This is a genomic window from Streptacidiphilus alkalitolerans, from assembly GCF_042511045.1.
GTDB lineage: Bacteria > Actinomycetota > Actinomycetes > Streptomycetales > Streptomycetaceae > Streptacidiphilus > Streptacidiphilus alkalitolerans.
Genome location: NZ_JBHEZX010000026.1, coordinates 1 through 56,170 on the forward strand (window position 1 = coordinate 1; position 56,170 = coordinate 56,170).

General features: G+C 72.4%; 50 protein-coding genes and 1 pseudogene (1 of these 51 cut by a window edge). 30 read left to right on the forward strand and 21 right to left on the reverse strand.

Going from position 1 to position 56,170, the window contains the following annotated elements; genetic code table 11:
• Positions 1-403 precede the first annotated feature (403 nt).
• The gene (locus ACEZDG_RS35645; protein ID WP_380518430.1) at positions 404-1,045 is read right to left on the reverse strand and encodes a hypothetical protein; all 642 of its coding nucleotides are present in this window, start codon (positions 1,043-1,045) and stop codon (positions 404-406) included.
• Between the two features lie 105 nt (positions 1,046-1,150).
• Positions 1,151-2,599 (reverse strand): adenosylhomocysteinase, encoded by a 1,449-nt coding sequence (ahcY, locus tag ACEZDG_RS35650; RefSeq protein WP_380518434.1) that lies wholly within the window; start codon positions 2,597-2,599, stop codon positions 1,151-1,153.
• A gap of 508 nt (positions 2,600-3,107) precedes the next feature.
• Between ahcY and ACEZDG_RS35655 the strand changes: the two genes are divergently transcribed.
• From ACEZDG_RS35655 to ACEZDG_RS35665, 3 genes are all read left to right on the forward strand, one after another.
• Entirely contained in the window at positions 3,108-4,076 is a 969-nt protein-coding gene (locus ACEZDG_RS35655) for a heavy metal-binding domain-containing protein (protein WP_380518437.1), read from the forward strand.
• 18 nt (positions 4,077-4,094) lie between these two features.
• Positions 4,095-4,925 carry a heavy metal-binding domain-containing protein gene (locus ACEZDG_RS35660; protein ID WP_380518439.1) on the forward strand — a complete coding sequence of 277 codons (831 nt, stop codon included), beginning with the start codon at positions 4,095-4,097 and terminating at the stop codon, positions 4,923-4,925.
• 77 nt (positions 4,926-5,002) lie between these two features.
• Positions 5,003-5,470, forward strand: coding sequence for a hypothetical protein (locus tag ACEZDG_RS35665; protein WP_380518442.1), 468 nt, complete (start codon positions 5,003-5,005; stop codon positions 5,468-5,470).
• A gap of 123 nt (positions 5,471-5,593) precedes the next feature.
• Here ACEZDG_RS35665 and manA read toward each other — a convergent pair whose 3' ends face one another.
• The 5 genes from manA to ACEZDG_RS35690 form a co-directional block, all read right to left on the reverse strand.
• Positions 5,594-6,847: a mannose-6-phosphate isomerase, class I gene (gene manA, locus ACEZDG_RS35670; protein ID WP_380518445.1), complete on the reverse strand. Its 1,254-nt coding sequence runs from the start codon at positions 6,845-6,847 to the stop codon at positions 5,594-5,596.
• Positions 6,848-6,986: 139 nt separating this feature from the next.
• The gene (locus tag ACEZDG_RS35675) at positions 6,987-8,288 is read right to left on the reverse strand and encodes an SIS domain-containing protein (protein WP_380518448.1); all 1,302 of its coding nucleotides are present in this window, start codon (positions 8,286-8,288) and stop codon (positions 6,987-6,989) included.
• A gap of 48 nt (positions 8,289-8,336) precedes the next feature.
• On the reverse strand, positions 8,337-8,507 hold the full coding sequence (locus ACEZDG_RS35680; RefSeq protein ID WP_380518451.1) for a Trm112 family protein: 171 nt from the start codon (positions 8,505-8,507) through the stop codon (positions 8,337-8,339).
• 145 nt (positions 8,508-8,652) lie between these two features.
• Positions 8,653-10,038 carry a phosphomannomutase/phosphoglucomutase gene (locus ACEZDG_RS35685; RefSeq protein ID WP_380518452.1) on the reverse strand — a complete coding sequence of 462 codons (1,386 nt, stop codon included), beginning with the start codon at positions 10,036-10,038 and terminating at the stop codon, positions 8,653-8,655.
• A gap of 99 nt (positions 10,039-10,137) precedes the next feature.
• Positions 10,138-10,506: a DUF3499 domain-containing protein gene (locus ACEZDG_RS35690; protein ID WP_380518455.1), complete on the reverse strand. Its 369-nt coding sequence runs from the start codon at positions 10,504-10,506 to the stop codon at positions 10,138-10,140.
• 104 nt (positions 10,507-10,610) lie between these two features.
• Here ACEZDG_RS35690 and ACEZDG_RS35695 point away from each other — a divergent pair, with 104 nt between their 5' ends.
• A complete protein-coding gene (locus tag ACEZDG_RS35695) occupies positions 10,611-11,066 on the forward strand; it encodes a metallopeptidase family protein (RefSeq protein ID WP_380518458.1) in 456 nt (151 codons plus the stop codon).
• 81 nt (positions 11,067-11,147) lie between these two features.
• On the opposite strand, the gene ACEZDG_RS35700 is transcribed toward ACEZDG_RS35695, so the two are convergent.
• The 3 genes from ACEZDG_RS35700 to ACEZDG_RS35710 form a co-directional block, all read right to left on the reverse strand.
• Positions 11,148-12,650, reverse strand: coding sequence for a DUF5719 family protein (locus ACEZDG_RS35700; protein ID WP_380518460.1), 1,503 nt, complete (start codon positions 12,648-12,650; stop codon positions 11,148-11,150).
• A 3-nt stretch (positions 12,651-12,653) separates the two neighbouring features.
• Complete coding sequence (locus ACEZDG_RS35705) at positions 12,654-16,688, reverse strand: glycosyltransferase family 2 protein (protein ID WP_380518462.1); 4,035 nt, start codon at positions 16,686-16,688, stop codon at positions 12,654-12,656.
• 235 nt (positions 16,689-16,923) lie between these two features.
• Positions 16,924-17,193 carry a WhiB family transcriptional regulator gene (locus ACEZDG_RS35710; protein WP_380518465.1) on the reverse strand — a complete coding sequence of 90 codons (270 nt, stop codon included), beginning with the start codon at positions 17,191-17,193 and terminating at the stop codon, positions 16,924-16,926.
• A 553-nt stretch (positions 17,194-17,746) separates the two neighbouring features.
• On the opposite strand from ACEZDG_RS35710, the gene ACEZDG_RS35715 reads away from it, so the two are divergent.
• Positions 17,747-18,331, forward strand: coding sequence for a cysteine dioxygenase (locus tag ACEZDG_RS35715; RefSeq protein ID WP_380518468.1), 585 nt, complete (start codon positions 17,747-17,749; stop codon positions 18,329-18,331).
• Here the strand turns inward: ACEZDG_RS35715 and ACEZDG_RS35720 are convergent.
• From ACEZDG_RS35720 to ACEZDG_RS35735, 4 genes and pseudogenes are all read right to left on the reverse strand, one after another.
• Complete coding sequence (locus ACEZDG_RS35720; protein WP_380518471.1) at positions 18,243-19,841, reverse strand: hypothetical protein; 1,599 nt, start codon at positions 19,839-19,841, stop codon at positions 18,243-18,245. The genes ACEZDG_RS35715 and ACEZDG_RS35720 overlap by 89 nt on opposite strands.
• On the reverse strand, positions 19,838-20,515 hold the full coding sequence (locus ACEZDG_RS35725; protein ID WP_380518474.1) for an SAM-dependent methyltransferase: 678 nt from the start codon (positions 20,513-20,515) through the stop codon (positions 19,838-19,840). Before ACEZDG_RS35725 ends, ACEZDG_RS35720 begins: the two co-directional genes overlap by 4 nt.
• The gene (locus tag ACEZDG_RS35730) at positions 20,512-21,171 is read right to left on the reverse strand and encodes a TIGR04282 family arsenosugar biosynthesis glycosyltransferase (protein WP_380518656.1); all 660 of its coding nucleotides are present in this window, start codon (positions 21,169-21,171) and stop codon (positions 20,512-20,514) included. Before ACEZDG_RS35730 ends, ACEZDG_RS35725 begins: the two co-directional genes overlap by 4 nt.
• Positions 21,145-21,858, reverse strand: a pseudogene (locus ACEZDG_RS35735) (glycosyltransferase family 2 protein); the annotation flags it as partial. The gene ACEZDG_RS35730 and the pseudogene ACEZDG_RS35735, both read right to left, overlap by 27 nt.
• 113 nt (positions 21,859-21,971) lie before the next feature.
• Between ACEZDG_RS35735 and ACEZDG_RS35740 the strand changes: the two are divergent.
• Positions 21,972-22,700: a response regulator transcription factor gene (locus tag ACEZDG_RS35740; RefSeq protein ID WP_380518477.1), complete on the forward strand. Its 729-nt coding sequence runs from the start codon at positions 21,972-21,974 to the stop codon at positions 22,698-22,700.
• Positions 22,697-23,869 (forward strand): sensor histidine kinase, encoded by a 1,173-nt coding sequence (locus ACEZDG_RS35745; RefSeq protein WP_380518479.1) that lies wholly within the window; start codon positions 22,697-22,699, stop codon positions 23,867-23,869. The genes ACEZDG_RS35740 and ACEZDG_RS35745 overlap by 4 nt, the downstream gene beginning before the upstream one ends.
• A gap of 24 nt (positions 23,870-23,893) precedes the next feature.
• Here ACEZDG_RS35745 and ACEZDG_RS35750 read toward each other — a convergent pair whose 3' ends face one another.
• Entirely contained in the window at positions 23,894-24,949 is a 1,056-nt protein-coding gene (locus tag ACEZDG_RS35750; RefSeq protein WP_380518482.1) for an NAD-dependent epimerase/dehydratase family protein, read from the reverse strand.
• A gap of 104 nt (positions 24,950-25,053) precedes the next feature.
• On the opposite strand from ACEZDG_RS35750, the gene cofD reads away from it, so the two are divergent.
• On the forward strand, positions 25,054-26,016 hold the full coding sequence (gene cofD, locus ACEZDG_RS35755) for a 2-phospho-L-lactate transferase (RefSeq protein ID WP_380518485.1): 963 nt from the start codon (positions 25,054-25,056) through the stop codon (positions 26,014-26,016).
• The gene (locus ACEZDG_RS35760; protein WP_380518488.1) at positions 26,013-27,347 is read left to right on the forward strand and encodes a coenzyme F420-0:L-glutamate ligase; all 1,335 of its coding nucleotides are present in this window, start codon (positions 26,013-26,015) and stop codon (positions 27,345-27,347) included. The genes cofD and ACEZDG_RS35760 overlap by 4 nt, the downstream gene beginning before the upstream one ends.
• 35 nt (positions 27,348-27,382) lie before the next feature.
• On the opposite strand, the gene ACEZDG_RS35765 is transcribed toward ACEZDG_RS35760, so the two are convergent.
• A complete protein-coding gene (locus ACEZDG_RS35765; RefSeq protein ID WP_380518491.1) occupies positions 27,383-28,339 on the reverse strand; it encodes a DNA-3-methyladenine glycosylase family protein in 957 nt (318 codons plus the stop codon).
• Positions 28,340-28,493: 154 nt separating this feature from the next.
• On the opposite strand from ACEZDG_RS35765, the gene ACEZDG_RS35770 reads away from it, so the two are divergent.
• From ACEZDG_RS35770 to ACEZDG_RS35790, 5 genes are all read left to right on the forward strand, one after another.
• Entirely contained in the window at positions 28,494-29,258 is a 765-nt protein-coding gene (locus ACEZDG_RS35770) for a TIGR03089 family protein (RefSeq protein ID WP_380518495.1), read from the forward strand.
• Between the two features lie 118 nt (positions 29,259-29,376).
• Positions 29,377-30,570, forward strand: coding sequence for an LCP family protein (locus tag ACEZDG_RS35775; protein ID WP_380518499.1), 1,194 nt, complete (start codon positions 29,377-29,379; stop codon positions 30,568-30,570).
• A gap of 100 nt (positions 30,571-30,670) precedes the next feature.
• A complete protein-coding gene (locus ACEZDG_RS35780; protein ID WP_380518501.1) occupies positions 30,671-31,480 on the forward strand; it encodes a LytR C-terminal domain-containing protein in 810 nt (269 codons plus the stop codon).
• A 53-nt stretch (positions 31,481-31,533) separates the two neighbouring features.
• A complete protein-coding gene (locus ACEZDG_RS35785) occupies positions 31,534-33,066 on the forward strand; it encodes an LCP family protein (RefSeq protein ID WP_380518504.1) in 1,533 nt (510 codons plus the stop codon).
• Between the two features lie 342 nt (positions 33,067-33,408).
• Positions 33,409-34,944: an LCP family protein gene (locus ACEZDG_RS35790; protein ID WP_380518507.1), complete on the forward strand. Its 1,536-nt coding sequence runs from the start codon at positions 33,409-33,411 to the stop codon at positions 34,942-34,944.
• A gap of 16 nt (positions 34,945-34,960) precedes the next feature.
• Here ACEZDG_RS35790 and ACEZDG_RS35795 read toward each other — a convergent pair whose 3' ends face one another.
• Positions 34,961-36,022 (reverse strand): glycosyltransferase family 2 protein, encoded by a 1,062-nt coding sequence (locus tag ACEZDG_RS35795; protein WP_380518510.1) that lies wholly within the window; start codon positions 36,020-36,022, stop codon positions 34,961-34,963.
• 168 nt (positions 36,023-36,190) lie between these two features.
• Here ACEZDG_RS35795 and ACEZDG_RS35800 point away from each other — a divergent pair, with 168 nt between their 5' ends.
• The 3 genes from ACEZDG_RS35800 to ACEZDG_RS35810 all read left to right on the forward strand — a co-directional run bounded on the left by ACEZDG_RS35800 (position 36,191) and on the right by ACEZDG_RS35810 (position 40,290).
• The gene (locus ACEZDG_RS35800) at positions 36,191-37,666 is read left to right on the forward strand and encodes an LCP family protein (protein WP_380518512.1); all 1,476 of its coding nucleotides are present in this window, start codon (positions 36,191-36,193) and stop codon (positions 37,664-37,666) included.
• Between the two features lie 98 nt (positions 37,667-37,764).
• On the forward strand, positions 37,765-39,192 hold the full coding sequence (locus tag ACEZDG_RS35805) for an LCP family protein (RefSeq protein WP_380518515.1): 1,428 nt from the start codon (positions 37,765-37,767) through the stop codon (positions 39,190-39,192).
• Positions 39,193-39,219: 27 nt separating this feature from the next.
• On the forward strand, positions 39,220-40,290 hold the full coding sequence (locus tag ACEZDG_RS35810) for an LCP family protein (protein WP_380518517.1): 1,071 nt from the start codon (positions 39,220-39,222) through the stop codon (positions 40,288-40,290).
• A gap of 18 nt (positions 40,291-40,308) precedes the next feature.
• Here ACEZDG_RS35810 and ACEZDG_RS35815 read toward each other — a convergent pair whose 3' ends face one another.
• Positions 40,309-41,046: a GntR family transcriptional regulator gene (locus ACEZDG_RS35815; protein WP_380518521.1), complete on the reverse strand. Its 738-nt coding sequence runs from the start codon at positions 41,044-41,046 to the stop codon at positions 40,309-40,311.
• Between the two features lie 267 nt (positions 41,047-41,313).
• Between ACEZDG_RS35815 and ACEZDG_RS35820 the strand changes: the two genes are divergently transcribed.
• The 9 genes from ACEZDG_RS35820 to ACEZDG_RS35860 all read left to right on the forward strand — a co-directional run bounded on the left by ACEZDG_RS35820 (position 41,314) and on the right by ACEZDG_RS35860 (position 49,894).
• Positions 41,314-42,477, forward strand: coding sequence for an ABC transporter substrate-binding protein (locus ACEZDG_RS35820; RefSeq protein WP_380518524.1), 1,164 nt, complete (start codon positions 41,314-41,316; stop codon positions 42,475-42,477).
• 11 nt (positions 42,478-42,488) lie between these two features.
• Complete coding sequence (locus tag ACEZDG_RS35825) at positions 42,489-43,388, forward strand: ABC transporter permease (protein WP_380518659.1); 900 nt, start codon at positions 42,489-42,491, stop codon at positions 43,386-43,388.
• Positions 43,376-44,230 (forward strand): ABC transporter permease, encoded by an 855-nt coding sequence (locus ACEZDG_RS35830; RefSeq protein ID WP_380518527.1) that lies wholly within the window; start codon positions 43,376-43,378, stop codon positions 44,228-44,230. The genes ACEZDG_RS35825 and ACEZDG_RS35830 overlap by 13 nt, the downstream gene beginning before the upstream one ends.
• An 18-nt stretch (positions 44,231-44,248) precedes the next feature.
• The gene (locus ACEZDG_RS35835) at positions 44,249-45,376 is read left to right on the forward strand and encodes an ABC transporter ATP-binding protein (protein ID WP_380518529.1); all 1,128 of its coding nucleotides are present in this window, start codon (positions 44,249-44,251) and stop codon (positions 45,374-45,376) included.
• Positions 45,373-46,155 carry an HAD family hydrolase gene (locus tag ACEZDG_RS35840; RefSeq protein ID WP_380518531.1) on the forward strand — a complete coding sequence of 261 codons (783 nt, stop codon included), beginning with the start codon at positions 45,373-45,375 and terminating at the stop codon, positions 46,153-46,155. Before ACEZDG_RS35835 ends, ACEZDG_RS35840 begins: the two co-directional genes overlap by 4 nt.
• Before the next feature lie 43 nt (positions 46,156-46,198).
• Positions 46,199-46,522, forward strand: coding sequence for a DMT family transporter (locus ACEZDG_RS35845; protein WP_380518534.1), 324 nt, complete (start codon positions 46,199-46,201; stop codon positions 46,520-46,522).
• 55 nt (positions 46,523-46,577) lie between these two features.
• Positions 46,578-47,762: a low temperature requirement protein A gene (locus ACEZDG_RS35850; RefSeq protein ID WP_380518537.1), complete on the forward strand. Its 1,185-nt coding sequence runs from the start codon at positions 46,578-46,580 to the stop codon at positions 47,760-47,762.
• Positions 47,763-47,906: 144 nt separating this feature from the next.
• The gene (locus ACEZDG_RS35855) at positions 47,907-49,427 is read left to right on the forward strand and encodes an aromatic amino acid ammonia-lyase (RefSeq protein ID WP_380518540.1); all 1,521 of its coding nucleotides are present in this window, start codon (positions 47,907-47,909) and stop codon (positions 49,425-49,427) included.
• Between the two features lie 287 nt (positions 49,428-49,714).
• Positions 49,715-49,894 carry a hypothetical protein gene (locus tag ACEZDG_RS35860; protein ID WP_380518542.1) on the forward strand — a complete coding sequence of 60 codons (180 nt, stop codon included), beginning with the start codon at positions 49,715-49,717 and terminating at the stop codon, positions 49,892-49,894.
• 660 nt (positions 49,895-50,554) lie between these two features.
• Here the strand turns inward: ACEZDG_RS35860 and ACEZDG_RS35865 are convergent.
• From ACEZDG_RS35865 to ACEZDG_RS35875, 3 genes are all read right to left on the reverse strand, one after another.
• Positions 50,555-51,409 carry a helix-turn-helix domain-containing protein gene (locus ACEZDG_RS35865; RefSeq protein ID WP_380518545.1) on the reverse strand — a complete coding sequence of 285 codons (855 nt, stop codon included), beginning with the start codon at positions 51,407-51,409 and terminating at the stop codon, positions 50,555-50,557.
• Positions 51,396-51,914: a DUF6879 family protein gene (locus ACEZDG_RS35870; protein WP_380518548.1), complete on the reverse strand. Its 519-nt coding sequence runs from the start codon at positions 51,912-51,914 to the stop codon at positions 51,396-51,398. Before ACEZDG_RS35870 ends, ACEZDG_RS35865 begins: the two co-directional genes overlap by 14 nt.
• A gap of 407 nt (positions 51,915-52,321) precedes the next feature.
• Positions 52,322-53,485, reverse strand: coding sequence for an acyl-CoA dehydrogenase family protein (locus ACEZDG_RS35875; protein ID WP_380518551.1), 1,164 nt, complete (start codon positions 53,483-53,485; stop codon positions 52,322-52,324).
• A gap of 162 nt (positions 53,486-53,647) precedes the next feature.
• Here ACEZDG_RS35875 and ACEZDG_RS35880 point away from each other — a divergent pair, with 162 nt between their 5' ends.
• The 4 genes in view from ACEZDG_RS35880 to ACEZDG_RS35895 are tightly spaced (at most 53 nt apart) and all read left to right on the forward strand, a layout consistent with a single transcriptional unit that may run on beyond the window.
• Positions 53,648-54,979, forward strand: coding sequence for a UDP-glucose dehydrogenase family protein (locus ACEZDG_RS35880; protein ID WP_380518554.1), 1,332 nt, complete (start codon positions 53,648-53,650; stop codon positions 54,977-54,979).
• Between the two features lie 53 nt (positions 54,980-55,032).
• Positions 55,033-55,437 (forward strand): CoA-binding protein, encoded by a 405-nt coding sequence (locus tag ACEZDG_RS35885; RefSeq protein WP_380518557.1) that lies wholly within the window; start codon positions 55,033-55,035, stop codon positions 55,435-55,437.
• Positions 55,438-55,458: 21 nt separating this feature from the next.
• Positions 55,459-56,169 (forward strand): ABC transporter ATP-binding protein, encoded by a 711-nt coding sequence (locus ACEZDG_RS35890; protein WP_380518560.1) that lies wholly within the window; start codon positions 55,459-55,461, stop codon positions 56,167-56,169.
• On the forward strand, positions 56,166-56,170 hold the start of the coding sequence (locus tag ACEZDG_RS35895; RefSeq protein ID WP_380518563.1) for an ABC transporter. 667 nt of this gene lie beyond the right edge of the window; only the first 5 of its 672 coding nucleotides appear in the window; it begins with the start codon at positions 56,166-56,168; the stop codon falls past the right edge of the window. Before ACEZDG_RS35890 ends, ACEZDG_RS35895 begins: the two co-directional genes overlap by 4 nt.

Consider the following 56,170-nt stretch of genomic DNA (forward strand, 5'->3'; position numbering starts at 1 on the left):
TATTTTTTCCCAAAGGAACCACGACCAACCACCACAAAAGCGGCTGGACGGGGTATCAACATTTGGCGTTGACTTTTGGCACGCTGTTGAGTTCTCAAGGAACGGACACTTCCTTCAGGCGGCCTTCACACCGACCCTCCGGGCGCTTCGTTCTGTTTCACAGCCTAGCAGATCCGTTTCGCCTGTTTGGACCAGTCGATTTTCGTTTCTGCCGAGCTGTTGTCAGTAACCTTATCAGGCTTTCCGACCCCGTTTTCACGGCTCGCTCGTCCTCGGAATCGGGACAGCATTGTCCTGGCATTTCTGCCCGGTTTCCTGCCGCATTTCGACGTACCTCGGAAGGCGAGAGTCAGAGACTACTCACCGCCTCACGACCTGTCCAGTCGGAGGCAACTGCTCTAACCTACTCGGCGTACTCGCCCGGGTCAACGGTTCTACTGGGTGGAGTTTCGAGCTGTTCGAGTTCGATGCCGGGGGCGGCCAAGATCACATCGCCGGCCAGGTGGACCAGGCCCTCCTCCCCCGTGGCCAGGTCGGCGACCCGGTAGCGCTCGACGACGAGGGGGCCGTTGTCCGTGGGGTGCGACTCCGTCCCGTCGAGGGTCCAGCCCTGGTCGTGGGTGCGTGGGGCCAGCACCGGGTCGGTGAAGGTGACGACGCGGAGCCGGGACGAGCTGCCGGGGCTCAGCCGCAGCAGGCGGGCTGTCGCTACGAGGAAGGCGGGCGAGCGTCCCGCGAACGCGTGGGCGCGGTCGTTGCCCTCGCGGGCGTGCTGGCCCTCGGCGTCGTCCTGGTGGCTGCGTACCCAGCTGAGCCCGTCCAGCAGGCCGGCGCGGATCTGCCAAAGCCCCGACCTGAGTTCCAGGCGGAGCGGGCGGCTCAGCGCGTCCAGGGTGAGGTCGACCGAGCCGTCGGGCTCGCCGTCCGTGCTGAAGGTCTGCGCGGTGTAGCGCCAGCCGGAGGGGCCGGGGGCGCAGCTGAACCGCTCCTCGCCGAGGGGGGTGCTGTCGTGGGTGTCGTAGAAGGAGTAGCGACCGCTGGGCATGCTCAGCACTCTACGGCCGGACGGCCGGTGCCCCGGGTGCCGATGATCTCCCGGGGCACCGGCCGTCCGGTGGTTCCAGCAACGCTCGCTGAAGCTGAACCAGCGTCAGTAGCGGTACGTGTCCGGCTTGTACGGGCCCTCGACCGGGACGCCGATGTAGGCGGCCTGCTCGTCGCTGAGGACGGTGAGCTTGACCCCCAGCGCGTCCAGGTGCAGCCGGGCGACCTTCTCGTCCAGGTGCTTCGGCAGCACATAGACGTCGACCGGGTACTCCTCGGTCTTGGTGAACAGCTCGATCTGCGCGATCGTCTGGTTCGCGAAGGAGTTGGACATCACGAAGGACGGGTGGCCGGTCGCGTTGCCGAGGTTCAGCAGGCGGCCCTCGGACAGCATGATGATGGTGTGGCCGTCCGCGAAGCGCCACTCGTGGACCTGCGGCTTGACCTCGGTCTTGACGATGCCGGGGAGCTTCGACAGCCCCGCGATGTCGATCTCGTTGTCGAAGTGGCCGATGTTGCCGACGATGGCCTGGTGCTTCATCTTCTCCATCTGGCCGGCCAGGATGATGTCCTTGTTGCCGGTGGTGGTGATGAAGATGTCGGCGATGCCGACGACCTCGTCCAGGGTGGTGACCTGGTAGCCGTCCATCGCCGCCTGCAGGGCGCAGATCGGGTCGATCTCGGTGATGATGACGCGGGCGCCCTGGCCGCGCAGGGACTCGGCGCAGCCCTTGCCGACGTCGCCGTAGCCGCAGACCACGGCGACCTTGCCGCCGATGAGGACGTCAGTGGCGCGGTTGATGCCGTCGATCAGCGAGTGGCGGCAGCCGTACTTGTTGTCGAACTTCGACTTGGTGACCGCGTCGTTGACGTTGATGGCCGGGAAGAGCAGGGTGCCCTCGCGGTGCATCTCGTACAGGCGGTGGACGCCGGTGGTGGTCTCCTCGGTGACGCCCCTGATCCCGGCGGCGGCCTCGGTCCACTTGCGCGGGCTCTCGGCGAGGGTGCGGTTGAGCACCTCGAGGACGATCCGGAACTCGTCGTTGTCGGCGGTCGAGGGGTCCGGAGCGACGCCGGCCTTCTCGAACTCGACGCCCTTGTGGATCAGCATGGTGGCGTCGCCGCCGTCGTCCAGGATCATGTTGGGCCCGGCGTGGCCGGGCCAGGTGAGCGCCTGCTCGGTGCACCACCAGTAGTCCTCCAGCGTCTCGCCCTTCCAGGCGAAGACCGGCACGCCCTGCGGGTTCTCCGGGGTGCCCTCGGGGCCGACCGCGATCGCGGCGGCGGCGTGGTCCTGGGTGGAGAAGATGTTGCAGGAGCACCAGCGGACGTCGGCGCCGAGCGCGGTCAGCGTCTCGATCAGCACAGCGGTCTGGATGGTCATGTGCAGCGACCCGGTGATCCGGGCGCCGGCCAGCGGCTGGGAGGCCGCGAACTCCTTGCGGATCGACATCAGGCCCGGCATCTCGTGCTCGGCCAGCTGGATCTCCTTGCGGCCGAAGCCCGCCAGGGAGAGGTCGGCGACCTTGAAGTCACCGGTGGCAGTTACGGACATGGGTGTGTCTCCATCACTATCGCTTGTGAGGCGCCGGGGACTGTACCGGCGGGGGCTCGGAAGTGGCTGGACCGCAGACACGGGCAGATACGCAGGGCATGCCGACGGCACGCGGCGAAAAACGCGCGCGCCCGCGTAGTCGTACCTCGTGCGGCCCAGTTGCGTCGGAGGACCTCTCTCCCTCGGCACACCCGGTCGGAAACCGTTCCCCGAGAAGGGGTCGTGGCACCGCCCGAGCCCACCGACCGCCATCAGCAGCGACGTCTGGCTCAGTACCGAATCTACACCGAACCGCAGCCTTCCCAAGCCCGATGAGCATCTTCCGGCCTACAAAGGGCGCTGCGGCAACTCGATACCGCGCCAGAGAGGCGTAGATTCCGATGCGCTCGATCGAATCTTCGTCCTAGGGTGCAGAGGGTGAGTCTCCGCTGCCGGACCGGACGGGAATAGAGGACAGATGTCGGTGCCATGGAGCGGCAGCGGGCTGCCACCCGCTGCCGCTGAGCGAATGGCAGAAGTCCGGGAGAGCGGGACCTGGACGTCCGCGCTGTCGACCGGCGAGTTCGCGGCGATCCGCTCCGTCGGGTTCGAACCGGTGGGCCAGGTGATGGGTTCCGCCGTCTACCACGTCGGACGGAGCGGCCGGTACTGGGGCTACCACGACTGCCTGTTCCCCGGCGCGGGGTACGGCTACAGCTTCGGCAACGTCGGGACCGCGCCGGTGGCCCTGTCCGGAAAGGGCTCCCCGGCCGCCGCGCTGGTCGGCGTCTTCGAGTCGGCGCGGCGCACCGCGCTGGACCGGATGACGGCGGAGTGCCTGGCACTGGGCGGCGACGGGGTGGTCTCGGCGGCACTGACCATGGCGCCGTTCGCGAGCCAGCCCAACTGCCTGGAGTTCAAGGTGATCGGCACCGCGGTCCGGGCGCAGGGCACGGTCCGCCCCCGGCATCCGTTCACCTCGCACCTGGACGGACAGGGCTTCGCCAAGCTGGTCGCCTCCGGCTGGGTGCCGGTGGAACTGCTGGTGGGCATGTCCATCGGGGTCCGCCACGACGACTACCGGACCCAGTCGCAGAGCTACTCCTGGCGGAACATCGAGGTCACCGGCTGGAGCGAGCTGATCCACGAGGTCCGCGCCGACGCCCGGCGGCAACTGCAGCTGCAGGGCGCCAAGCGGGGCGGCGACGGGGTGGTCATGGCCGCGAGCGAGCTGCGGGTGTGGCGCGAGGGCTGCCTGCGGGCGCGGAACCGCAACAACTCCGAGCAGGAGGACCATGTCGCCGAGTCGACCATGGTGGGAACGACCATCGCACGCTTCAAGACCCGGCAGGAACCGCCGCGCACGCTGTCGGTGATGCCGCTGGGCGACCGCGGGGAACTGCTGCGCCGCCGACTGGCCGCGGTCGCGTCCAGCCCGTACGGGGACCGCTCGGAGTACCGGCGGTTGGTTCAGGAACTGAGTGAGCTGGGCGACTGAGAGATGAAGGATAGCGATATGACGAACACGGGGCCGAGCGCTCAGGGTGTACCGGCGGACGCGATGCGGCGGCTGTCCGAGCTGGAGCCGGGCAAGCCCGGCTCGATCTTCACCAGCGACCTGTCGGTGAACGAGTTCCTGCTGGTGCGCGAGGCCGGCTTCAAACCGATCGGCCTGGTCCTCGGGAGTTCGATCTACCACGTCGGCATCCAGATCGGCCGCTGGGGCAAGAACCAGGAACTGGAGACCCTCAGCCAGGCGATGTACCACGCCCGAGAGTTGGCGATGACCAGGATGGAGGCCGAGGCGGCGGCGCTGGGCGCCGACGGCATCGTCGGGGTCCGGCTGACGGTCGAGGCCAGGGAGTTCGGCAACGACGTGGCCGAGTTCATCGCCATCGGCACCGCGGTCAAGGCGGACCACCCGGCCCCGGGCAACACCACCTGGCGCAACAACAAGGGCCAGCCGTTCACCTCGGACCTGTCCGGCCAGGATTTCTGGACCCTGATCCGGGCCGGCTACGCCCCGCTGGGCATGGTCATGGGCACCTGCGTCTACCACATCGCGCACCAGAAGATGGGCGCGGTGTTCTCCAACATGGGCAAGAACGTGGAGATCGAGCAGTTCACCCAGGCCCTCTACGACGCGCGCGAGCTGGCCATGGCGCGGATGCAGGCCGAGGCGGAGGCGCTGCACGCGGAGGGCGTGGTCGGCGTGCAGCTCAACGCCCACAACCACCGCTGGGGCGGGCACACCACGGAGTTCTTCTCCATCGGCACGGCGGTGCGCCCGCTGCGGTCCGACCATGAGATCGAGCGGCCCACGATGGTGCTGAGCCTGGACGGGTGAGAAGCTCCTATGGCGGCTGACCGCGTTTCTGTCGGACCTATCCGGTGTGCCGGGCTTCTTGAGTGCGGGGATGAACGATGAGCGAGCAGGATCCGTTGCCGGCGCTGCCGGAGGACACCGGCGACGCGCTGGACGGTGTGGTGGACGATCCGGGCGCGTCGATCGACATGCTCGCCGCCGCGCTCCGGCGCGACTCGGCCGACCTGGAGATCTACGTCAAGGTGCTGACCGACTCGCTGGCGGACGCGCTTCCGCAGGGCGCGGTGGCCTTCGAGCGCAAGCGCTCGGTCGGTGACCGGCTGGCCGGGCGCGAGGGCCGGGTGGAGAAGCTCGAGGTGTCGCTGGACGACCGGCGGCTGATCCTCACCCTGGCGCACGGACGGCCGCAGGCCGAGGTGGCCACGGTGGTGCGCGGGGTGGTGCTGTCGCGGAAGCCGGTCGGCCTGGACGTGTGGGCCACCGAGCTGGCCACCGCGGTCGCGCTGCGGGCCCAGTCCGACGCCAGGGCGCGGGCCGCGCTGGAGAAGCTGGTGCTCGGCGGATAGTCGGACAGTCGGTACGGGCGGCTTGTTGGGACGGGTCACACGCACGGGTGATATCGGCCCCGGATTTGCGCCTCTGCGGCGGAAATCCGGGGCCGCTGTCCTTCGCCGGGTGTAGTTATTGACTCAGAGCGAAACCGTGGCACGGAAGACCGTGCCCGGTGCGCCGTCCGCTGCCGTGACCCGGAGGTCATCGGTGTCGGCGGAGACATAGGCGGATTCCCCGCGGCGAAGTGTGACTGGTGAAGCGTCCGCAGCGGTGAGGACCGCGGTCCCCTCGGTGCAGAGCAGGATCTGCGGTGCGGTGCCCGGGATGCGGCGGCCGACCGCCGCCGTCCCGTCCAGGGTGTAGCGGGAGAGCCGGAACTCGTCGATCGGCGTGGGGTACAGCTCCTCGCCGTCCGAGCCGGGGACCGGGACAGGGTGCAGGACGCCGGGTTCGGCGCTGCGGAAGTCGACGATGCGGAGCAGCTCGGGCACATCCACGTGCTTGGGGGTGAGCCCGCAGCGGACCACATTGTCGGAGTTGGCCAGGATCTCCACGCCCAGGCCGCTGAGGTAGGCGTGCGGGACCCCGGCGCCGAGGTAGAGGGCCTCACCCGGCTGCAGCCGGACGAAGTTGAGCAGCAGCGCGGCGATCACACCGGGATCGCCGGGGAAGATGCGGCCGACGGCCGCGTAGGAGCCGAGGGCGGTGGCGAGCTCGGCCGGCAGGCCGAGCCCTTCGGGGTCGGCGGCGGCGCGTTCGGCCGCGCGTTCCAGGGCCTCGGTGGTGGCCAGGACGGTGGCGGCGATGGTCTCCGGCGCCTCGGTGAGGATCGCGGTCAGGGCTTCGCGGAGGGCCTCGGGCTCGGGCTTGGAGCGCAGGATGTCGGCTAGCGGCGCCAGCGCGGGCACGCCCAGGCTGTCGAGCAGCAGCGCGGTGCCGGCGGGGGCGCGGAAGCCGCAGAGGCCGGTGAAGTCGTCCAGGGCGCAGATGAGTTCGGGCTTGTGGTTGGCGTCCTTGTAGGTGCGCTGCGGGGCGTCCAGGGGGATGCCCCTGGCCTCCTCGTCGGCGAAGCCGGCCCGGGCCTGGTCGAGGTTCGGGTGCACCTGGAGCGACAGCGGCTCGCCCGCGGCGAGCAGCTTGAGCAGGAAGGGGAGGGCGGGCCCGAAACGGGCCACGGCGGCGGCGCCGAGTTCGTGCTCGGGGTCGGCCGCGATCACCGCGTCGAGCGGGCGCGGGCCGTCGCCGCGGTCGAGGGTGGAGGGCGCTCCCGGGTGGGCGCCCATCCAGAGCTCCGCCTGCGGCTCGCCGCTGGGCGGGGTGCCGAGCAGGGTCGGGATGGCGGTCCGCGAGCCCCAGGAGTAGGGGCGGACGGTGTTGGTCAGGCGGTCCACGGCACAGGTCCTGATCTGTGTGGTTCGGACTGGTTCTCCGAGCATGGGGGTGCATACGGCAGTGGATGCAACAAGGGGCGGGTCGGCGGGTGCGGTCACCAGGGGAAGGCGGAAGCGGAGGCGGGGGCGGAGCCGGGGCTCAGCCGTCGAGGGGCGCGGTACCGGCCGGGACGTCGGCCGTGCCGGAGGAGGCAAGGCCGAGGTAGACGGCGGCGAAGTCGGTCAGTGCCACGAGTTCGGCCATCGCCTCCAGCGAGTCGGCGTGGCCGGAGGCCAGCTCGCTGAGGGTGATCCGGTGGTCGGTGGCGAGCGCGCGGGCCCGGGCCAGGGTGCGCCGGGACGTCAGCGGCCCGTTGCTCTCCGGCTCGGCGAAGGGGGGCTGCTCGGGGCGGGCTTCGCCCGAGGGCTCCTCCCCGGTGCGCTGGTCGACCAGCCGGTCCGGCTGTTCGGACCGGTGCAGCAGCAGGACCTTGAGGCGGAGGGTGTCTGGCTCCTCGGTGCGGTCGCGGAAGAAGTCGTCCGCGAGCTCCTCCTCGTCCGCGGCGAGGTGGCCGGCCAGCAGGCCCCGCTGGGTGGTCAGCGCCTCGGGCAGGGTGCCCTGGAGCGCGGGGCGCCCGGCCTGGTCGGTGAGCATCTGGACGAAGCGCCGGGCGGCCACCTCGGTGCACGGGCTGTCGCTCCACAGCAGCGGCAGCACGCCGTCGAGCTGGACCGCGAGGGTCTTCGCCGGGTTGCCGTAGGTCTCGGCGCCGGGGCGGCAGCGCACCGCCACCTCGTCGAGCCGGTCGGCCGCCGCCGTCAGCGACGAAGGCGTGCTGACCAGGCCGATCCGGTGGGCCAGGGCGACGGCCGGGGCCAGCAGGCCCCAGAAGGAGGAGGGGGTGTCCCGGGGCAGGTCGCGGTCCCGGCCGATCCGCTCGTCGCCGAGGACGGCGCACACATAGGGCAGCGGCAGGCCCCTGGTCTGCAGCGCGGCCTCGGACAGCGGGCTGTCGACCGGGGCGACCACGACCACGGTGCAGCCGCGGACGTACGCCTGCTCGATCAGCGAGACCAGGCCCGGTTCGCCCCCGGTGGTGGACAGCACGACCAGCAGATCCGACGGTCCGGCCCAGCCGGGGACGGACCAGAGCAGGCCGGAGGTGAAGTCAATGGCACGCGCGACCGAGTCGTCCGAGCCGCTGGGGCGCAGCACCGAGACCGGGCAGGCACCGCCCATCAGCACCGCGAAGGCCTCGCCGGCCAGGGCCGCGGTGCCGTGTCCGGCGACCAGGACGGCGCGGGGCCGCCCCTCCGGGCGGAGCCGGTCGAGGCCGGCCTCACCGGCGAGGCGTACCGCGTTGCGCACGGTGGCCCCCGCCGAGGCCAGGTCGAGCAGTGCCCCGGACGCGTCGGCACGCGCCAGGGTGTCCGGGTCGTCGAGCACCCACTCCTCGAACATGCGGTGGCCTCCCCTGTTCCCAGTTCCGTCAGGTGGTCCTTCGGGCGCTCAGGACGGGCGGCGGGCCTCGTCGATCAGCAGCACCGGGATGCCGTCCCGGACGGGGTACACCAGCGCGCACTCGGTCGAGGTGCAGACGAGCTCCTCGTCCTCCTCACGCAGCGGGGCGTGGCACTGCGGGCAGGCGAAGATCTCCAGCAGGGCGGGGTCGATGCTCATGGCCGTTCTGCTCCCGGGAAGCTACGGGCGGGTCCGGAACGCGGTCGCGCCCCGGATTGCTACCGTACCCCCGCCGCCTGCCCGGAGGCGGTACGCCCGGGGCGGCGGCAGCGGTATCGGCGGCGGTGTCGGCGGCAGCTGTGCGTCAGCCGCGGACGATGGCGAGGACCCGGTCGCGGATCTCCGCCATGACGGCCTGCTCGCGGGCCTCGACGTTGAGCCGCAGCAGCGGCTCGGTGTTGGAGGCGCGCAGGTTGAACCACCAGTCCCGGCTGGTGACGGTCATGCCGTCGAGCTCGTCGAAGGTCACGTCCGGGGAGCCGGCGAAGGCGGCGCGGACGGCAGCGGTGCGCGCGGCCTGGTCGTCCACGGTGCTGTTGATCTCGCCGGAGGCCGCGTAGCGGTCGTACTCGGCGGTCAGCGCGCTGAGGGTGCCCGGCTGGGCGCCCAGGGCGGCCAGCACGTGCATGGCCGCGAGCATGCCGGTGTCGGCGCGCCAGAAGTCGCGGAAGTAGTAGTGGGCGGAGTGCTCGCCGCCGAAGACGGCGCCGGTGCGGGCCATCTCCTGCTTGATGAAGGAGTGGCCGACCCGGGTGCGGACGACCTTGCCGCCGTGCTCGCGGACCACCTCGGGCACGGTCCAGGAGGTGATCAGGTTGTGGATGATCGTCGGCTCCGCCTCGCCGTCCGCCTTGGCCCTGGCCAGTTCGCGGACGGCGACCAGAGCGGTGATCGCGGAGGGCGAGACCGGTTCGCCGCGCTCGTCGATGACGAAGCAGCGGTCGGCGTCGCCGTCGAAGGCCAGGCCGATGTCGGCGCCGACCTCGCGGACCTTGGCCTGCAGGTCGACCAGGTTCTTCGGGTCGAGCGGGTTGGCCTCGTGGTTGGGGAAGGTGCCGTCGAGCTCGAAGTACATCGGCACGATGTCCAGCGGCAGGCCGCCGAGGACGGTGGGGACGGTGTGGCCGCCCATGCCGTTGCCCGCGTCCACGGCGACCTTGAGGCGGCGGATCCCGGAGAGGTCGACCAGGCCGTTGAGGTGGTCCGCGTAGGGCTGCAGCTCGTCCTGCTGGGTGATCGTGCCCTGCGGGGCGTCCGAGCCGGGGACGGTGACCGTGTCGTCCGCGGCGGTCCAGGACTCCACCAGTTCGCGGATCTCGACCAGGCCGGTGTCCTCACCGACCGGGGAGGCTCCGGCGCGGCACATCTTGATGCCGTTGTACTGGGCCGGGTTGTGGCTCGCGGTGAACATGGCGCCGGGCAGGTCGAGCTTGCCGCTGGCGAAGTAGAGCTGGTCGGTGGAGCAGAGGCCGATCTCGACCACGTCCGCGCCCTGGGCCGCGGCGCCCTCGGCGAAGGCCCGGGACAGCGAGGGCGAGGTGGGGCGCATGTCGTGGCCGGTGACGATGGCGGTCGCGTTGGTCACCCGTACGAAAGCCGCTCCGAAGGCGCGGGCGAGGGACTCGTCCCACTGGTCCGGCACGGTGCCGCGCACGTCGTACGCCTTCACGATCTGCTTCAGGTCAGGCACTCGGAGTCTCCGCCATTCTGGTCCACGCTCGTCCACGGTCACAGCCTGCTTCGCAGCTGGTGTGCCGAGATTACCTGGTGGCTGTGGAGCGCCTGCGCCCTACTGGGTGTCGGGCGAGCGGAGGACGCGCAGGTGGCCCCGCCTGCCCACCTCGGTGGGGTCGGCCGGGCTGCCGCCGTCCTGGCGGCGGGCCGGCGGCCGGGCCGCCTCGCGGACGGCGTTGGCCAGCGCCTCCAGATCGTCGCCGCTGGGGCGGATCGGCCCGGAGTCGACGGTCAGCCGGACGACCTCCCACCCGCGCGGGGCGGTCAGCCGCTCGGAGTGCTCCGCGCAGAGGTCGTAGCAGTGCGGTTCGGCATAGATGGCGAGCGGACCGAGCACAGCGGTCGAGTCCGCGTAGACGTACGTCAGCGTCGCGACGGCGGGACGACCGCACGCGGTGCGCGAACAGCGACGTACAAGGCTCACGACGATGGACGGTACCCCACCGGGCGACCTGTCCGCGACGACCCCGGGTCCGTGTCGTCCGGATGTTGGCGTGATGGCCGGTTCCCAGTCAGTACTCTGCCGGAATGGAGAGACCCGCTGCACCGGAGAGCCGACCGCGTCGACGCGACCGCCATGGACGGGGCCTGCGGGGACCGCTGGCCCCGCCGCAGGTGCCGATGTCGCTGAGCCGGTCCGAGATGTTCGACGACTATGTGCGCGAGTCGGTGGAGCGGCTGGAGCGGCGCTGGCCGCAGCTGGCCGAGGTCGAGTTCGCGGTCCAGGACGTCCCCGGGCCGCTGCCCGGGGAACCGGAGCCGGATCCGACCGACGCGCGGGCGGACGACGTGCCGCTCGGTCGGGTGATCGCGGCCAGCCAGGGCAGGCCGGACCGGATCGTGGTGTTCCGGCGTCCGGTGGAGACCCGCGCCAAGGGGCGGGACGAGCGTGCCGCGCTGGTGCACGAGGTCGTGGTGGAGCAGGTCGCCGAACTGCTCGGGGTCGATCCCGACGAGATCGACCCCGGGCCGGACGCGACCTGAACCGGCGTCAGGACCCTCAGGTGCAGGGCCCTGACGGGCCGGGCGTCAGGCCCTCAGGTGCGGGCCTCAGGTGCAGGGCCCTCAGGGCATCAGGATGGAGTCGTTCTGGACCGCCCTGGGGATCTGCACGGTGCTGTGGTCGTCCGGCAGCTGCTGGACGGTGAAGGTCGGCACCGAGCCGCTGTTGACGCTGATCATGCGTGCCGCGTACACCGGGCCGCCGGAGACCGGCTCCACCGTCACCGCGTAGCTCCCGTTGGGGCCCTTGAGCACCGACGGGACCGTGGCCCCGGCCGGCACGGTGACGTTCTGGGTGGTGGGGGTGCCGGAGCCGCCGATCTCGGAGACCTTCACCACGGCGGCGGCGCCGGTCGCGGTGAGCAGCAGCGTGCTGGTGCCGTTGGTGTTGCCGGCCGCGGTGGCCCGCTGGCCGATCGGCGTGCTGGCGGCCAGGTAGCCGACGTCCGTGCCGGTCTTGGTCTTGCCCCGGAACACCTGGATGCCGGCCACGAAGGGGTCCGCCTGCTTGGGGTCGGACGGGGTGAGCCGCATGGTGGCCGGCTGGCCGTGGGTGAGGGCTCCGAGCGTGAACGCCGTCACCATGCCGGCCTTGGCGTGCACGGTCTCGTGCCCGGCCGGGGTGATCCAGCCGTCCTGCGAGGCCAGTTGGACCTTGAGGTCGACGTCGTTCGGTCCCGGGACGGCCACCAGCAGGACCGCGTTGGTCAGGTCGCCGGGCAGGCCGGGGATGACCTGGCTGCTGGCGGGCGTGGTGGGCGGGACCCAGTCCGCGCCCTTGGTGTCGCCGCTGTCCGCGTGCAGGGCGGCGCCCACCCGGCCGCTGCGCACCAGCACGTGGACGGTCAGGGCGAGGTTGTCGTTGCCCGGGCTCAGCAGCGAGGAGAGCAGCAGTGAGGAGGTCCCGGCCGCCGGGACGTTGATGTTCGAGGCCTGGGCGTTCTCGACCTCGCCGTTGGGGCCGAAGATCCGGACGTCCACGTCGGCGGCGGTGCTCTCGGCGTTGGTCAGCTCGATGTAGTCGACGCTGCCCTTGACCGAGTCGCCGCCGGCGAACCAGAAGTCGGTGCCGGGGGTGCCGCAGGCGGTCCCGGAGAGGGCCTTCCCCGGCCCGGTGGTGGTCTGCTGCACGGTGAAGCCGGGGGCGGTGGAGCCGTCGGCCGTGCCCAGCAGCGCGGCTGCCTTGGCGCCGGAGGCCGCCTTCGCCGCGGTCGCCCCGCCGACCGAGGTCTGCGTGGCCAGCGGTTTGGCCGCGGCGGCGGGAGCCGAGGACCCGGCCGTGCCGCTCGCCGGGAGCGCGCCCAGCGCGGCCGTGCCCGCGGCCCCGGCCGCGCCGGTCTGCGCACCGCTGCTCTGCGCACCGGGCACGGCGAGGCTGTAGACGGTGCTGCCGGTGAGGCTCTGCAGCGGCGGCGGGCAGACCAGGTTGCTGTGCTGGACCGCGGTGCGGACGGTCGCGCCCGGGGCCGCCGCCTGTCCGGTCGGGGCGTGGACCTCGGCGATGCCGACGGCAAGCGCGAGCACCCCGACGGCGGCGAGCAGGGACTGCGTGGTGCGGCTGATCATCACTCAGCTCCCGGCTTCGTTGTGGTGCTGGGGGTTCTGCCGCGGGTTCCGCGGGTCGGGATCCTGCGCCTGCAGCCACGGGTCGTCGGGCGGCAGTGAGCCGTAGGCGCCCTGCTCCGGCAGCGGGGGGGCCGCCGGTGCGGCGGGCCAGTCGTACCCCTGCGGCGGCTGCGGCGGGTAGGGCTGCCCCTGGGGGTCGAACTCCTGCGGGGCGTACTGCGGGTCGCCGTAGGGCTGCTGGGAGTAGCCCTGCTGCTCGCCGCCGTAGTAGGGCTGGGTCTGCGGCTGGGCCGGGTACTGCGGGTCGCCGCCGTAGGCCTGCTGGGCCGCGTAGCCCTGGTCGGCGGCGTACGCCTGCTGCTGTTGCTGGTACGGGTCGGCGGCGGCGGGGTACTGGTCCCAGCCGTAGGGCTGCTGGGTCTGCGGCTGCTGCTCCGGCGACTGCTGCTGCTCCCAGCTCTGCTGCTGCGGAACAGCGGCGTAGACGCCGGGCTGCGGCTCGGGGTCCCCGACGGCGCCTCCCATCGCGGGATCGCCCGCACCGGCGCCTCCCGCGGCGAGGTCGCCCGCGCCTGCACCAGCGCCGCCCGCGCCGGCGTCCGCCGGGCCGGCTCCAGCCAGGGCCGGATCGTCCGCGCCCTCCGCCGCGGCGAGCCTGCGGGCGCGGCGGGAGCCGGGCAGCGGTGTCTCGGCGGCGGCCTGCTCCGGCGAGCCCTCCTCGGGCAGGTCGTCGTCGTTGTGGTCGCGGCGGCCCGGCAGGGCCAGCACCAGCACCACGAAGGCCAGGAACGCCTGTCCGGCGATCCAGACCGTGTGCAGCGGCCCCTCGCTGTAACTGACGGCCAGTTTGCCGCCGGTCGCCGGGAGGACGAAGCCCTGGGCCCAGCCGTCGACGACGGTCGGCTTCAGCGCCTGCCCGTCCAGGGTGGCGTGCCAGGCCGGGTCGGAGCTGTCGGCCAGCCGCAGGGTCCGGCCGTCGGGCCCGGCCGGGACGGTGGTGTGGAGGTCCACCGGGCCGGCCGCCACGGCGATGTCGGGGACCGCCTGGGCGCCCGTCGTAGCGGGGTTGCGGATGACCGCCCTGGAGACGTTGTCGGTGACCCGCCAGATGCTGTAACTGGCCTGCTGGTTGACCCGGGTGATGCCGGGGGTCGCGTTCAGGGTGTCGGTGAGCTGGGCGCTGACCGGCGCCTGGACCAGTACGTACTGGATCGCGTAGTCGGCGAGCCCGCCGGCCTGGTCACCGCCCGCGCCCGCGACCAGGTTGGCGACCAGGCTGCCGAGCGACTTGGAGGGACCGGCCTCGGCCGAGGTCTCCGCGCTGCCCACGGTCGGGCCCGCGCCGCGGACCAGCGAGTAGCTGACCACGCCGCCGTTGTTGCTGGTGGTGAGCACCAGGGTGCGGATCTGGTCGACCGTCGCGGCCTGCTCGGCGATGAACGCCGGGACCAGCTGGCCGTTGCCGCGCTGCAGCGGGCCGTCCGCGCCGCGGACCACCCACCAACCGGCCGCGGCCACCGGGGCCAGCGCGGCGATCAGGACGACCAGGGCCGCGACCGGCTGGCGCCAGCCGAAGTCGATCCCGGCCACCCGGCCGCGCGCACCGTCCGCGCCGATGGCGGCGGCGGAGAGCAGGGCGATCCCGGCCAGCAGGGTGGCCGGTCCGGCCCAGGCCGAGACGGCCTGCGCGCCGGGTCCCGGCGAGACCTTGGCGGTGCCGGTGAGCACCGCGCCGAGGATGCCGAGCGAGGCGGCGCCCCAGGCCGCGACCACGGCGCGGCGGCGGTCGGCGCGCAGCAGCGCGGCGAGCGCGGCCAGCACGATGCCGACGACAAGCAGGCCGGGGACGGTTCCGCTGCCGCCCGGGTCGAGCAGCAGCAGTCCGGTGGGGGTGGCGGTGGGGCCGACCGCGCCGGGGATGCCGGCCTCCAGCAGCAGTCGGCTCGGGTGCTTCAGCAGGCCGAGCGACCAGGGCGCGAGCACCAGCACCGGGGTGCCGACGATGGCGAGGCAGCGCGGGCCGAGGGTGCGCAGCACCTCCGGGCCGCTGCCGAAGGCCCCGCCGCGGAGGAAGGCGGCGAGCAGCGCGCCGAGGGCCAGCAGCAGACCGAGCAGCCAGGCCAGCGGGACGAAGGCGGTGGTGAAGCTGAGCAGCAGCGCGGCGACCCAGGCGCTGCGCCAGCCCGGGCGTCCGCCCTTGGCCGCGGTCTCCCGGCGGATGCCGAGGCCGACCGCGACCGCGGCGGCGCGGGCCAGCGGCGGCAGCAGCACGGCGAGGACGGCGGTGCCGATCCGGCCCTGGGCCAGCGCACCGGTCGCGGCCGGCAGCAGCGCGTAGCCTGCGCTGGCCCAGGCCCGGACCAGCCGGGACTCGATCAGCGGACGGGACACCAGGTACGCGGAGACCCCGGCCAGCGGCACGGTCAGGATCAGCAGTACGCCGACGGCCAGGCCGGGGTTGCCGAGGAAGATGCTGGAGAGCACCGCGAGCACGCCCAGGTACGGGGGCGAGCCGCCGGCCGAGCCGACGCCGTTGGCCTGCCAGGAGGCGGCGTACTGGTCCCACAGGTCGGCGGCGCCGCCGGGGGTCGGCAGCAGCGCGCCGCCGTACAGCGAGCCGGAGCCGAGCAGGCCGCGGCAGGCCACCAGGGTGAGCACCAGCAGCCCGGCGAAGAGCACCGGCGCGGGCTTGCGGGCGATCCGCTTGATCCTGGCGAACTGCTCGATCTCCAGGAACTCGGAGTCGTCGTCGACCGGGCCCGACTCGACCGAGCCGTGCCGGCTGGCGATGGCCTCGTTGCCGGTCTTCCCGGCGAACTCGGAGACCAGGTTCTCGACGGTGGCGCGAGCGCTCGCGCCGGGCGCAGGGAAGAGGCTGCGGTCGTCCAGGGCGTCAGGACGCCGGGCCCGGGCGCGGCGGGCGCGTCCGCCGATGATCCGGCCGAACCGCAGCAGCACCTGGGCCAGTCCGGCGAACTCGTCCATGGCCTGGCCCGGCGTCTTGCCGAGCAGGTAGCCGAGGGCGCGCACCACGGTGCTGAGGGTGATCCGCAGCAGCAGGTAGGGCAGCATCACCGCGCGGGAGTTCGCCAGCAGGGTGTAGACCGCGCCGGACTTGTCGATCCGGTGCGGACGGTCGGAGCGGGCGCAGTCGATCGGACGGCGCTCGCGGCTGGCGGCCTCGGCGTGCCGCAGCACCGCGTCGGGCGCGACCACGGTGCGGTGGCCCGCGGCGGCGACCCGCCAGCAGAGGTCGACGTCGTCGCGCATCAGCGGCAGGAACTTGTCGAAGCCGCCGAGCTCCTCGAAGACGTCGCGGCGGATCAGCATGCCGGCGGTGGAGACCGAGAGCACCGGGCGGACCTGGTCGCGCTGGCCCTGGTCCTGCTCACGCCGGTCCAGCCCGGTCCAGCGGCGACCGCTGCGGGCGATGCTGACACCGACCTCCAGCAGCTGCCTGCGGTCGTACCAGCTGCGCAGCTTGGGGCCGATCACGGCGGCGCTGGGGGTGGTCTCGGCGACCTGGAGCAGGTGCCGCAGCGCGTCGGGCTGGGGCTCGCAGTCGTCGTGGAGCAGCCAGAGCCACTCGACCGGTTCGACCGAGCCGCCCGCGAGCAGCTGGTCGGCGGCGAGCTCGTCGTGGTGCCCGAGCGGGTCGCCGAACTGGTCGTGGCCGCCCCCGACCGGGTCGTAGCCGCTGGCGGAGATGGCATAGGGCAGGTCCTGCGCCCGCAGCGGCAGGATCGCCTTGACGGTCTCGTTGACCGCGGTGCCGAAGCCGGTCCTGCGCCCGTACTGGTACACCGACTGCGAGCCGAGCGCGTCGGAGAGCAGCTGCATCGACCCGTCGTCGGAACCGGTGTCGGCGGCCAGCGCGCGCTGCACCGGGCGGTCCTGTCCGAGCAGGCCGCGCAGTGCCTGCGGCAGCCAGCGGGCGCCGTCGTGGCTGACCAGGACGGCAGTGACCAGGTGCCTCGGGTAGGCCGGTGGCCGTCCTGGAGCGGGCTGGCCGTAGGGAGTCGTCGCTGTGGCAGTCATCGCGGTGGGTGGCCCCGGTTCGCTGAGTGGCGTGGCTGGGTGAGCGCCCCACACTAACGGTTGCGCGTGTGGCGCTTCAGGGGCGGTGTGCTTTTGTGAGGAATGCGTGCTTCCGGAGGCCCGGGGCAGCTCCGGGACGGTACCCGGGCGGCACGGGGGAACGACGAAGCCCCGCCAGGGTCGGCCCGGCGGGGCTCTGTGCTGCTCATGGGTATCGGTAAGGGCACTGGAATGCTCAGACCACGGCCTTCTTGAGACGCCGGCGCTCCCGCTCGGAGAGCCCGCCCCAGATTCCGAACCGCTCATCGTTCGCCAGGGCGTACTCCAGGCATTCGGAGCGGACCTCGCAGGCGAGGCAGACCTTCTTGGCCTCCCGCGTGGATCCCCCCTTCTCAGGGAAGAACGATTCCGGATCGGTCTGGGCGCACAAGGCGCGTTCCTGCCAGCCGAGCTCTTCCTCGACGGCGTCGTCGTCAAGGATCATCAATTCAAAGAGCTCGCTCATCAGCGCGCCTCCTACCCCTCTTCAGCGTGCGTCCCCGTGGTGCGGTCCTTCGCCAAAGTGACGAAACGACACAAGTGAAATTACAAGTGCGCAACTCTGGCCCAGTCAAGCCATGCTCTGGTATTGGGTCCGGGATTCACTCCCTGGAACCAAGCAGCCACGATAAGTGTGCATATCCGGACAAAGCGGAGTCCCAACCATCCGACCGGTCATTCAAACGTCGATTGGTTGCCCCGTCCGAGTGGATTCGGGCCCTGGGCCGCTCGTTCCCGGCGATCTTCGGGGCCAAACCGGGGTATTGATTTATCCACCGATCGGGTGACCCGGCCCCTCCGGCCGGGGGGGCGAGTTGACAGTGGGCAGAGGTTCACGGTGTCCTGAATCCATGCCAGAGCAGCGCGCCCACTCCGAGAGCCTCGTCACCGAGCTCCGCCGTGCCGCCAGCGCGCTCTGTTGCCGCTGTAGCTAGGGCCCCGACCCTCCGGTCGGAGAAGCCCTCTTCGGGAAGCGCCCCTCCCCCGGTACTACAGCGCCAGCAAGGACCTCTCCTTTCATGTCTTCACTGCCTCCTCACCACACCTTTGCCACCCCTGCCCCGTGGACCGACGGGCTCAGCGACGTGAGCATCGCCGGCGACCCGCTCGCCTGGCCACACCTCGCGCCCGCGCCACTGTCCCGTCCCAGCACCGTGGGCGACTTCGCCGCGATCGCCCGGCGGGTCGCCGACGACCGCGAGCGCTGGCAGTCGATGGTCCGCTACGACGCGCTGACCCGCTGGTACGGGCAGCTGGAGACCGGCCCCGGCTACGAGGTCTGGCTGCTCAGCTGGCTGCCGGGACAGGGCAGCGGCGCCCATGACCACGGCCGCTCCTCCGGCGTGCTCACGGTCCTGGAGGGCGAGTTGACGGAGCGTTCGCTGACCGGGGCGGGCCAGACCGAGCGGCTGCTCGACGCGGGCGCCCAGCGGGTGTTCGCTCCCGGTTATCTGCACGAGGTGGTCAACACCTCGCTCGATCCGGCCGTCAGCCTGCATGTGTACTTCCCCGGGCTCACCGAGATGACCCCGTATGGATCGGCCTGGGGACAGCGCGGGCAGCGGCGGGAGCAGGGACGGGCAGCAGCGCCGCTGGAGCACTGACCGTCAGTGCGTCGAGCCGGGCCGTGCGCAGCAGGGTGCGGACGGCCGTGCCGGCCAGGAGCAGGCACAGCGCGGCGGTGTAGCCGGCCTGCTGCGCGCCGCCGCCGACCACCACGACGGCGGCTGCCGCCCCGGGCAGTCCGAGCCACTCCCAGTCGCCGTCCAGCGCGACCAGGGCCACCACCAGCAGCGCGTACCAGGGGTAGCCGGGGGCGGCCAGGAACAGTGCGGTGCCGGTGACCTGCAGCGCTCCGCGCCAGGGCCGGTCCGGGTCGCCCCGGCGCAGCACCAGCAGCACGGCGGCCAGCAGGATCAGCGCGGCCAGGGCCGGCAGCAGCCGTCCGGGCAGGCCGAGCAGGGTCAGCAGGCCGAAGCGGTTGCCCTGGTCGTAGCCCTCCTCCTGCAGATAGCCGGGGAGGTAGCCGATCACCCCGGGGCCCGAGACCAGGACGTACGGCAGGTAGCAGAGCAGGAAGGCCGCCAGGGCGGCGGCGGGGACCAGCAGGTCGCGGACGGTCGGCCGACGGCCCCGGCGGAGGACCCCGGCCATCGCGCCCGGGAGGGCCAGGGCCGGGATCAGCTTGGTCGCGGTCGCCGCCCCCAGCAGCGCGCCCCCGAGCAGCCCCCTGCGCCGGGAGGCGGCGCGCGCCGTGGGTGCCGTCCCCGGCGTCCCGGCCCCGACCCGGACGGCGGCGAGGCCGCAGACCATCAGCAGCACGCCGAGGGTGTCCACATGGGCGTCGTTGACCGCCCACAGCGCCACCCCCGGGCACCAGCCCCACAGCGCCGCCCGGTGCAGCGGCGCGCGGATCCGGCGTAGGACGAGCAGCAGCGCGCCGGTGGTGAGCACCGCGAGCAGCGCGCCCCCGGCCTGGGCGGTGCGCACCCCGTGGCCGCCGGTGGCCCGGCCCGCCCGGTAGAGGCCGAGGAACCAGACCTCGGCCACCGGGGGATAGATGGTGTGCACGGTCGGACGGTTGAGGTGGGTGCAGATGGTTCCGGACCGGTGCAGGTCCCAGCCCGTGCAGCTGCCGGTGACCGGGAACAGCGCCGGGTCGGCCGCCCGCAGGCCGGCCAGCGCCGGATCGGTCGGGGCGTAGGCGTACGGGGAGGTCCCGGCGGCCTGGACCCGGCCGTCCCAGAGGTAGCGGTAGGCGTCGTCGCTGGTCCGGGGTGGGGCGAGCAGCCCGGTGAGAGCGAGGGCGACGCTGCCGGCCAGGACCAGGGCGGCGGTGCGGCGGGGGTCGCCGACGCGGCGCAGCAGCACGATCGCCAGGGCGAAGAGCACCGCGTCGGCCGGATACCAGCCGCGCAGCGGCCCCACCGCGCCGAGGGTGCCCCCGGAGGTGACGGTGGCGGCGAGCGCCGCGGTCAGCCCCGCCAGCGCGACCGCCGCGAGGGCGGTGGCCCGGGCCCGGGCAGCAGCTGAGCCCCCGGCGGCAGCGCCGGCGCGGACGGCGGCGGCAGCAGCGGGGACAGCGGCGGGGGCGGCAGCTTCGGCGGCGGTCATCGGATCGGGCCGGGGTGGTGCAGGGCCAGGAAGTGGCGGCCGTGGGCGCTCCAGGCGTCGGTGGGGCGGAAGCCCGCGGCGGTGGCCTGGACCAGGGCCGCCCTCGCGCCGAGCCTGGCCCAGGAGAAGGGCGGCCCGCAGCGGCCCGCGGCGTCCTCGACGGTGACGGTGACCCGGTCGTCCAGGTCTGCCGGTTCGACCTCGACCAGCAGCACTCCGCCCGGCGCGAGCAGCTCCGCGGTCCGGGCCAGCAGCGCCCCGGGGTCGCCGCCGATGCCGAGGTTGCCGTCGGCGAGCAGCGCGGTGCCCCAGCGCCCCTCCCCCGGCAGCCGGTCGAACACCGAGCGGCAGAGCGCGCTGCCGCCAAGCCCGAGGGCCCGGTCCACCGCGGTACGGGTGACGTCCACGCCGAGCGCGGGCAGGCCGTACGCCTGCAGCTCGGCGACCAGGCGGCCGGGGCCGCAGCCGAGGTCGATCGTCGGCAGCCGGCGGTGCAGGCAGCGCAGCAGCAGGGTGCGGTCGGCGGCGTCCGGCGGGGCGCACCAGCGTTCGACGTCCAGGGGGTAGCGGTGGCCGTCGGCGCGGCGGAGCCAGAGCGGTCCGGTGCCGCTGCGCATCGCCTCGGCGAAGGGGTCGTCGACCCAGGGGGTGCGGAACGGGCTGAGCAGGCTCATCCCGCGGCCCCGACGCCGGAGGCGGCCACGCCGGTCCGCAGGGCGTTCCAGCGTTCCGCGAAGCGGGTGTCCGGGGCCTGCGCGGCGACCTCGGCGGCGTCGGCGACGGTGTCCACGTCGGTGAGGGTGGGCAGCACGGTGACCGCGAGTCCCGCCTCGTTCAGGCGCCGCAGCAGCTCGGCGCCGGTGTGCGCGGTGGACATCGGCACCCCGTGCAGCAGCCGGCGGGCCAGCTCGGCGGTCGGCCGGGCCAGGCCCAGGGCCCAGAAGCCGCCGTCCGCGGCCGGGCCGTACCAGGCGTCGGTACCGACCCTGGCGGCCGGGGACAGCGGTTCGGCCAGCATCCGGGCGGTGAGCTGCGGGGTGTCCATGCCGACCAGCAGCGCCGGGCCGCCGCCCCGCTCCGCCGCGGCGAAGGCCGCCGTCAGCCGCAGGTCCAGGCCGCCGCCGCGCTGCGGCAGTACCTCCCAGCCGGGCGGCAGCCAGCGGCCGGGGGCGCCGTCCAGGACCAGCAGCCGGCGTCCGGCCGGCACCCGGCCCAGGGTGCGCAGGGTGTCCGCCAGCGCGGCCTCGGCCAGCTCCGCGGCCTGGGCGGGGGTGCAGCCGGGGGTGAGCCTGGTCTTCACCCGTCCCGGCACCGGCGCCTTGGCCAGCACCAGCAGCGTCGGGGCGGGCGCGGCCAGCAGCCCGGCCATGTCCTGGACCGCCTGCCGGGTGCCGCGCAGGGTGCCGGTGACCTTGGAGCGTCCGGCGCGGGGGCGGTAGCCGACCTCGCGCTCGGCGATCCGCATCCCGGCGCCGGCCGCCGCGAGCACCATCTCCAGCGGGTAGCCGGAGCGGCGGTCGCCGAGGCCCAGGTCGAGCAGCCGGTCGCGCCGGGCGGCCCGCATCGGGCCGAGATCGTGCAGCTCGGCGCCGGTACGGGCGCGCAGCCGCCGGGCCAGCTCGGCGTTGGCGATCCTGGCGTGCAGCGGCCAGGCCCCGCGCGCGGTCGGCCGTCGGCGCCCCAGCACCAGGTCCGCGTCCCCGTCCTGGATCCGGCGCACCAGGCCGGGCAGCTCGGCGGGGTCGAGCGAGGCGTCGCAGTCGCAGAAGCAGACGTACTCGGCGGTCGCGGCCAGCAGTCCGGCGTGGCAGGCCGCGCCGAAGCCGCGCCGGTCCTCGTGGACGACCAGCGCGCCCAGCCGCCGGGCGAGCTCGGCGGAGCCGTCGGTCGAGCCGTTGTCCACGACGATCGCGCGATACCCATCGGGCATCCGTTCGATTACCCAGGGCAGTGCCTGTGCCTCGTCCAGACAGGGCAGGACGACGTCCACCGCAGGGGACGGTCGAAGAGTGGTCATGGGATCACGGTAGGAGCGACAAGGGGGACAAATGCCCCATTGGCTCCTTACGGAAGTCCTACGGCCGGGGCCGGACCGGATCGGCGCGGTCCGGCGGCTTCTACTCTCAAGAGGTGCCCCCATCCCACATCCTCGTCGTCGACGACGACCCCACCGTGGCCGAGGTCGTCGCCCGCTACCTGCTGCACGCCGGCTATACGGTCGAACGTGCCGCGGACGGCCGCGCCGCCCTGGAACAGGCCGCCAGGACCCGTCCTGACCTGGTCGTCCTCGATCTGATGCTGCCGGAGATCGACGGCCTCGAGGTCTGCCGCCGACTCCGGGCCGACCCGGTGGCACGGGACGTCCCGGTGGTGATGCTGACCGCCAAGGGGGACGAGCAGGACCGGATCACCGGCCTGGAACTGGGCGCGGACGACTACGTCACCAAGCCCTTCTCGCCGCGCGAGCTGGTGCTGCGGATCCAGTCGGTGCTGCGCCGCAGCACCCTGCCGGGCGGCGCGCAGGACGGTGCCGCGCCCGCGCCCGAACTGCTGCGCGCCGGAGATCTGACGCTCGACCCCGGCGCGCGCCGGGCCCATCGCGCGGGGCGCGAGCTGGCGCTCACGCTCCGGGAGTTCGACCTGCTGGCCTTCCTGCTCCAGCACCCGGGGACCGCGTTCGGACGGGAGGAGCTGATGCACCAGGTGTGGGGCTGGGACTTCGGCGACATGTCGACCGTGACCGTCCATGTGCGGCGGCTGCGGGAGAAGGTGGAGGACGATCCGGCCGCGCCGCGGCTGATCACCACCGTCTGGGGCGTGGGCTACCGTTTCGATCCCGCCGGTGAGGTGGACGCATGAACGACTTCCTGGTGATGGCCTGCTACGCGTCGCTGGGCGCGGCCCTGGCCGGTCTGCTCGGCTGGCCCGCGATCGTGCTGCTGCGGCGGCGTTCGCTGGCGCTCTCGCTGTTCACCGTGGCCGCCGTCACCGCCGTGTCGCTGACCGGGAGCACCATCGCGGTCGCCCAGGCGATGCTGCTGGACCGGCACGACTACGCCGTGGTGACCGTGGTGCTCTCGATGGGCTGCGTGGTCTCGCTGGTGGTGGCCGCGCTGCTGAGCCGTCAGGTCGTGGCCGGCAGCCGGGCGCTGACCGTCGCCGCCCGCACCGTCGGCAGCGACGACGGCTTCACCGCCCCCGCGCAGCCGCTGAGCGCGGAGCTGGCGGCGCTGAGCTCCGAGCTGGCGGCGACCAGCGCCGGGCTCGCCGAGTCACGGCAGCGGGAGCGTGCGCTGGAGTCCTCCCGCCGGGAGCTGATCGCCTGGATCTCGCACGACCTGCGCACCCCGCTGGCCGGGCTGCGGGCGATGGCGGAGGCGCTGGAGGACGGGGTGGCGGACGACCCCGCCCGCTACCACTCCCGGATCAGGACCGAGGTGGACCGGCTCACCGGGATGGTGGACGACCTCTTCGAACTGTCCCGGATCCAGGCCGGGGCGCTGACCCTGAGCCTGTCCCGGGTCTCGGTCTACGACCTGGTCGGCGACGCCATAGCGGGCGCCTATCCGCTGGCCCTGGAGCGCGGGGTGCGGCTGGTCGGGGACGGGATCGCGCCGGTGCCGGTGGAGGTGGACAGCCGGGAGATCACCAGGGTGCTGGGAAACCTGCTGATCAACGCCATCCGCTCGACCCCGGTGGACGGCACGGTGGCCGTCGCCGCCCGGCAGCGGGAGCGCGAGGTGGTGGTGTCGGTGACCGACGGCTGCGGCGGCATCGACGAGCAGGACCTGCCCCGGGTGTTCGAGACCGGCTGGCGCAGCGGGACGGCCCGCACCCCGCGGGTGGCCGCGGCCGGGGTGGCCGGCCGCGGCGGGGCGGTCCAGCACCACGGCGACACCGGCGCGGGGCTCGGGCTCGCCATCGTCCGCGGGATCGTGGAGGCGCACGCCGGGCACGCCTCGGTTCACAATGTGCACGGCGGCTGCTGCTTCGAGATCGCGCTGCCGGCCGCGGCGACCTCCGGCTGAGCCCGGCTCAGCGCGACGTCCGGCTCAGCCGCGCAGCGGCTCGTGGGCGAAGGCGGTCATGCCCTCGGCGAATCCCACCGCGGGCCGCCAGCCCAGCTCGTCGCGCAGCCGGGCCGAGTCGGCCGTGATGTGGCGGACGTCACCGAGGCGGTACTCGCCGGTCAGCACCGGCGCCGGACCCCCGTGGGCGGCGGCCAGCGCCGCGGCCATCCCGCCGACGGTCCGCACCTCGCCGCTGCCGACGTTGTAGCAGCGCGAACTGCCCGGCGGGCGCTCCCCCAGCGCATCGAGCGCCGCGAGGTTGGCCGAGGCCACGTCCGAGACATGGACGAAGTCCCGGCGCTGGCCGCCGTCCTCGAAGACCCGGGGCGCCTCGCCGCGGGCCAGCGCCGACCGGAAGATCGAGGCCACCCCGGCGTAGGGAGTGTCCCTGGGCATCTCCGGGCCGTAGACGTTGTGGTAGCGCAGGGCGGTCACCCGGCCCGCGGCGGCCCGGGCCCAGGCCGAGGCCAGGTGCTCCTGCGCCAGCTTGGTCGCGGCGTAGACATTGCGCGGGTCCGGTGCGGCGGTCTCGTCCACCAGACCGGGGGCGAGCGGCGCGCCGCAGTGCGGGCAGGGCGGCTCGAAGCGTCCCGCGTCCAGGTCGGCGGTCCGGCGCGGCCCGGGGGCGACCTCGCCGTGCGCGGCGCAGCGGTAGCGGCCCTCGCCGTAGACGACCATCGACCCGGCCAGCACCAGCCGGTCCACCCCGGCCCCGGCCATCGCCGCGAGCAGCACCGCCGTGCCCAGGTCGTTGCAGCCCACGTACGCGGGGGCGTCCTGCAGGTCGAGGCCGAGGCCGACCATCGCCGCCTGGTGGCAGACCGCGTCGACGCCGCGGAGCGCGCGGTCGACGATCGCGCGGTCCCGGACGTCCCCGTGCAGGAAGTCGACCCCGTCCGGGAACCCCGGCGGGCGCTGCCGGGGGTGGACCGCGGGCAGCAGCGCGTCCAGCACCCGGACCCGGTGTCCGGCGGCGGTGAGGCGGGCGGCGATCGCGGAGCCGATGAAGCCGGCTCCGCCGGTGAGAAGGACATCCATGCCGCCGACGCTAGGCCAGGCGACCGGGCCTCCGGGAGGGCGGCGGACGATCCGTCAGGGGTCCGTAAGGTGGGCTGACGGGGGCGGATGCGAGGATGGACGGCATGCGCATCGTGGTACTTGCCGGAGGAATCGGAGGCGCGCGTTTTCTGCGCGGCCTGAAGCAGGCGGTCGGCCCGGACAGTGAGATCACCGTCATCGGGAACACCGGCGACGACATTCACCTGTTCGGGTTGAAAGTGTGTCCCGACCTGGACACCGTCATGTACACCCTCGGGGGCGGGATCCACGAGGAGCAGGGCTGGGGACGGGCCGACGAGTCCTTCTCGGTGAAGGCGGAGATGAAGGCGTACGGGGTCGGACCCGAGTGGTTCGGGCTCGGCGACAAGGACTTCGCCACCCACATCGTGCGGACCCAGATGCTGGGCGCGGGCTACCCGCTGAGCGCCGTCACCGAGGCGCTGTGCGACCGCTGGCAGCCGGGGGTGCGGCTGCTGCCGATGTCCGACGACCGGGTGGAGACGCATGTGCTCACCGACATCGACGGGGAGCGCAAGGCGGTGCACTTCCAGGAGTACTGGGTGCGGCACCACGCCACGATCCCCGCGCACGCGATCATCCCGGTCGGCGCGGAGACGGCGAAGCCCGCGCCCGGGGTGCTGGAGGCCATCGCCGAGGCGGACGTGGTCATCCTGCCGCCGTCCAACCCGGTGGTCAGCGTGGGAACGATCCTGGCGGTGCCGGGGATCCGCCGGGCCGTGGCGCAGGCGGCGGCACCGGTGATCGGGCTCTCCCCGATCATCGGCGGGGCGCCGGTGCGCGGGATGGCGGACAAGGTGCTGGAGGCAGTGGGCGTGGAGACCTCCGCCGCGGCCGTCGCCAAGCACTACGGCTCCGACCTCCTCGACGGCTGGCTGGTGGACGAGTCGGACGCGGCGGCGGTGGCCGAGGTCGAGGCCGCCGGGATCCCCTGCCGGGCGGTGCCGCTGTGGATGACGGACGTGGACGCCACCACCGCGATGGCGCGGGCCGCGCTCGCCTTCGCCGAGGCGGTGCGGACCGCGTGACCGAGGTCAGCGTCCGGGCCCTCGCCGGGCTGCCCGAGATCGCGCCGGGCGACGACCTCGGCGCGCTGGTGGCCGACGCCCTCAACGGGGCCGCGGACGGGCCTGCAGCCGGGGCCGCGGACGGGCTCCAGGACGGCGACATCCTGCTGGTGACCTCGAAGATCGTGAGCAAGGCCGAGGGCCGGATCGTCCGCGCGGACGACCGGGAGGCGGCGATCGACGCCGAGACGGTCCGGGTGGTGGCCCGCCGCGGGCGCACCCGGATCGTGGAGAACCGGCAGGGTTTTGTGATGGCCGCCGCCGGGGTGGACGCGTCCAACACCCCGTCAGGGACCGTGCTGCTGCTGCCCGAGGACGCGGACGCCTCGGCCCGGGCGCTGCGCAAGCGGCTGGGCGAACTGACCGGCCGTCGGATCGCGGTCGTGATCACCGACACCTTCGGGCGGCCCTGGCGCAACGGGCTGACCGACGTCGCCATCGGCGCGGCCGGCCTGGACGTGCTGGAGGACCACCGGGGCCGGGTGGACTCCCACGGCAACGAGCTGGCGATGACGGTCACCGCGACCGCCGACGAGCTCGCGGCGGCGGCGGACCTGGTGAAGGGCAAGACCGGCGGCCGACCGGTCGCGGTGGTCCGCGGCCTGGGCCACCTGGTGACCGAGCAGGACGGCGCGGGGATCCGGCCGATGATCCGCCCGGCCGCCGAGGACATGTTCCGGCTGGGCACCTCCGAGGCGGTCCGCGAGGCCGTCACCGGACGGCGCACGGTCCGCGGCTTCACCGCCGAACCGGTGGACGGCGCGGCCGTCCGGCGCGCGGTCGCGGCGGCGGTCACCGCGCCCGCGCCGCACCACACCACCCCCTGGCGCTTCGTCCTGGTCGAGAGCGCGGAGACCAGGACCCGGCTGCTGGACGCCATGCTGGCGGCCTGGAACCGGGATCTGCGCGAGCTGGACGGCTGGAGCGAGACCCGGGTCGCCACCCGGGTCCGGCGCGGCGATGTGCTGCGCAACGCGCCGTACCTGGTGGTGCCCTGCCTGGTGACCGAGGGCGCGCACGACTACCCGGACGCCGCCCGGGCCGCCGCCGAGCGGGAGATGTTCGTGGTGGCGATGGGCGCGGCGGTGGAGAACCTGCTGGTCACCCTGTCGGGCGAGGGCCTGGGCACGGCCTGGGTGTCGTCCACGATGTTCTGCAGGGACGTGGTCCGCGAGGTGCTGGCGCTGCCGCAGGACTGGGATCCGATGGGCGCGGTCGCGGTCGGCCACCCGGCCGCCCCGGCGCCGGAGCGGGCCCCGAGGGACACCGCGGCCTTCATCGTCACCCGCTGAGCCACGCTGAGCGCACTGGGCCCGCTGAGCCGCCGTCACATGCCGCGGTAGTCGATCGGGGCGTAGCGGGGCGCCCGCCGCGGGGCCCGGACGCCGGTGGTCCGCAGCAGTCGGCAGACCCGGTGCCGGTGCCCCCGGTAGGGCTCCAGCAGTTCCAGCATCTCCGCGTCGTCGCTGCGCTCGCGTCCGGCCAGGGCCCAGCCCACGGTGTTCGGCAGGTGCAGGTCGCCGACGGTGACCGCGTCCGGGTCGCCGTTGCTGCGCTGCAGCGTCTCGGCGGCGGTCCAGACGCCGATGCCGGGGACGGCGGTCAGTCGGGCGGCGGCCTCGGCCGGCGGCAGCGCGGAGGCCTGTTCCAGCCGGGCCGCGAGCCGGGCGGCCCGGACCACGGTGGCGGAGCGGTGGCCGTCCACGCCGGCCCGGTGCCAGTCCCAGGAGGGGACCATGGCCCAGTCCCGGGCGGCCGGGGCGATCCGCATCCCGTCCGGGGCCGGTCCCGGCGCGGGCGCGCCGTAGCGGAGCAGCAGGGCGCGCCAGGCGTCGTGGGCCTCGCCCACGGTGACCCGCTGCCCGAGCACCGACGGCACCAGCGACTCCATCACCAGGCCGGTCCGGCCGATCCGCAGCCCGGGGTGGCGGCGTTTCAGCTCGTGCAGCAGCGGGTGGCCGCAGGGGTCGAAGGCGGACGGGTCGTCCTCCGCGCCGAGCAGCGCCGGGAGCTGCCGCAGCAGCCAGTCCGCGCCGGGGCCCCAGGCCTGGGCCTCGACCTCGGGGACCGCCCCGGCCTCCGCGGGCCCGACCGCGATCCGGAGCGTGCCGAGGCCGCCGGGGGTGCGTGAGCAGCGCCAGAGCGCGCCGTCCCGGGTCCGCCGGTAGGCGGGGTCGCGGGGACCGAACTGCAGCACGCCGAGCGTGCCGTGGACGTCCAGCGGGCCCTCGGGCCGCCAGACCCGCAGCGCCGGCGCCACTGTGCCCCCACCCGTCAGATTCACCCCGCAAGACTACGGTGGGCTCCCGGCACCCCGTGGGCGCGCCGGGAATTTCCGGAAGGTGTAGACCTGTCCGGCTCCTGTTCCGACGCGGCGGACTCTTCGGCCGTACAGGTGCGCGACCCCGTTGACCCCAGGGCATAGGCTGGAGCCCACCATGAGCCAGACACCCCTCAGCGGCGCAGAGACCCCCGCCGATCTGCTGCGCTCCGCCCTTGCCGCCGACCCCGCCCGTCCGCTGATCACCTACTACGACGACGCGACCGGAGAGAGAGTCGAACTCTCCGTCAAGACGTTCGACAACTGGGTGGCGAAGACCGCCAACCTGCTGCAGGACGACCTCGCCGCAGCGCCCGACGACCGGGCGGCGCTGCTGCTGCCCGCGCACTGGCAGACCGCCATCTGGCTGTTCGCCTGCTGGTCGGTGGGCCTGACCGTGTGCCCCGGCGGCGATCCCGCCGAGGCCTCGCTGGTGGTCAGCGGCCCCGACACGCTCGACGCGGCGCTGGCCTGCCCCGGCGAGCGGGTGGCCCTGGCCCTGCGCCCGCTGGGCGGCCGGTTCCCCGAGCTCCCGGACGGGTTCCTGGACTACGCGGCGGAGGTCCCCGCGCAGGGGGACCGCTTCGTCCCGTACGCGCCGGTGGACCCGGACCGTCCGGCGCTGGTGATCGACGGGGAGCAGCTGACCGGGGCGCAGGCGGTCTCGCTGGCCGCCGAGCAGGCCTCCAGGCTGGAGCTCGGCCCGGGCGACCGGGTGCTGAGCACGCTGTCCTTCGACGACTGGGCCGGGCTCGGCGGCGGACTGCTGGCGCCGCTGGCGGCCGGGGCCTCGGTGGTGCTCTGCCGCAACAGCGAGAAGCTGGCGGACGAGGTGCTGGACGCCAGGATCGCCTCGGAACGGGTGACCCACCGGGTCACCTGACGCCGGTACGTTCGGAGTTGGGAAAGAAGGAAAGAAGCCGTGCAACTGTCGGGCGTCGATCAGACGTCTGACAGGTGAACATCCATGGCGGCTTACCTTCACCGGGCGGATCAGCGAGATGAGCGACGACGGAGACGTCCCCGAGCCCGACTCCGAATCCACCGAACCCGACTCCGGGCCCGCGCCCCGGCGCCGCAGCCGTCGGCGGCGGATCCTGTTCTGGGTCGCCATGGTCACCGGGCTGGCCCTGGTGGCCGGGGTCGGCGCGGTCTGGCTGGGCTACCAGCGGCTCAACCGGAACATCACCACGGACACCACCACCGAGACCCTGCTCGGCCCTCCGTCGGCCCGGCCGACCGTCGCCCCGATCGCCTACGACGCCGAGAACATCCTGATCATAGGTTCGGACACCCGCGCGGGCGCCGACAGCTCCTACGGCGACCCCGACGGCGGGGCCCGCTCGGACACCACCATCCTGCTGCACCTCTCGCAGGACCGGACCCACGCCGTGGCGGTGAGCATCCCGCGCGACGCGATGGTCCACATCCCCTCCTGCCAGCTGCCCGACGGCGGGCACACCGGCGCCACCTTCGCCCAGTTCAACTGGGCCTACTCCTACGGCGGCACGGCCTGCACCATCCGCACCGTGGAGAATCTGACCAAGGTGCGGATCGACCACTTCATGGTGATCGACTTCAGCGGCTTCAAGAAGATGGTCAACGCCGTCGGCGGGGTCGAGGTCTGCCTGGCGAAGCCGGTCGCCGACCGGGACGCCAAGCTCTACCTCCCGGCCGGACGGCAGACCGTCAACGGCACCCAGGCGCTGGGCTTCGTTCGGGTCAGGGAGACCATCGGGGACGGCAGCGACACCGAGCGGATGGGGCGGCAGCAGCAGTTCCTCTCCTCGCTGATGCAGAAGGCGGAGAGCGACGGGGTGCTGCTGAACCCGGCCAAGCTGTTCCCGCTGCTGGACGCGGCCACCTCGGCGATCACCGTGGACCCGGGCCTGAACACCGTGAGCAAGCTGTACAGCCTGGCGAGCAGCCTGAAGAGCATGCCCGCGGACCAGTTGGTGCTGCTGACCGCCCCGCGTGAGCCCTATGTCAACGACCACAACCGGGACCAGTTCCAGCAGCCGCAGGCCGACGAGCTGTTCCAGCAGATCCGCGACGACCGCCCGATAGGGCTGACCGGCTCGGCGCGCCCGACGCCCAGCCCGACCCCGACGTCCGGCGCGAGCACCGGCTCGGACCCGCGTTCGCCCGCCTTCTCCGGCCGTACCGCAAACCAGGACATCTGCTCCTCTTCCTGACGTACTTCCCCCCTGCCCCTCACCACACTCACGGGGTGACCGGCTACTGTGGCCGACTCGGGTGGAACACTCCTGAGGCCCAGGGAGAGCGGAGCAGCACGTGCAGTCGGGATACGGGACAGGCGCCGAGAGCGCCGATGCCGCAGACCTCTGGGTACGTGACCCGCGCACGGGCGAGTACCGGATGCTGCTGCCCGGCGAAACGGCCCCGGCGCCGGAACCGGCCGCGCCCGTCCCGGCTGCCGCGACGACCGTCCCGCCCGGCACCGCTCCGCGCCGGGCCGCGCGGCGGCGCGAGCGGGCCGCCCGGCGCAGCGGCCCCTGGATCGCCGGCGCGGTCTGCTTCGTGCTCGCGGTCGGCGGCACCGGCGGCTACCTGCTGCTGCACCACAGCGGCAACAGCACCGGCGCGAGCGGCCGTTCCGGCGCGGCCCCCGGCCCGAGCGGGTCGGCGAGCTGCCCGGCGCAGCCCGTGGCCACCGGCCCGGTGCCGGAGCCGGCCGTGTCCGGCACCTTTCTGCAGGGCAGCCGGGCCACCGCGGTCAACGTCAGGGTGACCGTGCTCAACGGCACCGGCACCATCGGCCAGGCCGAGGCCGTGCTGACCTGGCTGCAGAGCAGCCAGGAGGGCTTCCTGCGCTCCAGCAACGGCGGCCCGGCGCCCGCCACGGCCAAGGCCACCACCCTGGTGTACGCGCCGAACCACGTCGACCAGGCCCGCACCCTGGCCGCCGCGCTGGGCCTGCCGGCCACCGCGCTGCACGGCGACGGCAAGACCAGCGATCCGATCGGGCGGATGGTGCTGACGCTGGGTCAGGACTTCCACGGCATAGGCAAGCCGTTCGCGGCCCCCTCACCCGCAGCCTCCGCGCCGCCCGCCGGTGCGACGACGGGCTGCGGCAGCCAGTAGCCCGGTGCCGAGCTCCGGGTACCCGCCCGAGAGCACAAAGGCAGGCACCGCCGATGACCACCGACCAAGCCAAGCCCCGCCGTGACGTCCCGGCGGGGTCCGCGCCGTCCCGCCGCCGCGCCCGCAGGCGGTCGCGCGGGCGGCTCAAGCGACTGGCCGTCACCTGCGGGGTGCTGCTGGTCCTCTGCGGCGCCGGGGCCTGGAGCTATGTGCAGTACCTGAACAGCAACATCAAGCACGGGGCGCTGAGCTTCGGCAACCAGGGCGTGACCCACAACGACGCGGCCGGGCGCAGCGCGCTCAACATCCTGATGATCGGCTCCGACAGCCGGGACACCGCCGCCGACCTCCGGCTGGGCGGCGCCCGCGGCTCGGTCGGCGGCCCGGTGCACGCGGACGTGGAGATGCTGCTCCATGTGTCGGCGGACCGCAGCAACGCCTCGCTGCTCAGCATCCCGCGCGACACCATGGTCGACATCCCGGCCTGCACCGACCCGAAGACCGGGAAGGTCTACCCGGAGTCGCCGCACGAGCAGATCACCGACAGCCTGGCGCACGGCGGCCCCGGCTGCACCGTCTACACCTGGCACCAGCTGACGGGCATTCACATCGACCACTACATGATGGTCGACTTCGGCGGTGTGGTGAGCATGGCCGACGCCATCGGCGGGGTGCCGGTCTGCACCACCGGCAATGTCGCCGACCCCTACTCGCACCTGCGGCTGACCGCCGGGAAGCACGTGGTGAAGGGGGTGCAGGCGCTGGAGTGGCTGCGCACCAGGCACGGCTTCGGCGACGGCAGCGACCTCTACCGCACCCAGACCCAGCACATGTACCTGACCTCGATGCTGCGCCGGCTGCGCTCCGCCGGGACGATGACCGACCCCGGGAAGATCCTCTCCCTGGCCGACGCCGCGACCAAGGCACTGACCGTGGACGACGGCCTGGACACGGTCGGCAAGCTGGTCGGACTCGCCGACCAGCTGAAGAACCTCCAGCCGGAGCGGCTGACCACGGTGACCATGCCGTACGCGGCGGACCCGGAGAACCCCAAGGCCTGGGTGATCCCGATGCCAGAAGACGCCCAGCAGCTGTTCTCGATGGTGCGCGGCGACATCCCGCTGGACCCGCACGGACGGCCGGCCGCCAAGGCCGCCGCCGCGCCCAGCACCGCCGCCGCGGACCCGGGCCCGTCCCGGGCCGGGGTCCGGCTGACCGTCCAGAACGGCAGCGGGATCTCCGGACGGGCCGCGGCGCTCACCTACGCCCTGCGCACCCTGGGCTTCACCGGGACCAGGAACGGCCTGAACGCGCCGGCCCGGCAGAGCGCCACCACGCTCAGCTACCCGGACTCGGCGGCAGCCGCGGCACAGTCCGTCGCCACCGCGCTGCACCTTCCGGAGGCGGCGCTGCGGCCGTCCGCGGATGTGACTCTTCCGACGCTCGTGGTGGGAACCGACTGGCCCGTCGGGAGCGTCTACCCCACCGTGGTCACCCCGTCCGCGGGGGCAGTTCCTACGTCTGCGAAGCAACAGAGCGGCAACGACAGCGTCTGCGCGAAGGTAAACCCCGTTTACAGCTGGTAGCCACGTAAAGCAAAACCACGTGCGCGCTCGGTGACGAAAAGCGCCGGAAGTGTCCCGTTTTTAACAGTTCGCTCGCCATCGGTACGGCGATCCTCAAGGCATTCACAACAAGAACGCCGGGTGAACCCCAAATCTCGGAAAGATATAGTCCGCTCAGGCTGCCGCCGGGGAGACGGCAGCCACTGAGCTGACCTTGGGGTGTTTGTCCGTATGACGTATGAGACCGAGAGCCCTGTCCCGACCGGCGGGCGCGCCGCAGCACGCAAAGCGGGCAAATCCAGTCGGCGCAGGAAAGCCTCCCGCGGCAAGCGAATACTTAAGTACACGTCCATCACGATGGGCGTGGTCCTCGTGGCCGTCGCGGGCGGCGGCTATCTCTACATCAAGAACCTGGACGACAATATCCGCGGCGGTGACCTGCACTCGGGCATCGACCCCAAGGCGGTGGTGGCGCCCGCCAAGCCCAATGCGCAGGGCCAGACCCCGCTCAACATCCTGATCATCGGCTCGGACGGCCGCGACTCCGCCGCCGACTGCGAGCTCGGCGGCGCCTGCAGCACCGCCGGCGGCCTGGCCAGGGCGGACGTGGAGATGCTGGTCCACCTCTCGGCCGACCGCAGCAACGCCTCGATCACCAGCATCCCCCGGGACACCGTGGTCGACCTGGCCGACTGCAAGGGCTCGCCCAAGGGCCGGCACACGCTCATCAACGCCAGCCTCAACTACGGCGGCCCCGGCTGCGTCGTGGACACCTGGCAGAAGCTCACCGGCATCAGCATCAACCACTACATCATGGTGGACTTCAAGGGCGTCGTGGACATGGCCGACGCCATCGGCGGGGTCCAGGTCTGCGCCAAGCAGAACGTCGTCGACTACAAGGTCTACACCGACGCGCAGGGCGTGCGGCACGAGGAGGGCTCCGGCCTGGTCTACCCGGCGGGCACCCGCAAGATCACCGGCGTGCAGGCGCTGGAGTGGCTGCGCACCCGCCACGCCTGGGAGGACGGCACCGACATCGGCCGCACCCACGCCCAGCACCTGTACCTCAACTCGATGATCCGTCAGATGAAGAGCCTGGGCACGCTCACCAACATCCCCGAGATGAACAAGCTCGCCACCACCGCGACCAAGGCGCTGCAGGTCGACCTCCCGCTGAAGCACTCCGGCATCACCGGGATGCTGAGCCTGGCCAGCCAGTTCAACGCGGTCAAGCCGGAGCGGGTCACCACGGTCACCATCCCCTGGCACTACGGCCCCAGCGTGAACGGCGCCCAGCCGGTGCTGCTGACCCAGCCCGACGCCGACAAGATCTTCACCCAGATCCGCAACGACGTCCCCTTCGACAAGAACGCCGCCACCGCCACCGCGACCACGGCGACGCCGACGCCCGCCCCGGTGGCGACGGTCAGCGCCACCCCGGAGCAGAAGGCCGCCGTCGACATCTCGGTGCAGAACGCCACCGTGGACGGCCGGGGGCAGCAGATCACCGACTTCCTCAAGTCGCAGGGCTTCACCAAGGCGCAGCGGGACACCAGCTACGTCGCGGCCACCCCCACCAAGCTGACCTACCCCACCGCCGACAAGGCGCAGGCCGAGGCGGTCCAGGCGGCGCTCGGGCTCAGGGCCTCCGCGCTGACCCCCTCCTCCTCGGCGAGCCACCTCACCCTGGTGGTCGGCACCGACTGGACCAAGGGCACCGACTTCGACAGCACCGCGCCCACGCAGAAGGCCGGACTGCCGACCGGGACCGACTTCCAGAACGGCGCGGACGCCACCCAGTGCATGCAGGTCTACACCGGCGCGCACTACGCCGACGGCAGGCCCATCTACACCTGGACCGGCAGCACCCCGCCCAAGGTCCCCCAGGCCAAGGGCTAGCGGCCAGCGGCTGCGGCTAGCGGGGGGACCGGGTCCGGTCCCCCACCGAGCCGGCCGCCGGGGCCGTGCTGGCGATCACCCGGCGGGCCAGTGACCTGGGGCTGGTGAGGAATCCCCAGCCCCAGGACATGTGCATGGTGGCCAGCGCCAGCGGCAGCTGGACCCTGGCCCGGGCCGGCAGGCCGCGGCCCTCGCGCAGCGAGCCGAGCAGGATCGCCGCCGCGTAGCCGCCGGGGACCACGAACAGCAGCGGGCTGAGCACCGCGCCGCCGACCAGGCCCAGGCCGACGCCGAGCAGCGCGGCCGGCGGGGCCAGGTAGCGGAGGTTGACCGAGCCGCGGTGGTAGCGGGTGACCACCCGGCGCCAGCGGCCGTAGTCGTGGTACTGCCGGGCCAGGGTGCGGACGCTGGGGCGCGGCCGGTAGGTCACCCGCAGGTCGGGGGTGAACCAGACCAGCCCGCCGTCCTGGCGGATCCGGTAGTTCAGCTCCCAGTCCTGGGCCCTGATGAACTCCTCGTTGTAGCCGCCCTGCTTCTCCAGCACCTCGCGCCGGAACACGCCCAGGTAGACGGTGTCCGCCGGGGCGGCGGCGCCGCCGGTGTGGAAGGCCGCGTTGCCGACGCCGATCTTCGAGGTCATCGCGGCGGCGACGGCCTGCTCCCAGTCGCTCTCGCCCTCGGCGTGCATGACGCCGCCGACGTTGGCGGCGTCCTTCTGGTCCAGCAGCCGGACGGCGGTGGCGATGTAACCGGGCGTCAGCAGGCCGTGGCCGTCCACCCGGACCACGACCGGGTGGCGCGAGCCGCGGATCGCCGCGTTCAGCCCGGCCGGGGTGCGGCCGGTCGGATTGGGGACGGTACGCACCTCGCGGGCGCTGCCGGCGGTCTCCGAGACCAGTTCGGCGGCGATCCGGTCGGTGTCGTCCTTGGACGGGCCGAGGGCGATCACCACCTCGATGTCGCCCGGGTACTCCTGTTCGAGGATCCGCAGGACTGCTTCACGCAGGTGCCTGGACTCGTTCAGCACCGGCATGATCACCGAGACGGACGGGGCGGCGGAGGCGGAGGTCGCGTTCATATGCCCGCCACCGTACCGCCGGGGCCCGCGACGCGCTGAATCGAGGCTCTGGAACGAGGCCCTGAAACAGAGCCCGGGATCATCCGACAGGGGCCCGAAGGAGGGACAAACGCGACACCCCGGGCCGGCTCCGCAGCGTGCGGTCCGCCCGGACCTACCATCCACGGGATGCCTGCCGACCGCCGTGACCGGCCCACCCCGACCCCGCGCCGCCGCCGACGCCGGGGCCTCTGGCTCGCCGGAACGCTCTCCGTCGCGCTGCTGGCCACCAGCGGCATCGGCCGGGCCGTGGTCAGCGGGGTCGGCGACTCGATCGGCCGGGTGGACGTGTTCGGCGGGCTGACCCACCGCCCGGCCGACGACGCCGCGCTGAACTTCCTGCTGGTCGGCACCGACGACCGGGAGGGCGTGCCGAAGCAGGTCCTGCAGTCGCTGCACGCGGGCGGCGAGTCCTGCCACTGCACCGACACGATCATGCTGGTGCACCTCTCCGCGACCGGGGACCGGGCCAGCGTGGTCAGCATCCCCAGGGACAGCTATGTCGACATCCCGGCCCATCTGAACCCGGCCACCGGCAAGCAGGTCCCGGCGGGCATGGGCAAGATCAACGCCGCGTACGGGATGGGCGGGCCGCCGCTGACGGTGGCCACCGTGGAACAGGCGACCGGGCTGCACATCGACCACTACCTGCAGCTGAACTTCCTCAGCTTCGTCAGCACCGTGGACGCCCTCGGCGGCGTCCCGGTGTGCAGCAGCAAGCCGCTGCACGACCCCAAGTCCGGGCTCGACCTGCCGGCCGGGACCACCACCCTGGACGGCGCCGAGGCGCTGAAGTACGTCCGGGCCCGCTATGTCGACCCCACCGCCGACCTGGGCCGGATGCAGCGGCAGCAGAAGTTCGTGGCGCAGGTCGTCCAGCAGGCGACCAGCAGCGGGACCCTGCTCAACCCGGTCCGGCTGCAGAGCGTGGCCGCCGCGGTGCTGAAGTCGGTGAAGGCGGACGAGGGGCTGAGCGGCAAGGACCTGCTGGCGCTGGCCGCCCGGCTGAAGGACCTGCGGCCCTCCTCCGCCTCCTTCGCCACCGTGCCGCTGGCGGACCTCAACCACGTGGTGCCGCGCTGGGGCTCGACCGTGCTCTGGGACCGGACCCGCGCGGCGGCGCTGTTCACCGCGCTGCGCGAGGACCGGCCGCTGACCGCGCCGCCCGCGCCCGCGGCGTCCGGCGCGGCCCCGTCCGGGGCTGCGGTGAGCGTGCCGCCGGGGCAGATCCGGGTGCAGGTGCTGAACGGGGCCGGGGTGGCCGGCCTGGCCGGCAAGGCCGACGGGGAACTGCGCGCGGCCGGGTTCGGCACCACCGGCGTCGCCCTGAACGCCCCGGGCCAGGACACCGCGGCCCGTACCGTGCTGCGCTACGACCCGCGCTGGGACCAGTCGGTGCGGACCCTGGCGGCGGCGCTGCCGGGGGCGCGGCTGGTGCCGGTGGCCGGCCTGGGCGGCACCATGCAGGTGGTGCTCGGCCGGGACTTCACCGCGGTGCGCCCGGTGGCCGCGCCGAGCCCGACCGCAGGCGCCCCGGCGTCGGCGGGCACGGACGCGGCGGCGCCGATCGCGGCCAACCGCGGTGACTCGGTGATCTGCCACTGATACGGAGCGTTCACCGACGTGCATCAAAACTGCTACAGGTGTCCAGAATGACCGCTTGAGGCTCCTGCCCGGGCCCGAAGCAGGGCATCCTCAGCCGTATGACGACGCGCGATGGTTGGGACGAGGGATCGGCCGCGGACGGCCGGGACATCAGCGGCTGGGAGACTCGTACGACCAGGCCGGGCGAGCCGGGCGGCCGGGTGCCGGGCCGGGCTTCGGGCGGCGCCTACCCGGGGCTGCCGCAGATGCCGGGCACCCCCGAGCGCCACGGCTCCGCCTACAGCCAGGCCGAGCCGCCGCTGCCGCCCGGGCTGAACCCGCGCGGCCCGGGGGCGACCCGGCGCCCGGGTCCGCAGCAGGGCGGCCAGCAGGGCCGGCAGGTGCCGCAGCAGTCGGCCGGCCCCGGGTACGGACGGGCCGACGGGCTGAACCCGACGGCCAGGGAGAACGCCGGCACCCCCGGCGGGCTGCCGCCCGAGCTGGACCCGCGCGGTCCCGGCCCGCGCGGACCCCGCGGCGGCGGCGGATCCGGCCGCTCCGGCTGGTCCCGGCGGCGGAAGGTCAGGTTCACCCTGTTCGCGCTGGTGCTGACGCTGCTGGTGGTCGGTGTCGGCAGCTATGTCTGGGCCGACTCCAAGCTGAACCACGCCAATGTGCTGACCGACTACGCGGGCCGCCCGCCGGCCGGCAAGGGCACCAACTGGCTGGTCATCGGCTCGGACAGCCGCCAGGGCCTGTCCAAGGCGCAGCAGCAGGCGCTGCACACCGGCTACGCCGCGGGCTCGCGCACCGACTCGATGATGATCCTGCACATCGGCAGCAACGGGAACACGCTGATGAGCATCCCGCGCGACTCCTACGTCACCATCCCGGCCTGGACCGACAGCAAGGGCATCAAGCACAACGCGTCCAAAAACAAGATCAACGCCGCCTACGCCTACGGGGACGGGCCGCTGCTGGTGAAGACCATCGAGTTCAACACCGGCCTGCACATCGACCACTACGCCGAGATCGGCTTCTCCGGCTTCGTCAATGTGGTGGACGACCTCGGCGGCATCCACCTCTGCCTGGACAAGGCGATCGTCGACAAGGCCTCCGGCGCCAACCTCAAGGCCGGCTGCCAGGACCTGAACGGCACCCAGTCGCTCGCCTTCGTCCGCGAGCGGCACCAGGAGGCCAGCCAGGACCTGGGCCGGATGAAGCACCAGCAGCAGTTCCTGGCCGCGCTCTCGCACAAGGCCACCTCGATGGGCACGCTGCTGAACCCGTTCGTGCTCTACCCCACCCTGGACAGCGGCCTGTCGCTGCTCACCGTGGACAACAACGTCGGTCTGACCGACCTGGCCTCGATGTTCTTCGCCATGAAGGGCGTCCAGGGCGGCAAGGGCAAGACCATCACCGTGCCGATCGCCGACGCCAACTACCAGACCCCGGCCGGCGACGCGGTGAAGTGGAACATGACCGAGGCCACCCAGGTCTTCGACGCCTTCAAGAACGACACGGCGGTGCCCAGCTTCCCCAGCTGACCGCCCGTCAGCTGACAGGCTGGGGTCATGACCCGTCCGGAGCCGCCGCTGCCGCCCGAGCTGTCCCCCCGCCGCCGGGGGCGGCCCGGGCGGCAGCGGCGTCCCGGGCAGCGGCGGCGGCGCTGGTGGAAGGTGCTGCTGCTGGCCGTGCTGATCCTGCTGGTACTGCTGGCGGTGGCGGTCGCCGGGACCTTCGTCTGGGCCGACGGCAAGCTGGTCAAGGTCGCCGCGATCACCGACTACAGCGGCCGTCCGGCGAACGGGCCCGGCACCAACTGGCTGATCGTCGGCTCCGACAGCCGGGCCGGACTGACCGCCAGGCAGGAGCAGGACCTGCATGTCGGCTCCGACAGCGGTCTCAACACCGACACCATCATGGTGCTGCACCAGGGCGCGAACGGCCCGGTGCTGATGAGCATCCCGCGCGACTCCTACGTGGACATCCCGGGCCACGGCAAGGACAAGATCAACGCGGCCTTCGCCCTCGGCGGGGCGCCGCTGCTGGTGCGGACGGTGGAGCTGGACACCGGCATCCGCCTGGACCACTACACCGAGGTCGGGTTCACCGGCGTGGTGCGCATCGTGGACGCGCTGGGCGGGGTGCCGATCTGCCTGGCCCACCCGGTGGTGGACGCCAAGTCGGGGGCGGACCTCAAGGCCGGCTGCCAGACCCTGGACGGCACCGAGTCGCTGCAGCTGCTGCGCACCCGCTACTCCCTCCCCGACTCCGACCTCAGCCGGATCCAGAACCAGCAGCAGTTCCTGTCGGCCATGGCCAAGCAGGTGGTCGACCCGGGCACCTGGCTGAACCCGTTCACCCTCTACCCGTTCCTGAACGCCTGCCTGGCGTCGCTGACGGTGGACCAGGACACCGGGCTCTGGACGCTGGGGCAGTTCGGCCGGCAGATGCACGCGGTCAGCGGCTCCGGCGGGAAGCGGGTGACGGTGCCGCTGGCGACGCAGGACTACACCACGCCGAGCGGGGCCTCCGCGGTGCTGTGGTCGCCGAGCGGTTCGGCCGCGCTGTTCGCGGAGATCCAGAACGACCGCCCGGTGACCGCCGAGGCCAACCCCGAAGGCACTGCGGGCAGTAGCTGAACAGGTTTTGACGTTCCGTCACTCTGCGTGGCGGGCAAGCGGGTTGGAGCCGATGGAGTTGGACACGGCGAAGCTGACCGAGCCCGGCCGGTAGCGGTCGTCAGACCACTCGATCGGCCGTCCGGCGTGGGTGGTGGTGGTCCGCCGGATCCGCAGCAGCGGGCCGCCGCGGCGGATGCCGAGCAGCTCGGCGTCCTGGGTCCCGGCGGCCACGGCGTCGATGGTGTGCTCGCCGTAGGCGAAGATGATCCCGACGTCGTCGTAGAGGGCCTGGACCACCGACTCGCAGTCGGCCGGCAGCCGCTCCACCGCCCCGGCCACCCAGCTCGGATAGACATTGCGCTCCACCAGCACCAGCTCACCGTCCAGGCCGCGCACCCGCAGCACCTGGAGCACCTCGCTGCCGGGCTCGATCTGCAGCCGCTCGACGTCCTCGGCGTCGGCCGGACGGCGGAACTGCTCGACCACCCGGCCGGTGGCGGTGCGGCCCATCGCCCCGGCCCACTGGGCGAAGCTGCGCAGCTCGGCGAAGCTCTGGCTGCGCCGGTTGCCGAGGACCACCCGGCGCGCGCCCTGGCGGGAGCCGATCCGGCCCTCGGCGGTCAGCGCGGCCACCGCCTGGCGGACCGTCCCCCGGGAGACCTCGTACCGGGCGGCGAGGTCGCTCTCGGTGGGCAGGGTGCCGCCGACCGGGTACTCGCCGCGGTCGATGGCACGGCGCAGCTCCTCGGCGATCTCCTCATGGCGTGCGGACACAGCGTGAACCTCCGTGCGGGGGTGGATGGGTGGGTTGTGTACAGCTGGAGTCGAGGGACAGCAGTTGGCGATCAACTCCAGGGCAAACCCCGTGATCGTACCGTTACCTGGCATGCACGCGAAATCACTGGCCAGTGAGCACAATACCGACAGGGAAATGAGCCCCGGCAGACGTACTGCGTTCACTCTCCCTTCATCCTCCTCGGGCGTACTGTCACCAGCTTGTCCAAACAAGTTCCGCATGCAGACGCCTCGTCAGGAGACATCGTGACCCCCTCCCCCGCCCGGGCCGCCGCCCTCACCGGCTGCCTGGTGGCCGCAGCGCTCACGCTCAGCGCCTGTGGTTCCTCGACATCCACGAAGCCCGCCGCAGGTGCGGCAGCGGGCGGCAAGAGTGCTGCGACCGCGACCTCCGCCGCCGACTTCGGCGGCATGGACGCGCTGGTCGCCGCGGCGAAGAAGGAGGGCACGCTGAACGCGATCACCCTCCCCCGCGACTGGGCCAACTACGGCGCGATCATGGACGGCTTCACCAAGAAGTACGGCATCAAGATAAACGACGAGAACCCCGAGGGTTCCAGCCAGGACGAGATCAACGCGGTCACCACCCGCAAGGGCCAGGGCCGCGCCCCCGACGTGCTCGACCTCGGCGGCGCCTTCGCGCTGAGCGGCGCCAAGCAGGGCCTGTTCGCCCCCTACAAGGTCGCCACCTTCTCCTCGATCCCGACCGGTCAGGCCGCCACCGACGGCGCCTGGACCTTCGACTACGGCGGCTACATCTCCATCGGCTGCAACGAGTCCAAGGTCAAGGACTGCCCGAAGACCTTCGCCGACCTGCTCAAGCCCGAGTACAAGGGCATGGTCGCGCTCAACGGCGACCCGACCCAGGCCGGTGCCGCCTTCGCCGGCGTCTACGCGGCGGCCCTCGCCAACGGCGGCAGCTTCGACAACATCCAGCCCGGTCTGGACTTCTTCGCCAAGCTCAAGAAGGCCGGCAACTTCAACCCGGTGCAGGCCAAGCAGAGCACGGTCGAGTCGGGCGAGACCCCGATCACCATCGACTGGGACTACCTGAACGCCGGCTACTCCGCCGAGTTCAAGTCCAAGGGCATCAACTGGCAGGTCAACGTCCCGACGGACGGCGTCTACGCCAACTACTACAACCAGGCCATCAACAAGAGCGCGCCGCACCCGGCCGCCGCCCGGCTGTGGGAGGAGTACCTCTACAGCACCGAGGGCCAGAACCTCTTCCTCGGCGGTTTCGCCCGCCCGGTCGAGATGGACGCGATGAAGAGCGCGGGCACCCTGGACACCACGGCCGCCGCCGCGCTGCCGCCGGTCTCCGGCACCCCGACCTTCCCGACCGACGACCAGGTCACCAAGGCCAAGGCGCTGCTCGCGAGCAACTGGTCCAAGGCCATCGCCGGGTGAGTACCACCGACCTGGTTGCCCCCCGCGCGACCGAGGACGACCGTCCCCGCCGCCGCCTGCGCAGCACGCTGCGCCGGGCGGCGGCGGGGCGCCTCGCTGTCGCCCCGCTGCTGATCTTCGTCGCCGTGGGTTTCGGCGTGCCGGCCGTCGCCATGGCCTACGGCGCGTTCACCACCAACACCCCCGGCGCCCCCAGCTCCTACACCTCGGGCAACTTCACCGCCTCGCTCGAGGGCGGCTACCTGACCGCCCTGCTGGGCAGCGTCAAGCTGTCCGCGGTGTCCGCGCTGATCTCCACCGTGATCGGGCTGATGCTGGCCCAGGCCGTCGCCACCTCCCGGTTCAAGACGCTGCGGCACGCCGTGCTCAGCGCCTCCGGCGTGCTCGCCAACTTCGGCGGGGTGCCGCTGGCCTTCGCCTTCATCGCCACCCTGGGCAACGCCGGCGGGCTGACCACCCGGCTGCACCTGGACAAGGCCGGCTGGAGCCTCTACACCTTCTGGGGCCTCAACCTGGTCTACCTGTACTTCCTCATCCCGCTGATGGTGCTCAGCGTGCTCCCCTCGCTGGACGGGCTGCGCCGCCAGTGGCGCGAGGCAGCGCAGAACAACGGCGCCACGGTGTGGAAGTACTGGCGCTACGTCGCACTGCCGGTGCTCGCCCCCTCGCTGCTCGGCGGATTCGTGCTGCTCTTCGGCACGGCCTTCGCCGCGTACGCGACCGCCGCCGCCATGGTCGGCGCGTCCGTCCCGCTGATCACCCTGCAGATCGCCAACGCCCTCAACGGCAACGTCTCCGCCGACGCCGGCAACGTCGCCCTGGCGATGAGCGTGGACATGGTGGTCATCGCGGTGCTGGTGATGGCCGTGTACCTGCCCCTGCAACGTCGGAGCGCCCGATGGCTGGTCTGAACACACTCCTCCGGGACCGCGGCCGTCCCCGCTACGGCAGGGGACTGATCCTGCTGGTCTGCGGGCTGTACTTCGTCGTGCCGATCGCCTTCACCATCCTGTTCACCGTCGACGACCCGGTGCACGGCTTCACGCTGCACGCCTACCAGCAGATCTTCAAGGTCGAGGGCCTCTGGCCGGCCCTGCAGCTCTCGCTGGAGCTCGCCGCGGCCACCATCGCCGTGGTCTACCTGCTGCTGGTCCCCGCGGTCGTCGCGGTCCGGCTCGGCGGCCCGCGGCTGCGCACCCTGGTCGAACTGACCTGCACGCTGCCGCTGGTGGTCCCGGTGATCGCCTTCACCGCCGGCGTCACCAAGATCCTCAGCTGGGGCAGCAACCAGTTCCCGGTGGGCTCCTCCGGGTTCCAGTTCTTCGTGGACCTGCAGAACCCCGACTTCCCGGTGATCCTGCTGCTGGCCTACGTGGTGATGGCGCTGCCGCTGGCCTACCGCACCCTGGACGCCGGGATGCGGGCGCTGGACGTCCGCACCCTGCTGGAGGCGGCGCAGAACAACGGCGCCGGACGCGGGCGCGCCATCGTCACGGTGATCCTGCCCAACCTCCGCGGTGCGCTGCTCAACACGGCGTTCCTCACCCTGGCCCTGGTGCTGGGCGAGTTCACGGCCTCCTCGATCCTCAACTTCCCGACCTTCGCGGTCTGGATCGTCAACGGCAACGCCGCCGGAGCGGGCGACGTGACCACCGCCGTCTCGATCGTGAGCCTGCTGCTCACCTGGCTGCTGCTGCTCCTGCTCTCCGCGGGCGGCAGCCGCCGCGGCGCCTCGACCCCCACCACCACCTGACCACCTAGGGAGCCCCCGATGACCGAAACGGCCCCCACCGCCGTCAACGACACCACCGGTCCCGGACCGGTACTGCCGACCGAAGGCGACACCGGCGACACCGGCGCCGCCGTCGAGTTCCGCGGACTGCGCCGCAGCTACGGCGCGACCACCGCCCTGGACGGCCTGGACCTCACCGTGCAGCCCGGCGAACTGCTGGCCCTGCTCGGCCCGTCCGGCTGCGGCAAGACCACGGCGCTGCGCATGGTCGCCGGGTTCGAGACCCCCGACTCGGGCGCGGTGCTGGTCGACGGCAAGGACATCACCGGGATCCCGGCGCACCGCCGCGACGCCGGCATGGTGTTCCAGTCCTACAGCCTGTTCCCGCACCTCAACGCCCGTGACAACGTGGCCTTCGGACTGCGGATGCGCGGCACGGGGACGGCCGAGCGGCGGGGTCGGGCGGACGAGCTGCTCGAACTGGTCGGCCTGCCCCAGTACGGCGACCGCTACCCGCACCAGCTCTCCGGCGGCCAGCAGCAGCGCATCGCGCTGGCCCGCGCGCTGGCGCTGCGCCCCCGGGTGCTGCTGCTGGACGAGCCGCTGTCGGCGCTGGACGCCAAGGTCCGGCTGAACCTCCGCGAGGAGATCGGCCGGCTGCAGAAGGAACTCGGGATCACCACCCTGTTTGTGACGCACGATCAGGAGGAGGCGCTGTCGATGGCCGACCGGGTCGCGGTGATGCACGCCGGGCGGCTCGAGCAGTGCGCCACCCCCGCCGAGCTCTACGCCCGCCCCTCCACGGCCTTCGTCGCCGAGTTCGTCGGCACCATGAACCGGATCTCCGGACGGGTCGGCCAGGACCCCGGCACGGTGGAGGTACTCGGCCGCAGACTGCCCGTGGACGGCGCCAGGACCGGCCCCGACCAGGACGTCGAGGTACTGGTCAGGCCGGAGAACGTGCTGCTCACGGCGCAGGGGGGCAGTGGCGCTGTAGTGGTCGGCAGTACCTTCCTCGGGCCGGTCACCCGGCTCGCCGTGCAGCTCCCCGACGGCCGGACGGTCAAGGTCGACCTGGCCACCCACGACGCCGCCGCGCTGCCCGCGGGCACCGGCGTCACCGTGGACCTGGCCGAGCGTCCGGTACTGGTGGCCACCCGCCCGTGACCCTTCCGAACCAGCTCACCCGGCTCCAGGCCGTCCTGTTCGACATGGACGGCACCCTGGTCGACACCGAGGGCCTGTGGCAGCAGGCGGTCGCCGCCGAGGCCGACCTGCTCGGCCTCACCCTCGGCCCCGACGACCAGCCGTACATCCTCGGCCGCGCCATCGAGGACACCGCCGAGCACCTGCACGGACGGCTCGCGGCCGACGCGGCGGCGGGCCCGGCCGGGCCGTCGGGTCCGGCGGCGGCGGTCGGTCCGGCGACGGCGGCGGTCGGTCCGGCGGCCGACGCGGCGGCGGCGCGGATGCCGCTGGCCCGGCTGTGCACCGCGTTGGAGCGGCGCTTCGCCGGCCTGGTCCAGGCCAGGGTGGTCCCGCTGCCCGGCGTCCTGGACCTGCTGGACGAGCTCGCCGCCGGCGGCGTCACCGTCGCCCTGGTCTCCGCCTCGCCCCGGCCGGTGGTGGACATCGTCCTGAAGGCCCTCGGCCGGGACCGCTTCGCGGTGTCCTTCGCCGCCGGGGAGACGCCCAGGACCAAGCCCGCCCCCGACCCCTACCTGGCCGCGGCCGAGGCACTCGGGGTGGACCCGTCCCGCTGCGTCGCGGTGGAGGACACCCCGACCGGCATCGCCTCCGCCGAGGCGGCGGGCTGCGCCGTGCTCGCCGTCCCCTCCGCGGTCCCGGTCCAGGCCGCGCGCGGACGGACGGTGGTCGGCAGCCTGCTGGAGGTGGACCTCCCGCTGCTTCGTACGCTCGTGCGGGTCGGCGAAGCTTGGGGCTGACGCTGATCGCACCGCACCACCCGATCCGGAGGCCGACCCGCCCATGCCGTTCCTGTTCCTCGCCATCGCCATCGGCAGCGAGATCTGCGCGACCGTCTCGCTCAAGTACACCGACGGCTTCAGCCGGCTGCTGCCCAGCCTGGTCGTGGTCCTCGGGTACGGGCTGTCCTTCGCCTTCCTGGCGCAGGCGCTCAAGCACATCCCGGTGAGCACGGCGTACGCGATCTGGTCCGGGGTCGGCACCGCGGTGATCGCGGCGATCGGCTTCGCCTTCCTCAACGAGGGCGTCAACGCCTGGAAGCTGGCCGGGATCGCCATGATCATCGGCGGGGTGGTGGCGCTCAACCTGGGCGGGGCCTCGCACTGAGCTTCGCGTACCGGTCCCCCACCGCGGAGGTCAACACCATGGCAGGATCGGCCAGATGACGGAAGCAGTGACGGAACCGGGCGGGGTCGGCGAGGTCTCTGACAGTGCCTCCGGGGGCGCCGAGGGGACCGCGGGCGTCGAGGGGGAGCTGCCGGAGAAGCGGGTGACCAACGCCGAGCTGTTCTTCGACCTGGTCTTCGTGCTCTGCGTCACCCAGGTCTCGGCGATGCTGCACGCGCGGCACGACTGGGCCGGCGTCGGCCGCGCCCTGGTCGTCCTGGTCCCGCTGTACTGGGCCTGGGTCGGCACCTCGATCCAGGCCAGCACCCATGACGTCGACAACCCGGTGGACCGGGTCACCATCTTCGCGATCGGCCTGGGCGGCCTGTTCATGGCCCTCGCCGTGCCGCAGGCGTACGGGGGCCGCGGGCTGCTGTTCGGCTGCGCCTACCTCGCGGTCCGGCTGCTGCTCGCGGCCAGGACGCAATGGCTGGGCGGGGCGCTGCTCGGCCCGTTCGGCGTCGGCGCGGCGCTGACCGGGCCGCTGCTGGTGCTCGGCGGCCTGCTGCACGGCGGTGCCAGGACCGGGGTGTGGGCGCTGGCCGCGGCCATCGACCTGTCCACCCCGGCGCTGACCCGGCGGCATCTGAAGGCCAGGGTGCAGATCCACCCGGGCCACCTGCCGGAACGTTTCAGCCTGTTTGTGCTGATCGCCCTCGGCGAGACCATCGTCTCGGTCGGCGAACCGGTCGCGGGCATCCAGCAGTTGACCGCCGCCGAACTGATCGCCGTCGCGGTGTCCTTCGTACTGATCTCGGCGCTGTGGTGGGTCTACTTCGCCTACGCGGCGGACGCCATGCGCCATGCCGTCACCACCGCGGTCATCCAGGTCGACATGGTCCGCCAGGTGCTGTCGTACGCGCATCTGAGCCTGGTCGGCTCGATCATCGCGGTCGCGGTCGGCCTCACCGAGTCGGTGGAGTTCCCCGGCCGCCCGCTCTCGGCCGGCGGCGGCGCGCTGCTGCTCGGCGGCTGCGCGCTCTACCTGGCCACCTTCGGCTACACCCGCTGGCGGATGTTCCGGCTGCACTCGATGACCCGGCTGGTCGGCGCCGCGGTCATGCTGTGCCTGCTGCCGGCCGCGCCGAGGCTCCCGGCCCTGGCGACGCTGAGCCTGCAGGCCGGGCTGCTGGTGGGGCTGAACCTGTGGGAGCAGATCCGGCGGCGCGGGATGAACTGACGGGCTGGTGGTCAACTGGCGGGACGGGGGATGAACCGAACGGTTTGGTTGGGTACCTTCGTGCTGCCGATGAGCATCCGTGCGATCGGCGCGGCCCGGCCGGACCCGGGCACCCGCCTCGACCCCGGAAGGCACAGTGCACCCGTGACCCCGCGCACACTCACCCTGGACGGCGCCTCACTCACCCCCGCGGACGTCACCGCCCTCGCCCGGCACAGTGCCGTCCCCGACGTCGACCCGGCTGCCCGCGAGCGGATGGTCCAGGCCCGCAAGGTCGCCGAGGAGGTGGTCACCCGCCAGCGCGTGTACGGCCTCACCACCGGCGTCGGCGCCAACCGCACCACCACGATCACCGACGAGGCCGCGGCCGGCCACGGCATACGCCTGCTGCGCAGCCACAGCGGCGGCATCGGCCCGCTGGTCCCGGTCGAGCAGACCCGGGCGATGCTCGCGGTACGGCTGAACCAGCTGCTCAGGGCAGGTTCCGCGATCAGTGCCGAGGTCGCCGACCGGCTCGCCGACGCGCTCCGCAGCGGACACGTCCCGGTCGTCCACGAGTACGGCTCGGTCGGCACCGGGGATCTCTCGGCGCTGGCCGAACTCGGCCTCGCCCTGGCCGGGGAGCAGCCCTGGCGAAGCGGGACGGGTGAGGGTCCCGCGCCCGCGCCGCTGCGGCTGGACCGCTGGGACGCGCTGCCGCTGATGTCGAGCAGTGCACTGACGATCGGTCAGGCTGCTTTGGCCCAGCATGAGTTGAGCTTGCTGATGGACACCGTGCCGCTGATCGCGGCGCTGTCGCTGACGGTGGTCCGCGGCTCCACCGAGCCCTACGGCGCGGTGGTGCACGCGCTGCGGCCCTACGCCGGGGCGACCAGGGTCGCGGCGCGGATGCGGGAGCTGCTGGACCCGGTGCCCTGGGAGCCGGCCCTGATCCAGGACCCGTTCGGCTTCCGCTGCCTGCCGCAGGTGCACGGCGCGGCGCTGGACGCGTCGGACGCGCTGGAGCAGGTGCTGGCGATCGAGCTCAACTGCTCCGCCGAGAACCCGCTGCTGTCGCTGGAGCCGGCCGAGTACCACCACCACGGCGGCTTCCACCAGGCCTCGCTGGCGCTGTCCATGGATCAGCTGCGGCTGGCGCTGCTGGGCACGGCGCAGCTCTCCAGCGCGCGGGTCGGGGTGCTGGTCTCCCCGGTGTTCACCGGGCTGCCCCCGTTCCTGGCCCAGGACGAGGAGGGCAGCAGCGGCATCATGATCACCGAGTACGCGGCGCAGTCGGCGCTGGCCGAACTCCGGCACCTGGCACAGCCGGTGACCCTCGGACACGCGGTGCTGTCGCGGGGGGTCGAGGAGCACGCCAGCTTTGCTGCGACCGGGGCCCGGCAGCTGCTGGCGAGCGTCGGCATCCTGCGGCTGATCCTCGGCTGCGAACTCGTCGCCGCGATCCGCGCCCTGCGGATGCACGGCATCATCCTGGACCCGGCCGGGCCGCTGGGGCGCTTCCAGCAGGAGGCCGGCGCCGTCCTCGACCCCGGGAACGCGGACCGTGACCTCACGCCCGACGTGGAAGCGGCGGCGGCGCTGCTCGGGGCGGCGGGGTCGGGGCTGCTCGGGGCCGCGGGGCCGGGGAGCGCCGGGCCGGGGGCGGCGGCGGGGGGCGTGGCATAGGGGGCGCGACGCGGGGAGCGGCTGGGGCTGCAGGGGCTGCGGGGCCGGGGCGGCGGCGGGGGGCGTGGCTTAGGGGGCGCGGCGCGGGCGGCGGCGGGGGCGGCGGCGGGGGCGGCACGGCTGGCGGCGCGGGGGGCGTGATGGTGGGGTGCGTGGCGGGCGGCGTGCGCCGGTCCTCGCACCCCGCTCCCCCGAACAGTTGACGGGGCGGCACATTCGGGCGGGATGATGGTGCCGGAACGTCATACGGCGTGAGCGCTCCGTCACCGAGATATCCCTGGGGTGCCGTGCGAATCGTGCTGGTGGTCATCGCGATCTGGTTCGTGGCCGCCTTCCTGCTGGGGCCGCTGATCGGCCGCGTCCTCAAGTACGGCCACATCCGCCCCACCACCGGGCCCCCACCCCCGGAACCCCCCGAGCCGAATCCCGATCCACCCCCCGACCCCGACTCAGACGCGGGTCCTTAGCCGGTGCCGGGTTTCGGTCCGCCGCGGCGCGGGTGGGTGCGCGGGGTCGGGGGCGGGCCGGGTCGGGGTAGTCGCTCTGGGGCCTGCTGCGAAACGGATGGTGTGGAGTCGAGGTGCCCTTGCTACGCCGCTACATCCGTTTCTCGCTTTGACGGCCCCTGCCGCGACCACCCCGCCCCGTCCCACCCCCTCCCGTGCAGGGGTGGTGAAAAGGCGCAGTGCGTTCGCCGTAGCCCGCTCCTGCGACACGCATCAGCCCCGGCCTCCTCTTCCGCCGCATGTGTCTTTGCCAGGGCACTCTTACATCAGTATGTCGGGAGCGGTCGCCAGTCAATACGGCGACCTGTTCCTGTTCGGCGAGTCGCAGACACTCACTGCAATCGTCGGCCAGTTGTGCGCTCACGCTGCTGTCCTTTCCGCCTTGCGAGCTTCATGCCATGCGATAGAGAAGCTGTCCCAAGCGCGCTGCTGGCCCTGGTCGTCCACCAGGCAGAGGCCAGTCGCTTCGTCGGCAACGCGCCACACGCGTGATTCGAGATCCCATAGCACCGAGTAGGAAACTGCTGCGGGTGGTCCGTAGATCATCACTTATCGCGCTCCCTGCCGGTGATGTTCGACTTACATCATCAGGCTAGAACTGGCAAGGGAGAATATCGAGCACTATCCTCGTTGCTGCATAAACTCGGCTGCACACCGCCGAAGGAACGCCGTGGCGTCGGCACCCCTGAGTGCATGGCTCAGGAACAGGTCGAAAAGGTCGCGGTGATATCTCACATCCTGCGGATCGCGCAGTACCACCTCACCGGAGAACAGTTCAATCGTCACCAAGCGGTCGTCATAGATCACAAAGATATTCAGCGGCGTGGCGGGGACCTGCGCCGAGTGCGGGATGATCGCGATCTCCACATTGGGCTTCTCGGCCACCTCCGCCATGTGCGCCGCCTGATCCGCCATCACCGGCAGGCTGGCACGCTGCCACCTGACGGCTTGCTCGGTCATCAGGAAGGTGAAGTGCCGCGACCGGTCGTCGAGGACAGCCTGGCGCTCCATGCGCGCCCGTACAGCGCGGGCCACGTCGCGGGCCGGTGCGGTCGGCAGCGTCCTCTCGAGCGTCCGCGTAGCGTACGCGGGAACATGGAGCAGTCCCGTCGGAATAGCGGGGAGGAAATGGAACATCCTGCGTGACGAATTCTCAAGTGCCTGCAGCTCAGCCTGTTTCTGATACAGGCCCAGTCGGGCGTAGGTTCGCCAAGCCGTGTAGCCGACGTTCGCGGTGCGCGCCAGGGCGACCAGATCCCGTGAAATCTCCTGGGGAACTCCGAGACCCGAAAGGATGCGCTCGACGTCGATGACAGTCGGCAGAGTCTTTCCTGTCTCTATCCGACTGATCTTCGCTTGGCTCATATTGCATCGGACTGCCAGCCGCTGTCCTGACAAACCAGAAGCCTGGCGCAGATCCCGGAGGGCCTGCGCCAGGTCTTTTCTCTGCCGTCCTTGATATTCAGGTTCGAGCACTGTTCCACTCTGCGAACGGTACGGACTCCGCCAGCGCCAGATCCCGCCAGCGGAGGTACTTCGACAGGTCGGGGCTCTCGATCAGCTCACGGTTGATCTGAGTTCCATCGGGACGGTAGTTCAGGTGAACGACCACGGATTCATCGAACATCCAGAAGTCCTGCTCCGGCAGGTCGAGTGTCCGGCGCGTCAGGTCGAGTACACGGATGTCCTCTCCGGCCTCGATATTGCCAGGGATGCCCCATGCCGACTGATACCGGATGTAGTCCGTCAGCGGCTCACGAATCACACGGACACGGCCGAACGTCTTCCCCTCTGCCACAGCTTGCCCCACCGTCACATGCCATGCCGCGTTGTGCGCGCCGGGCTTCGGCTCGCCACGGAGGAAGCGCGCCACGCTCTCAGCCTCAGCCGGCATCGTGTACGTGGGCTGTACTTCGAGACGCCACGCCGAGCGCTTGTAGTCCCGGAAGTAGGCCGACCATCGTTCACCATCCAAGAGCACGGACGGCCTCCCTCAGGACGCTCTCCGGGATCGTCACGACGGCTTCCCCGTCCGGCGTCACATGCGCGACCGTGTAACCCTGAACGGCGAGAGTTCCGGGCCGATTGGTCGTGAAGACCGTAGGGCAGTCCCCCGAGTCACACGGAGGATCGTCGTCCCCCGCAGTTGGGCAGCCTCCAGCGATCATGGTCAGTTTCAAGTCCTGTGCCATGCCTTCCCTTCCGTTGATCGGCCGTCCCAAGCTTCGAGGGCGTCATGCCCGCTCACAAGCGTGACAACTCGGTTAGTCACGTTCCCGCATAAGTTCGCCGAGGCGGGAGTTGGCGTGCAGCCGGGAAGTGGCTGATCGGGGAGGGGAAAGCCGAGAGGCACCCCGTGGGGTGCCTCTGAGCGGCTGGGGGAATCAGTTACGGCAGGTTGCGGGCCATGACGATGCGTTGGACCTGGTTGGTGCCCTCGTAGATTTGCGTAATCTTGGCGTCGCGCATCATGCGCTCCAAGGGGTAGTCGCGGGTGTAGCCGTAGCCGCCGAGGAGTTGGACGGCGTCGGTGGTGATCTCCATGGCGGCGTCGGAGGCGAAGCACTTGGCGGCGGCGCCGAAGAAGGTGAGGTCGGCGTCGTTGCGCTGGGAGCGGGCCGCGGCGGCGTAGGTGAGCTGGCGGGCGGCCTCCAGCTTCATGGCCATGTCGGCGAGCATGAACTGGATGCCCTGGAACTCGGCGATGGCCTTGCCGAACTGCTTGCGCTCCTTGACGTACCCGGCCGCGTAGTCCAGGGCGCCCTGGGCGATGCCGAGGGCCTGGGCGGCGATGGTGATGCGGGTGTGGTCCAGGGTCTTCATTGCGGTGGCGAAGCCGGTGCCCTCGGCGCCGATGATGCGGTCGGCCGGGATCCGGACGTTGTCGAGGTAGACCTCGCGGGTCGGCGAGCCCTTGATGCCGAGCTTCTTCTCCGGGGCGCCGAAGGTCACCCCCTCGTCGCCCTTCTCCACCACGAAGGCGGAGATGCCCTTGCTGCGCTGGGTGGGGTCGGTGACCGCCATGACGGTGTAGTACTCGCTGACGCCGGCGTTGGTGATCCAGCGCTTGACGCCGTTGAGCACCCAGAAGTCGCCGTCGCGGACCGCGCGGGTCTTCATCCCCGCGGCGTCGGAGCCGGCGTCCGGCTCGGAGAGGCAGTAGGAGAACATGCCGGAGCCGGCCGCCAGGGGGGTCAGGTACTTCTGCTTGAGCGCCTCGTCGCCGGACAGGATCACCGGCAGCGAGCCGAGCTTGTTGACCGCGGGGATCAGGGAGGAGGAGGCGCAGACCCGGGCCACCTCCTCGATCACGATGACGGTGGCCAGCGCGTCGGCGCCGGCGCCGCCGTACTCCTCGGGTACGTGCACGGCGTGCAGATCGCTGCTGGTCAGCGCGTCCAGCGCCTCCTGCGGGAAGCGGGCCTGCTCGTCCACCTCGGCGGCGAAGGGTGCGATCTTCGCCTCGGCGAGCGAGCGCACCGCGTCGCGGAGCATCTCGTGCTCCTCGGAGATCCGGAACAGGTCGAAGTCTGCCGTGCCGTTGGACGCCATGCGCCTCACCCCAAGTTATCTACCGTTAAGTAACATGCCGCTCTGAGCAAATTCTAGGGCTTCCGAGTACCTGGTACGGGCGTGACGTGCACAACAGCACTCAGCGGGGCTGGGTAGGATCACCGGGCCCGGTTCGCTGTCCACCCACCCTTGGAGATCTAGGTGAAGCTCACCGTCATCGGCACCGGCTACCTGGGGACCACCCATGCCGCCTGCATGGCCGAGCTCGGTTTCGAGGTGCTCGGCCTGGACATCCTCCCGGAACGGGTCGCCACGCTGGCCTCCGGCCGGGTCCCGATGTACGAGCCCGGGCTGGAGGAGCTGCTGCGCAAGCATGTGGCCGGGATCGAGGGCTCCACCGGGCGGCTGCGCTTCACCACCTCGTGGGAGGAGGTCGGCGCGTTCGGCGACGTGCACTTCATCTGCACCAACACCCCGCAGCGGCGCGGCGAGTTCGCCTGTGACATGTCCTATGTGGAGTCGGCGTTCGACCTGCTCGCGCCGCATCTGCACCGGCCCGCGCTGGTTGTCGGCAAGTCGACCGTCCCGGTCGGCAGCGCCGAGCGGCTGGCCGAGCGGCTGGCGGCGGCGGCTCCGGTCGGGGCCGGGGCCGAGGTGGCCTGGAACCCGGAGTTCCTGCGCGAGGGCTACGCCGTGGACGACACCCTGCACCCGGACCGGCTGGTGGTCGGCGTCCGCAGCGCCGAGGCGGAGGCGACGCTGCGCGAGGTGTACGCGCCGCTGATCGGCCGGGGCACGCCCTTCGTCGTCACCGACTTCCCGACCGCCGAGCTGGTGAAGACCGCCGCCAACTCCTTTCTGGCCACCAAGATCTCCTTCATCAACGCCATGGCCGAGGTCTGCGAGGCCTCCGGCGCGGACGTGGTGCAGCTGTCGGCGGCGCTCGCCTTCGACGAGCGGATCGGCGGCAAGTTCCTCAACGCCGGGCTCGGCTTCGGCGGCGGCTGCCTGCCCAAGGACATCCGGGCCTTCATGGCCCGGGCCGGGGAGCTGGGCGCGGACCAGGCGCTGACCTTCCTCCGCGAGGTCGACAGCATCAATATGCGCCGCCGCGGCCGGATGGTGGAGCTGGCCCGCGAGCAGTGCGGCGGCGGCTTCCTGGACCGCCGGGTCGCTGTGCTCGGCGCGGCCTTCAAGCCCAACTCCGACGACGTCAGGGACTCGCCGGCGCTGAACGTCGCCGGGCAGATCCAGCTCCAGGGCGCGCAGGTCACGGTGTACGACCCCAAGGCGATGGACAACGCGCGGAAGCTGTTCCCGTCGCTGTCCTTCGCCGACTCGGTGCTGGACGCCGTGACCGGGGCGCATGTGGTGCTGCATCTGACGGAGTGGCAGGAGTTCCGCGAGATGGACCCGGAGGCCCTGGGCAAGGTCGTGGCCGAGCGCAGCATCCTGGACGGCCGCAATGTGCTGGACCGGCAGCGCTGGCGCGACGCGGGGTGGACCTACCGGGCCCTGGGCCGTCCCAGCTGAGGGAATGCCGGGTGGTGCCGAGGGGGTTGTCGCTGGGGACTGAAGGAGTGCGGATGAGCGACGCCGTGGTGAGAGAGATCCTGACCGGCACCGGGGACACCTGGGCGGTGGTCGGGCTGTCGAACAACTCGGCCCGGGCCGCGTACGGGGTGGCCCGGGTGCTGCAGCGCTTCGGCAAGCGGGTGGTGCCGGTGCACCCCAAGGCCGAGACGGTGCACGGCGAGCAGGGCTACGCCACGCTTGCGGAGGTGCCGTTCCCGGTCGACGTGGTGGACGTCTTCGTCCGCAGCGACCTGGCCGGGGAGGTCGCCGACCAGGCGGTCGCGGTGGGCGCCAAGGCGGTCTGGTTCCAGCTCGGCGTGATCGACGAGGCCGCGTACGAGCGCACCCGGGCGGCCGGGGTGGCCATGGTGATGGACCGGTGCCCGGCGATCGAGATCCCCCGTTTGGCTGGGTGATTCCCCTCTAGTCTGGGGCTCATGCGACTCGACGGTATCGGCGTGCGGTACGGCCTCCGGGATCCGTGGGTGCTGCGCGGGGTCAGCCTGGACGTTCCGGCCGGGCAGCTGATCCGGGCCCAGGGCGGCAACGGCGGTGGGAAGTCCACGCTGCTGCGGGTGGTGGCCGGGGTGTGTTCCCCCACCCGGGGCAGCGTGCGGGACCGGCCCGCGCGCCGGGCGTATGTGCCGGAGCGTTTTCCGGCCGCGCTGCCGTTCACCCCGCACGACTACCTGTGCCACCTGGGCCGGATCCACGGCCTGCGGGAGCCCGCGCAGCGGGCCGGGGAGCTGCTGGAACGTTTCGGCGCGGCGGCCTTCGCGCGGACCCCGCTGGCCGAGCTGTCCAAGGGCACCTGCCAGAAGGTCGCGGTCGCCCAAGCCCTGCTCGGCGAACCGGAGCTGCTGGTGCTGGACGAGGCCTGGACCGGCCTGGACCAGGACGCCAGGGCCGAGCTGGACACCGCTGTGGACGAGCGGCTGGCGGGCGGCGGGACCGTGCTGTTCGTGGACCACGACCCGGCCCGGCTGGCCGCCAGGCCGGTGCTGCGCTGGCAGGTCGGCGACGGGGGTGTGGCGGTCACCGACGCGGAGCAGAGCAGTACCGTGCGGATCACGCTGAGCACCGAGAGTGCGGAGTTGTTGCGGGAGCTCAGGGAGGACCCCCGGGCCCGGATCGAGAGCGTGCGATGAG

What these genes read in the sequence shown, in the direction of transcription:
- ACEZDG_RS35645 (WP_380518430.1), bottom strand. Translation starts at nt 1,045, where the DNA reads ATGCCCAGCGGTCGCTACTCCTTCTACGACACCCACGACAGCACCCCC.
- ahcY (WP_380518434.1), bottom strand. Translation starts at nt 2,599, where the DNA reads ATGTCCGTAACTGCCACCGGTGACTTCAAGGTCGCCGACCTCTCCCTG.
- ACEZDG_RS35655 (WP_380518437.1), top strand. Translation starts at nt 3,108, where the DNA reads ATGGCAGAAGTCCGGGAGAGCGGGACCTGGACGTCCGCGCTGTCGACC.
- ACEZDG_RS35660 (WP_380518439.1), top strand. Translation starts at nt 4,095, where the DNA reads ATGACGAACACGGGGCCGAGCGCTCAGGGTGTACCGGCGGACGCGATG.
- ACEZDG_RS35665 (WP_380518442.1), top strand. Translation starts at nt 5,003, where the DNA reads ATGAGCGAGCAGGATCCGTTGCCGGCGCTGCCGGAGGACACCGGCGAC.
- ACEZDG_RS35675 (WP_380518448.1), bottom strand. Translation starts at nt 8,288, where the DNA reads ATGTTCGAGGAGTGGGTGCTCGACGACCCGGACACCCTGGCGCGTGCC.
- ACEZDG_RS35680 (WP_380518451.1), bottom strand. Translation starts at nt 8,507, where the DNA reads ATGAGCATCGACCCCGCCCTGCTGGAGATCTTCGCCTGCCCGCAGTGC.
- ACEZDG_RS35695 (WP_380518458.1), top strand. Translation starts at nt 10,611, where the DNA reads ATGGAGAGACCCGCTGCACCGGAGAGCCGACCGCGTCGACGCGACCGC.
- ACEZDG_RS35700 (WP_380518460.1), bottom strand. Translation starts at nt 12,650, where the DNA reads ATGATCAGCCGCACCACGCAGTCCCTGCTCGCCGCCGTCGGGGTGCTC.
- ACEZDG_RS35705 (WP_380518462.1), bottom strand. Translation starts at nt 16,688, where the DNA reads ATGACTGCCACAGCGACGACTCCCTACGGCCAGCCCGCTCCAGGACGG.
- ACEZDG_RS35710 (WP_380518465.1), bottom strand. Translation starts at nt 17,193, where the DNA reads ATGAGCGAGCTCTTTGAATTGATGATCCTTGACGACGACGCCGTCGAG.
- ACEZDG_RS35715 (WP_380518468.1), top strand. Translation starts at nt 17,747, where the DNA reads ATGTCTTCACTGCCTCCTCACCACACCTTTGCCACCCCTGCCCCGTGG.
- ACEZDG_RS35720 (WP_380518471.1), bottom strand. Translation starts at nt 19,841, where the DNA reads ATGACCGCCGCCGAAGCTGCCGCCCCCGCCGCTGTCCCCGCTGCTGCC.
- ACEZDG_RS35725 (WP_380518474.1), bottom strand. Translation starts at nt 20,515, where the DNA reads ATGAGCCTGCTCAGCCCGTTCCGCACCCCCTGGGTCGACGACCCCTTC.
- ACEZDG_RS35745 (WP_380518479.1), top strand. Translation starts at nt 22,697, where the DNA reads ATGAACGACTTCCTGGTGATGGCCTGCTACGCGTCGCTGGGCGCGGCC.
- ACEZDG_RS35750 (WP_380518482.1), bottom strand. Translation starts at nt 24,949, where the DNA reads ATGGATGTCCTTCTCACCGGCGGAGCCGGCTTCATCGGCTCCGCGATC.
- cofD (WP_380518485.1), top strand. Translation starts at nt 25,054, where the DNA reads ATGCGCATCGTGGTACTTGCCGGAGGAATCGGAGGCGCGCGTTTTCTG.
- ACEZDG_RS35770 (WP_380518495.1), top strand. Translation starts at nt 28,494, where the DNA reads ATGAGCCAGACACCCCTCAGCGGCGCAGAGACCCCCGCCGATCTGCTG.
- ACEZDG_RS35775 (WP_380518499.1), top strand. Translation starts at nt 29,377, where the DNA reads ATGAGCGACGACGGAGACGTCCCCGAGCCCGACTCCGAATCCACCGAA.
- ACEZDG_RS35785 (WP_380518504.1), top strand. Translation starts at nt 31,534, where the DNA reads ATGACCACCGACCAAGCCAAGCCCCGCCGTGACGTCCCGGCGGGGTCC.
- ACEZDG_RS35795 (WP_380518510.1), bottom strand. Translation starts at nt 36,022, where the DNA reads ATGAACGCGACCTCCGCCTCCGCCGCCCCGTCCGTCTCGGTGATCATG.
- ACEZDG_RS35800 (WP_380518512.1), top strand. Translation starts at nt 36,191, where the DNA reads ATGCCTGCCGACCGCCGTGACCGGCCCACCCCGACCCCGCGCCGCCGC.
- ACEZDG_RS35805 (WP_380518515.1), top strand. Translation starts at nt 37,765, where the DNA reads ATGACGACGCGCGATGGTTGGGACGAGGGATCGGCCGCGGACGGCCGG.
- ACEZDG_RS35810 (WP_380518517.1), top strand. Translation starts at nt 39,220, where the DNA reads ATGACCCGTCCGGAGCCGCCGCTGCCGCCCGAGCTGTCCCCCCGCCGC.
- ACEZDG_RS35830 (WP_380518527.1), top strand. Translation starts at nt 43,376, where the DNA reads ATGGCTGGTCTGAACACACTCCTCCGGGACCGCGGCCGTCCCCGCTAC.
- ACEZDG_RS35835 (WP_380518529.1), top strand. Translation starts at nt 44,249, where the DNA reads ATGACCGAAACGGCCCCCACCGCCGTCAACGACACCACCGGTCCCGGA.
- ACEZDG_RS35845 (WP_380518534.1), top strand. Translation starts at nt 46,199, where the DNA reads ATGCCGTTCCTGTTCCTCGCCATCGCCATCGGCAGCGAGATCTGCGCG.
- ACEZDG_RS35850 (WP_380518537.1), top strand. Translation starts at nt 46,578, where the DNA reads ATGACGGAAGCAGTGACGGAACCGGGCGGGGTCGGCGAGGTCTCTGAC.
- ACEZDG_RS35875 (WP_380518551.1), bottom strand. Translation starts at nt 53,485, where the DNA reads ATGGCGTCCAACGGCACGGCAGACTTCGACCTGTTCCGGATCTCCGAG.
- ACEZDG_RS35885 (WP_380518557.1), top strand. Translation starts at nt 55,033, where the DNA reads ATGAGCGACGCCGTGGTGAGAGAGATCCTGACCGGCACCGGGGACACC.
- ACEZDG_RS35890 (WP_380518560.1), top strand. Translation starts at nt 55,459, where the DNA reads ATGCGACTCGACGGTATCGGCGTGCGGTACGGCCTCCGGGATCCGTGG.